The sequence below is a fragment of the Dactylosporangium sp. NPDC049742 genome (assembly GCF_040674675.1).
GTDB lineage: Bacteria > Actinomycetota > Actinomycetes > Mycobacteriales > Micromonosporaceae > Dactylosporangium > Dactylosporangium maewongense.
In genome coordinates, this window is the sequence record NZ_JBFANF010000041.1 from 1 (window position 1) to 57,671 (window position 57,671).

The window sequence follows — 57,671 nt, forward strand, 5'->3', positions numbered from 1 at the left end:
CGGTGATGTTCGCCGTCCCGCTCGACGTCAGCGTGATGCTGAAGCTGATGATCGCCGTGGTGGTCCGGCCGGTCCGCGCGCCGCGGACCAGCGGGCCGCGAGGATCGGCATCGACCGGGAGCGGCCCGGCCCGCGGTCCATCGAGCGGGACGATCACGCCACGCCGGACGAGCGGGCCACGGACCCGCGGCCCCGGACGGGCCTGCCGAGGGCGGCCCAGGCCAGGTCCGGCGCGCTACCGCTGAAGCGCACCGGCGCCGCCCGCACACCGGCGAGACGAACCACCCCGGTGCGCAAACCCCGCAAGCAGAGCCGGGTCCGGGTCCCGCGCCTGCCGCACACCAGCCGCGCGCCGAAGCTCGCCGAGCCGCGCCGCCGGCTGCGGCTGGCCACGGTCCTGGCGCTGCTGATGTTCGCCGCGATCGCCATCCGGCTCGTCCAGCTGCAGCTCACCGACGCCAGCGCCTACGCCGCCCAGGGGCTCAAGGCCCGGCTGGTGCACGACATCCTGCCCGCGTCCCGCGGCGCGATCCTCGACCGCAACGGCAAGATCATCGTGCACTCGGTCGAGACGCGCTACGTCGCCGCCGACCCGCAGGTGATCAAGGACCCGGAGAAGGCGGCCGACGACCTGTTCGCGATCCTCGCGGACTACGGGGTGCTGCGCTCCGACCTGGTGCGCAAGCTGACCCCGCACAAGGGCGCCGACGGCAAGACCGACATCCGCTTCGAGTACGTCGCGCACCAGATCTCGATCGAGGACAGCGAGCGGATCGCCAAGCTCAGCATCGCCGGCGCGCTGGAGATCGGCCGTGACGAGCGCCGGCACGTGCCCGGCTACGACTTCGCGTCCAACGTGGTCGGCTACACCAGCAAGTCCGACCTGTCCGGCCAGCTCGGCATCGAGAAGGCGTACGACGCGCAGCTGCGCGGCATCGACGGCATGCACACGTACGAGCGCGGCCAGGGCGACCTCAACAAGCCGCTGCCGCAGGGCGTGCAGGAGCTGAAGCCGGCCCGCCCCGGCAGCTCGGTCGAGCTGACCATCGACAACGACCTGCAGTTCCTGGTGCAGAAGTCGCTCGGCGACCGGATGGCGGCGCTCGGCGCGTCCTTCGGCACCGCGATCGTGCTCGACAGCCGGACCATGGAGGTCATGGCGATGGCGAGCTACCCGTCGTTCGCCGCCAACGACCCCGGCAAGTCGGACCCCGAGGACCTCAAGGACCAGTGCACCGCGACGGTCTTCGACCCGGGCTCGATCCACAAGGCGATCATCATGGGTGCCGCGCTGCAGGAGGGGCTGATCACACCGTCGTCGACGATCACCGTCAACTCGAAGGTGAAGAAGGGCGACACGACCTACACCGACCACCCGCCGCAGAAGGACGGCACGGCGATGACCATCCCGGGCATCCTCGCGCTGTCGTCCAACGTCGGCACGATCGCCGTCGCGGACATGCTCGGCAAGGACAAGCTGTACGAGTACCAGCGCAAGTTCGGCCTCGGCCAGCGTACCGGCGTCGGCCTGCCGAACGAGTCGCCGGGGCAGCTCCTGCCGCCCGCCGAGTGGACCGGCTCCAGCCCCGGCTCGATCCCGATCGGCAACGGCGTGGCGACGACCGCGATCCAGATGGCCGCCGTCTACGGCGCGATCGCCAACGACGGCCTGTGGGTGCAGCCGACCCTGGTCCGGAAGATCATCGCGCCGGACGGCAAGGAGACCAGGCCGCCCGCGCCGGCGACCCGGCGGGTCATGGATCCGGTGTACGCGCAGCAACTGCGCACCATGCTGGAGGGCGTCACGACACTCGACGACGCGACCGGCCACCAGGCGGCGATCCCCGGCTACCGGATCGCGGGCAAGACCGGCACGTCGAAGCTGCCCAAGGACGGCGGCTACGCGCCCGGTGACGTGGTGTCGTTCATCGGCATGGCGCCGGCGGAGGCGCCACGCTACGTGGTCGCCGTCACCGCGCACGTGCCCGGCGGCGCGGGTGGTTCCGTTGCCGCGCCGCTGTTCAAGGACATGATGGCGGTCACCCTCAGTAGCTTCGGAGTCGCGCCGACGGGCACCGAGCCGCCGAAGCTGACGATCTACCCGTGACACCGACTCTGCCGCTTTCCGGCGGGACAGGTAGGGTCTGACCCCGTGCCCGGCTATCCCCGACCGAGGAGTGTCCGCCCCGTGCTCGCCGTCGAGCTCGCGGCCCTCGCCGGTGCGCCCATGGTGGCGCAGGACGGCGAGGTCGCCGTCACCGGCGTGACCCACAGTAGCTCCACGGTGCGCCCAGGTGACCTGTACGCGGCCCTGCCCGGGTCGCGGGTGCACGGCGCCCAGTTCGCCGGCCAGGCGAAGGAGGCCGGCGCGGTCGCCGTGCTCACCGACCCGGCCGGCCTCGCACAGATCGGCGACCTGCCCGCGATCGTCGTCGACGACCCGCGCGCGGCGCTCGGCGGCATCGCCTCGCACGTGTACGGCGAGCCGACCCGGCAGCTGACCACGATCGGCATCACCGGCACCGCCGGCAAGACGTCCACGGCGTACCTCGTCGAGGCCGGGCTGCGGGCCGCCGGTCAGGTCACCGGCCTCATCGGCACGGTCGAGACCCGCCTCGGCGACCTCACCATCGACAGCGCCCGCACCACGCCCGAGGCGACGGACCTGCACGCGCTGTTCGCCGCCGGCCTCGAACGCGGCGTCGAGGCCGTCGTCATGGAGGTCTCCAGCCACGCCCTGGAGCTCGGCCGGGTCAACGGAGTCCGGTTCGCCGCCGCCGGGTACACGAACTTCGGCATGGACCACCTCGACTTCCACCCCGACGTCGAGGCGTACTACGCGGCGAAGGCCAAGCTGTTCGACGGCCGCGCCGCCACCGAGATCCTCAACCTCGACGACGAGCGGGTCATGCGGCTGCGCAAGCCGGCGTCGTGGACCTACTCGGCGGCCGGCGACCCGGCCGCCGACGTCCGCGCCACCGGCATCACGCCCGACGGCTACGGCCAGCGGTTCACCGTCACCCGCCGGGACGTGTCCGTCGCGTCCGGCGTGGGCCTGCCCGGCCGGCACAACGTCGCCAACGCGCTGCTCGCGATCGCCGCGCTCGTCGCCGTCGGCGTCGACCTCGCCGTCGCGGCGAGGGCCGTCGCGGAGGCGCCCGGCTCACCCGGCCGGATGGAGCGGGTCGACGCCCCCGGCGACGTCCTCGGCGTCGTCGACTACGCGCACAAGCCCGACGCGATGGTCGAGGTCCTCGCCGCGCTGCGGACCCTCGCCGCGTCCCGGGGCGGGCGCGTCATCTGCGTCGTCGGCGCCGGCGGCGACCGCGACCGCGGCAAGCGGCCGCTGATGGGCCGGGCCGCGGCGGAGGGCGCCGACCTGGTGGTCGTCACCGACGACAACCCCCGCACCGAGGACCCCGCGGCCATCCGCGCGGAGGTGCTCGCCGGCACCAGGGGCGCCGCCGCCACCGTCGTCGAGGTGGACGGCCGGCGCGCCGCGATCGACCACGCGGTCGCCCAGGCCCGGCCCGGCGACGTCGTGGCGGTCCTCGGCAAGGGCCACGAGCGCGGCCAGGAGGTCGGCGGCGAGGTCCTGCCGTTCGACGACCGGGTCGAGCTCGCCGCGGCGCTGCGGGCGGTGGCGCCGTGATCCCGTTCACCGTCGCCGAGATCACCGCCGTCGCCGGCGGCACCCTGCACGCCGCCGACCCCTCGGCGGCCGGTGCCGCGGTCGTCGACGGCCCGGTGGAGTACGACTCCCGCAAGGTCGGACCGGGCGGGCTCTTCGTCGCGTTCGCCGGCGCGAAGGTCGACGCGCACGACTTCGCCGCCAAGGCCGTCGCCGACGGCGCGGTCGCGGTCCTCGGCAGCCGCCCCGTCGACGGCGTGCCCACGATCGTGGTCGAGGACCCGCGCGCCGCCCTGGGGCTGCTCGCGCGGGCCCTCCTGGAGCGGCGCGACGACCTCACCGTCGTCGCGGTCACCGGCTCGTCGGGCAAGACGAGCACCAAGGACCTCATCACGGCGCTGCTGCGCACCGCCGGGCCGACCGTGGCGACCATCGCGTCGGAGAACAACGAGCTCGGCACCCCGTACACGGTGCTCAAGGTCGCCGCAGACACCCGCTTCCTGGTGCTGGAGATGGGCTCGCGCGGCGCCGGGCACCTGGCCTACCTGTGCGACATCGCGCCGCCGGACGTGTCGGTCGTGGTCAACGTGGGCACGTCGCACATCGCCGAGTTCGGCTCCCTGGAGGGCACCACCCTCGCCAAGGGAGAGCTGGTCGAGGCGCTGCGCCCGGGCGGCCTGGCGATCCTCAACGCGGACGATCCGCGCGTCGCCGGGATGGCGGCCCGCAGCGCCGCGCCGGTGCAGTTCGCGGGCGAGTCGGAGACCGCCGACTTCCGGGCCACCGACGTCGAGGACCTCGGCCGCGGCAGGTTCGGCTTCACGATGCACCTGCCGGGCACCGACCCGGTCGAGGTGCGGCTCGACGTCGCCGGACGGCACCAGGTCGGCAACGCGTTACTCGCCGCTGCCGTGGCGTCGCACGCCGGTGTGGATCCGGCCACGATCGCCGCCACACTCGGCGATCTAGAGGGCTTGTCGAGCCGAAGGATGGATGTCTTCGACCGTGCCGACGATGTCACGGTCATCGACGACTCGTACAACGCCAATCCGGCGTCCATGGCGGCGGCGCTCCGGGCGCTCGTCGCGGTGGCCGGCGGGCGGCGGATGATCGCCGTGCTCGGCTCCATGGCAGAGCTCGGTGAGTATGAGCGAACCGGACATGAGGAGGTCGGTCGTCTCGCCGCTGAGCTCGGCGTCGACCGCCTCGTGGCCGTGGGCGAGCAGGCCGCGCCGATCCTGCACGGTGCGTCCGTCGTGGCGAGTTGGGGAGGAGACCCGGTGCTCGTGACCGATCAGGAGGCCGCCGTCGCGCTGCTGCGCGCCGAGCTGCGGCCCCGCGACGTGGTTCTGGTCAAGGGATCCAGGTACCGGACGTGGGACATCGCCGACGCCCTGCGGGCGGGCGTCAGGTGAGGGCCGTCTTCGTCGCCGCGTTCGTGGCGTTCCTCATCTCGCTGTTCGGCACCCCGATCGCGATCAAGTACTTCACCAAGCTCAAGGCCGACCAGCCGATCCGCACCGACGGACCGCAGGGCCACCTGGGCAAGAAGGGCACGCCCACGATGGGCGGCGTGGTGTTCATCTTCGCCACGCTCATCGCCTACACCGGCGGGCACATCGCGCTGACCACGCTGCCGGACCAGCAGCTGCGCCCGAGCGGCCCGACCGCGACCGCGGTGGTGCTGCTGGGCCTGTTCGTCTTCACCGGCCTGCTCGGCTTCCTCGACGACTACCTCAAGGTCGCCAAGCGCAACAGCGACGGGCTCAACAAGCGCGGCAAGCTCATCGGCCAGGCGCTGATCGGCGCGATCTTCGGCGCGATCGCCCTGTACGTGCCGGCGAAGCAGACCGGTGACGCCGTCGTCACCACGGTCGCCAGCCCGAAGCTGTCGTGGGTGCACGACATCGACTGGCTCGACATCACCAAGATCGGTGCCGTCGTCTTCTTCGTGTTCGTGGTCATGTCGATGTCCAACGCGGTGAACCTCACCGACGGCCTCGACGGCCTCGCGACCGGCACGTCGATCCTGGTGATCGGCAGCTACATGGCGATCGCGTTCTGGCAGTACCGGCACTGGTGCGCCGACCCGGAGTACACCGCCAGCTACTGCTACGACGTCCGCGACCCCCTCGAGATGGCGCTCATCGCCGGCGCGGCCGTCGGCGCGCTGGTCGGCTTCCTGTGGTGGAACACGTCACCGGCGCGGATCTTCATGGGCGACACCGGCTCCATGGCGCTCGGCTCGCTCATCGCCGGCCTCGCCGTGGCGACCAAGACCGTCCTGCTGCTGCCGCTGATGGGCCTGCTGTTCTTCATCATCGTCGTGACGTGGATCATGCAGATCGGCTCCTACCGCACGACCGGCAAGCGCATCTTCCGGATGGTGCCCCTGCAGCACCACTTCGAGCTCGCCGGCTGGAGCGAGGTCAACATCGTGGTCCGCTTCTGGATCATCGCCGGCCTGGGCATGGCCGCGTCGCTCGGCCTGTTCGCCGCCGACTTCCTGCGGGTGATGAGCGGCTCCGGCTGATCTCACCCGCCCGGCGCGCCGGGCATCGAACCGGTCCGACACGCCGGGACCCCTTGGTCGCCAGACCTCGCGGGTCCCGGCGGCATGATGGTCCCCATGCGGGGCGATGGGGAGCAGGACACGTCGGCGGCGGCCGCGCCGGTGCCACCGGCGCCGGCCAACCAGGCGCCGGCGGCGTCAGCGGCGCCCGCGCCGGCCGGCAGCGGGATCCTCGGCTGGTTCGACGCGCTGCGCGGCCTGCTCGACCGGCCCCTCGCCTCCTACTACCTGCTGCTGTCCAGCGTCGGGCTGCTGGTCTTCATCGGCCTGGCCATGGTGTTCTCCGTCACCGGCGTCGAGGGCGTCGCGGAGACCGGCGACCCGTTCGGCCCGGTGTTCAAGCAGACGATCTTCGCCGTGGTCGGGCTCGTCGTGTTCTGGGTCTGTCAGCGGCTGCCGGTGCGCACGTTCCGGGCCATCGCCGTGCCGCTGCTCATCTCCGCGTTCGTGCTCATGGGCTTCGTCGACCTGATGGGCTGGCTGGCGGCCAGCCGGACGCCGCCCGGCGCCGAGGTGGATCCGATCCACCTCGGCCCGGTCTGGGCCGAGGACCTGTGGCTGCACCTCGGCGGCGTGCAGGTGCAGCCGGCGGAGCTGGCGAAGGTCGCCCTCGTCGTCTGGGGCGCGGACCTGCTGGTGCGCAAAGGGCGCACGATCCTGTCGTGGCGGGAGCTGTTCATGCCGCTGCTGCCGGTGACGGTGGCGCTGCTGCTCCTCGTCGGCTACAACGACCTCGGCTCCATGATCTGCCTCGTGGTCCTCTTCACCGGGCTGCTGTGGGCCGCCGGCGCCCGGCTGCCGGTCTTCGCCTGGCTCGGCGGCCTCGCCGCCGCCGGCGTGCTCGCGCTGATCCTGCTGCCGGCCGAGAAGGACTACCGGCTGGCCCGCATCAAGGTGTTCTTCGACCCGTCCATCGACCCCGAGGCGAAGAACGGGCGCTACCAGTACCTGCGCGGCCTCTGGGCGATCGGCAACGGCGGCTGGTTCGGCGTCGGGCTCGGCGAGAGCCAGCTGAAGTGGGGCCGGCTGCCCAACGCGCACAACGACTTCATCTTCGCCATCGTCGCCGAGGAGCTCGGCGTCGTCGGCTGCCTGGTCGTCCTCGTCCTGTTCGGCATGCTCACCTACACGGGGCTGCGCATCGCCCGCCGGGTCGAGGACCCGTTCCGCCGGCTCGTCGCCGCCTCGATCACCATCTGGTTCGTCGGGCAGGCGATCATCAACATCGGCGGCGTGGTCGGGCTCATGCCGATCACGGGCCTGCCGCTGCCGTTCATCTCCGACGGCGGCACCGCCCTGGTCGTGGCCCTCGGCGCGGCCGGGATGCTCAGCTCCGCGGCCCGCGCGGAGCCCGACTGCGCCAGAGCCATGCACGCCCGTCCGCCGCGAAAGTGGGTGCGACTACTCTGGGCGCCGTTGCCGCCGCTGCCGCGCGCCCGCGCCGACAGTGACGGTGACGTCCCCTCGACACGCGCGACGGGTCGTCCACTGACGCCGCAGGGCGGCAGCCCAGGGCGGACCCGCGGAAGGAGCTCCTGATGGCAGCGCTGCGCTCCGTGGTGCTGGCCGGCGGAGGCACCGGCGGGCACATCTACCCGCTGCTCGCCTTCGCCGACTGCCTCCGCCGGCACGACCCCGGCCTGCGGATCACCTGTATCGGTTCGGAGCGTGGGATGGAGGGTGAGATCATCCCTCAGCGCGGCTACGACCTGCGCCACGTCCCGGCCTTCCAGCTGCCCCGCTCCGTGAACATGAACCTGGTCCGGACGCCGGACCGGATGTACAAGTCCGCGAAGGCGACCCGCGAGATCCTCGACGAGGTCGAGGCGGACGCGGTGGTCGGGTTCGGCGGCTACGTCTCCGTCCCCGCCTATCTCGCCGCCTGGCGGCGCAAGACCCCCACGATCATCCACGAGGTCAACGTGCCCGTGGGCGTGGCCAACAAGATGGGCATGCGCTTCACGAAGCACATCGTCCTGGGCTTCCCCCACCAGGCGCAGCAGATCCCGTCGGTGGCGCACGCCGAGGTCGTCGGGGTGCCGCTGCGGCAGAGCATCGCCACCCTCGACCGGGCCGCGCTGCGGGAGCGGGCCCGCGCCCACTTCGGGCTCGACCCGCACCTGCCGACGCTGTTCGTCTTCGGCGCGTCGGCCGGCGCCCGCTCGATCAACCTGGCGGTGTCCGGCGCGGCGAAGCAGATCACCGGCTCCGGGGTGCAGGTGCTGCACATCATCGGCGCCCGCAACGACGACGTCGAGGTCCCCACCGGCCTGCCCGCGCCGTACGTGAAGGTCAAGTTCCTGTCGGAGATGGAGCTCGGCTACGCGGCCGGCGACCTGGCGCTGTGCCGGGGCGGCGCGATGACCTGTGCGGAGACCGCCGCGGTCGGCATGCCGGCCATCTACGTGCCGCTGCCGTGGGGCAACGGCGAGCAGCGCCGCAACGCGCTGCCGGTCGTCGAGGCCGGCGGTGGCCTCATCGTCGAGGACGGCGACCTCTCCCCGCAGTGGGTCACCGACACCGTGGTGCCCCTGGTGCGCGACGGCGCCCGGCTCGCGGCGATGAGCCGCGCCGCCGCCGGTTACGGTCGCCGCGACGGCGACGAGGCCCTTCGCCGGTACCTGCTGAAGGTGGTTGGAGCATGACCTCGGAGACACAGCCGCCGCTCACCGCCGAGGACCTCGGCAGGGTGCACCTCGTCGGGGTGGGTGGGGTCGGCATGAGCGGGCTCGCCCGGCTCCTGCTCACCCGGGGCATCCCCACGTCCGGCAGCGAGCTGCGCGAGTGGCCGCAGCTGGCGGCGCTCAAGGCGCTCGGCGGCACGATCTTCCGCGAGCACCAGCCGGCCAACCTCGACGGGGTCGACACGGTCGTCTACTCGACCGCGATCCCGCAGGACCACGTCGAGCTCGTCACCGCCCGGGAGCGGGGGCTGCGGGTCATGCACCGCTCCGAGGCCCTCGCCGCCACGATGGTCGGGCGCAGGAGCGTCGCGGTCGCCGGTACACACGGCAAGACGACCACGACGTCGATGATCACCCTCATGCTGCAGCACGCCGGGCTCGACCCGTCGTTCGTGATCGGCGGGGAGATCTCCGAGGTCGGCTCCAACGCCCACCACGGCAGCGGCGAGCTGTTCGTCGCCGAGGCCGACGAGAGCGACCGGTCGTTCCTGCTCTACAACCCGCACGTCGCGGTCGTCACCAACATCGACGCCGACCACCTCAACACGTACGGCGACCTGCAGGGCCTCGAGGACGCGTTCGTCGAGTTCTGCGCCCGCGTCGAGCCCGGCGGCTTCGTGGTCACCTGCGCCGACGACCCCGGCGCCCAGCGGATGATCGTGCGGGTCCGCGAGGCCGGCGGCGACGTCGTCACCTACGGCACCGCCCCCGACGCCGACCTGCGCCTGACGGAGGTGCGCTCCTCCGCGCAGGGCGTGCGCTACGTGGCGCACCACGAGGGCGTGCCGCTCGGTGAGGTGCACCTGCCGGTCCCCGGCGCGCACCTCGGCCTCAACTCGGCCGGGGCGCTGCTCACCGCCCTGCGGCTCGGCATCCCGGCGGAGTCGGCGATCGAGGCGCTGGCGACGTTCCCCGGGGTGCGGCGGCGCTTCGAGTTCAAGGGCGCCGAGGCCGGCGTGCGGATCTACGACGAGTACGCGTACCACCACGTCCCGATCGAGGCGGCGATGCGCACCCTGCGCGAGGTCGCCGGCGACGGGCGGCTGATCGTGGTGTTCCAGCCCTACCGGATGTACCGCACCCGCGACTACCTGACCGAGATCGCCGCCGCGCTGTCCCTGGCCGACGAGGCGATCATCATGGAGGTGTTCGGCCCGGGCGAGGTCCGGGAGCCGGGGGAGGGCGGGGTCGCGCTGACCGCCGCCGTCGACCTGCCCGAGGACCGCAAGGTGTTCGTGCCGTCGTGGGACGACGTGGCGGACGAGGTCGTCGCCCGCGTCCGGGAGGGCGACGTGGTCGTCACGATGGGCGCGCCGCCGATCTCCCTCATGGGCGACGAGCTGCTCGCCGCGCTCAAGAACGCCGGCGACGGCTACGTCGGCCGGCACAACCGTCCCGACGGCGAATGACCAGGGACTGACCGCCCTTGACGTCCACGCGCGGCTGGCGGCTGGTCCTGGCACCCCGCTCGGCGCCCGCCGGCTCGTCGCAGCGCCGCTTCGCGCAGCGGGCCCGGCGGCACCGCCTCCGCGCCGTGCTGTCCTGGCTGGTCGGGCTCGGCGTCGTCGCGCTGCTCGGCGGGGCCGTCGCCGTCGTCTACGCCACGCCGGTGTTCGGGGTCCACGGGATCCGGGTCACCGGCGTGTCGGCGCTGGCGGCCCAGGACGTCCGGGACGCGGCCGGGGTCTCCACCGGCACGCCCCTGGCCCGGCTCGACCTCGCCGCGGTGGAGCGGCGGGTGCGGACGCTGAAGCCGGTCCGGACGGTCACCGCGTCCAAGGACTACCCCCGGACCCTGGTCCTCGCGGTGCGCGAGCGGACGGGGATCGCCGCGGTGCCGGCGGCGCTGGGGTTCGTGCTGCTGGACGCCGACGGCGTGGCGTTCCTCCCGGTCGGCTCCGTGCCGGCGGGCCTGCCGGTGGTGCGCCTCGCCGCGCCCGCCCCCGGCGACCCCGCCACCCGGGCCGCGCTGACGGTCCTGGCGGCGCTGCCGCCGTGGCTGCGGTCGCAGATGGTGGCCCTGGCCGCCGACGCGCCGACGCGGGTGCGGCTGGAGCTCACCGAGGGCCGCACGGTGGTGTGGGGCGACGCGACCCAGAACGAGGCGAAGGTCAGGGTGTTGCAGGTCACGAAGATCATGCCGGACAAGACGCTCGACGTGAGCGCGCCCGGGGTGGTGCTGGAGCGGTGAGCCGTGCCGACGTCCCGTTCGCCGGCGACGAGCGGTCGATGGTGCTCGGGTGGCTCGACTGGCACCGGGAGACCGTGCACGTGAAGTGCGCCGGGCTCGCCGAGCAGGACGCCTGGCGGACCCCGCTGCCGGCGTCGCCGCTGACCAGCGCCGCCGGGCTCGTGTCGCATCTCACGGCGGTCGAGTCGTACTGGTTCGAGCGGGTCGTCGCCGGGCTGGACGTGCCGGTGCCGTGGAGCGCCGGCGACCCCGACGCGGACTGGCGCCGGGCGCCCGGTGCCACCCTGGCCGGCAACCTCGACCGGTACCGGCGCCAATGCGACGTCTCGCGGGCGCTGATGCGCGATGTCGACCTTGACGGGACGGCGGCGGCGCCGCGGCACGGCGCGCCCGTCGCGGTCCGCTGGGTGCTTCTGCACATGATCGAGGAGACCGCCCGTCACAACGGACACCTCGATGCCGTTAGGGAATTGGTCGACGGCGTCGTCGGGGAATAGCCGACACGCCGGGCGGCGGTCCTTGGATCGCGACAGTCGGGCCCTTACCTTGCGATAAGGCATTAGTTGACATAACTATAAGCCTCTAGTAAAGGGTGAGGGTTTGCGGGACCCACATCCAGTGCGTCTGCATGGCGGACGCCGCCCGTCGCGGGGCCGGGCTACACCAGTCTGACGGCTCCGGGAAGGGATCGGCGCTCGCCAACCTCGAAAGGAAAGGCAGTCCGATGACACATCCGCACAACTATCTCGCGGTCATCAAGGTCGTCGGCATCGGCGGCGGCGGGGTCAACGCCGTCAATCGCATGATCGAGGTTGGCCTCAAGGGCGTCGAGTTCATCGCGATCAACACCGACGCCCAGGCCCTGCTGATGAGCGACGCCGACGTCAAGCTCGACGTCGGCCGGGAACTGACCCGCGGGCTCGGCGCCGGCGCCAACCCCGACGTGGGCAAGAACGCCGCCGAGGACCACCGGGACGAGATCGAAGAGGTGCTCAAGGGCGCCGACATGGTCTTCGTCACCTGTGGCGAGGGCGGCGGCACGGGCACCGGCGGCGCGCCGGTGGTGGCGAACATCGCGCGGAAGCTCGGCGCGCTGACGATCGGCGTGGTCACCCGGCCGTTCTCGTTCGAGGGCAAGCGCCGGCAGGTCCAGGCCGAGGCCGGGATCGAGGAGCTGCGCAACCAGTGCGACACGCTCATCGTGATCCCCAACGACCGGCTCCTGGCGCTCGGCGACCGGGGCATCTCGATGATGGACGCCTTCCGGCAGGCCGACCAGGTACTGCTCTCCGGTGTCCAGGGCATCACCGACCTGATCACCACGCCCGGCCTGATCAACCTCGACTTCGCCGACGTGAAGAGCGTCATGAGCGGCGCGGGCAGTGCCCTCATGGGCATCGGCAGCGCGCGCGGCGACAACCGCGCCGTCGAGGCGGCCGAGTCGGCGATCTCCAGCCCGCTGCTGGAGCAGAGCATGGACGGCGCACGCGGGGTGCTGCTGTCCATCGCCGGCGGCTCCGACCTCGGCCTGTTCGAGATCAACGACGCGGCGCAGCTGGTCACCGACGCGGCCCACCCCGACGCCAACATCATCTTCGGCGCGGTCATCGACGACGCGCTCGGCGACGAGGTGCGCGTCACGGTGATCGCGGCCGGGTTCGACGGCGGCGCGCCGGCCTACCGGCCGGTCGAGGCCCGCGCCCCGCGGCCGCAGCACCACCACCAGCCGAAGGAGCCGGCCCCGGTCGAGCGCCAGGCCCCGCCGCCGCCCCGGCGGGTGCTGTTCGACGACGTCGACGTGCCGGACTTCCTGAAGAACGGCGCCTGAAAGAATCGGGTGGGTCCTCCGGGGCCCACCCGATTCGTTTCGCATGCTCGGAGGGCCACGTGGGCGACGCACGGACCGCGGAGATCGAACACAACCTGGCCGTGGTCCGCGCCCGGGTCGCGTCGGCCTGCCGGGCCGCTGGACGGGCCGCCGACGAGGTGACCCTGGTCGCGGTCACCAAGACGTACCCCGCCGAGGACGTGACCCGGCTGGCCTCGCTGGGCGTGCTGGACGTGGGGGAGAACCGGGACCAGGAGGCCGCCCCCAAGGCCGTCGCGTGCCCGCCGGAGCTGCGCTGGCACTTCATCGGGCAGCTCCAGCGCAACAAGGCGCGCTCGGTCGCCTCGTACGCGTCGGTCGTGCACTCCGTGGACAGCCTGCGGCTGGTGGACGCGCTGACGGACGCCGCGGTGCGCGCGGGGCGCGACACGCCGCTGGGCGCGCTCGTGCAGGTGAGCCTCGACGACGACGAGCACCGCGGCGGCGCGGTCACCGGAATTATCGAACAGGTGGCCGAATCAATCGCGGCGAGCCCCGCTTTGACACTCAAAGGTGTGATGGCCGTCGCGCCGCTCGGATGGGATCCGGACGCGGCATTCGAGCGACTCGCCGCCGTATCCGCCCGCCTGCGGATCTCCTTTCCGGACGCGGACTGGATTTCCGCCGGCATGAGCGACGACCTCGAATCCGCGATTTCGCACGGCTCGACACATGTCCGTGTCGGTAGCGCATTGCTCGGAAATCGACCCCCACTGGGGTAGCCTGGCCGCGGGAACGGAAAAACTACACGGGTGTGGTTCTGCGCCGGCGGGGCGGTGTCACACCATCGTGATCGGTGGCACCGACAACGGGGGGAAGTGCCGCATGGCGGTGGACGGAGGAGCGCGCATGGGTGCTCTGCGCAGGGCGGGTGTATGGCTCGGGCTCGTCGAGGACGAAGACGAGCGGGGCTACGACGACCGTCACTACCGGGGCTACGGTGACGACTTCGCCGACGACGAGGACGACGTCGACGAGGTGCCGGCGCCGCGTGCCCGCATGACCTCCGACCGGCTCTCCGTGTCCGATCGGCTCTCGGTGTCGGACCGGCTCTCCACCCCCTCCTCGGAGCGGCTCACCGCGTCCGAGCGCCTCGCCGCCGCCGAGCGGATGACGACCTCGGAGCGCCTGACGGCGTCCGAGCGGCTCTCCGCGGCCGAGCGCGACGCCGCCGCCGCGAGCCGCAGCACCGTGCGCTCGATCACGCGGCCCACCACCGTCAGCTACCCGACACGAGACAACCTGGCGGTCGCGCCGCAGCCGGTGACGAGGGAGCGGACAGTGGTCGAGGAAGAGGCCGACGACCGCCGCTACGCGATCACGACGCTGCACCCCACGACGTACAACGAGGCCCGGACCATCGGCGAGCACTTCCGTGACGGCCACCCGGTGATCATGAACCTCACCGAAATGGACGAGGCCGACGCGAAGCGACTGGTCGACTTCGCGGCAGGACTGGTGTTTGGCCTGCGTGGTAACTTCGAGCGGGTGACCAACCGGGTCTTCCTGCTCTCTCCGGCAAATGTCCAGGTCACCGCAGAGGACAAAGCTAAGATCGCCGAGGGCGGGTTCTTCAACCAGAGCTGATGCGAGGACTCAACGGCCGTGGTGTCCATCACCCTGCAGATCGTGTATCTGCTGCTCTACCTGTTCCTGGTGGTGCTCCTCGCTCGCTTTGTCATGGGCTATGTGATGCAGTTCGGCCGCCGCTGGCAACCGGGCCGGGGCGCGGCGGCAGCGCTCGAAGTGGTGTGGAGCGTCACCGATCCGCCGCTCAAAGCGTTGAGGCGGGTGATCCGTCCGCTGCGTATTGGTACCGTGGCCGTGGACCTGTCTTCGCTTGTGCTGCTGGTTATCCTGTTCGTGCTGATGAACGTCGTGGTAAGGCAACTGATCGAGGTGTTCTCGTGACTCGCCCCGATCGGCGGCCACGCGGCCGCAACTGACCCGAGGAGTTTCGATGCCGCTGACCCCGGCCGACGTCCACAACGTCGCCTTCAAGAAGCCCCCCATCGGTAAACGGGGCTACGACGAGGAGGAGGTCGACGCCTTCCTCGACGAGGTCGAGCGCGAGCTCGCCCGTCTGATCGAGGAGAACAACGAGCTGCGCGCGCAGCTCGAACGCGGTGGTGGCGGTCGCGCCCCCGCCGGTCCCAGCGGCGGCGGTGACCCGCGCCTGGCCTCGGAGCTGGCCGACCTCAAGACGCAGTTCGAGCGCGTCCAGCGGGAGAAGCAGTCCGCCGAGCAGGCCGCTCGCGGCATGCAGCAGGAGCTGGACCAGATCCGCTCGCAGGGCGGCCCGGTCGGCGGCGACGGCGAGCAGCAGGCGCTCCGTGTCCTGATGATGGCCCAGCGCACCGCCGACGACCACGTGTCCGACGCCCGCCGCGAGGCCGACAAGCTGCTCTCCGACGCCCGCACGAAGGCCGAGGAGGTCACCCGCGACGCGCGGGCGAAGGCCGACGCGCTGGAGCGCGACGCCCGGCAGCGGCACCAGGAGGCGATGGGCGGTCTCGACGCCAAGCGCACCGCGCTGCAGAAGCACATCGAGGAGCTCAAGCAGTTCGAGCGGGAGTACCGGACCCGTCTGAAGGCCTACCTGGAGAGCCAGCTGCGCGACCTCACCGGCCGCGAGCAGAGCCTCGAGGCCGAGATGGCCGCCCGCAACGAGGCCGCGCCCCGCGCCGCTACCGGTGGCACCGGTCTCGCCGCGGCGGGCCTCTCGGGTGGCTACGAGGGCGCGGGCCGTTAGCTCACCCTCCCGGCGGCCTCGTTAGGGTGACCAGCACAGAGCACTGACACGCCGGTCAATGCGACACGCGGCGCCCCAGTCGAAATTCGGCTGGGGCGCCGGTCGCTATCCGGGGTCTCGTTCGTTGTACGGGCTGAGAGACACTCGCCCGGGACCGTTGCGCAGCATCTGCCGGGCTCAGCTTGCGGAGGGGTAGGCCGTGATCGTCGGAAGTCTGCTGCTGATCGTCGTGGCCGTGGGCCTGCTCGTAGTGGGCCTGCTGCAAGGCGCCGACGCCCTGCTGGTGGCGTCGATCGGGGCGAGCCTCCTCGCGGCGGTCGCCCTCATCGTCGGTGGCCGCCAGGCCGCCGCCGCCCGCTCGTCCCGCACCGTGCGCACCGGCCGGCAGGTGCCCAACGACGAGCGTTACGACCCGTTCGAGTCCCGCCTGGACGCTGACAGCGCCCGCGAGGCCCGCCAGCCCGTCGGCGCCGGCGCCCGGTCGACCGGCGGCACCACGTACGGGCGCGGCGCCGGTTCCGGCTCTGGTCCCGGCTCTGGTCCCGGTGCTGGTTCCGGTGCCCCCGCCCGGCTCGCGGACAGCGGGCGGACCGACGCCAACCTGTCGCCCGTCGACGAGACCGCGATCACGCCGCCCGTCCGCGACGAGCCGGTCGTGCCGCAGCAGCCGTACGACGACTACCCGGCCTCCGCGGACGGCGATTGGTCCGTCGACGGCGAGGAGTTCGACGACGAGGACCCGGAGGACGAGCCCCCGATCCAGCCGTCGTCGCCCGCCGACATGGCCCGCGTCGCCACGATGCAGGACGAGGTCCTGGTCATCGACGGCCGCCCCCGCTACCACGTGCGCGGCTGCGTGCACCTGCTCGGCCGCGAGAGCGAGCCCCTGCCGATCAGCGAGGCCGTCGAGCTCGGCTTCACCCCCTGCAGCGTCTGCGAACCCAACGACGCCGTCCTCGCCGGCCGCGCCTGACCGTCGCTCCCTTCGGCGCACGCCACGACCCGGGCCGACGGACATCCGTCCGGCCCGGGCTCAGGCGTTCACTCCACCGGGCCTGCCGCAGATGTCGTGCCCGGCTGGGCTGGGCGCTCCCAGCCGTCGGGCCTGGCGCGCGCCTGACCTGTCCTTTCGGCGCACGTCGCGGTCCGGCTGGCGGAGATTCGTCCGTTCCGGGGTCAGGCATTCACCCCACCTGGTCCGTCATGGATGGCGGACCCGGCTGGGAGCTCCGGGGCCTCGAATCGCAGCCGCGCCTGACCTGCCCGGGCCCGTTCCTTCAGCACACGCCACGGTCCGGGCCGTCGGCCGCCCGTCCCGCGCGCGGGCCAGGCTTACGTCCACTGCATCGAGCCCGCCACAGACCTCGGACCCACCTGGAAGCCTCCGGCCATTGGACCCAGTTGAGCTTCCGGCCGTCGGACTTCCGGCTGGGCACGCTCACCGGCCGGCCGGCCGGCCGTCCGTCGTCGACCGGCCCGGCATGTGCTCGGATACCCGGAGGGGCGGATCACGCCTGCCGTCGATTGGTCCGGATGCGCCCGGCTGGGCGGCTTCCGTGCGGCGGGAGCCCGGCGACCACGGGGCGACGGCGGGGCGGCCGTGAGCAGGCTCCGCGCGGGCGACGGCGGGGCGGGCGCTGGACGACTCCGGGCGAGGCGTCCGCGGGCCAGCCTGGTCGTCCTGACAGGGCAACCTGGTCGGCCCCGCCGGCGCTTCCACGCAGGCACCCGCGGGACAGGCGTCCGTAGGCCGACCTGCTCGTCCCGGCTGATTGGCCTGGACAACCCTGGTCAGAGCGACCCCGGCCTGAGTACCCCCCGGCCTGGACACTCCCGGCCTGGACGACCGGGCGCTGACGCGTGGGCGGCCTCGGGCGAGGCGTCCGTGGGTCTGCCTGCTCGCCCCGCTGGGCCAGCCTGGTCGGCTCCAACCCGGCGCTTACGCGCGGGTGGGCGGGCCGTGCGGGCGAGGCGTCCGTGGCTGGCCTGGTCGTCGTGGCGGGGGCGACGGACCCGGCAGGGGCGTCGTTCGCGGGGCACGTCGGGAACCTCGGCGGTGACGGCGGCCTTGTCCTACACCGTAACGTATCGGGAGAAATTGATCTCGGCGTTACTACTGTCGGTCGCGGCGGGACTGCTGTGGGTGGCGAGCGGGGAAGGGTGACCGGTCCGGGTGATGATCCACCGGTCCGGTCGATCGCTCACGAACGGGTGAACCTTCACAATAAGGCATGCCCTCCATTGCGATCCGTGTGAAGCCGGGTGCCTCGCGCACCGCGGTCGGCGGGAGTTACGCCGGACCGTACGGCCCAGCGCTGATCGTCGCGGTCGGTGCCCGGCCCGTTGACGGGCAGGCCACCGAGGCCGCGCTGAAGGCCCTCGCCGCCGCGCTGGGGTTGCGGCCGTCGGCGCTGCGGCTCAAGGCGGGCGCCGCCAGCCGGGACAAGCTCGTCGAGCTGCCCGAGACGTTGCCGGAGGGGCACGCCGCACGGCTGGCCGCGCTGATGGACCCCTCGCATTGAGCCACGAGTTCAACCTGGCGCTGCTCATCGGCGCGGCGGTGCTGCTGGTGTGCGTGGGTGCGGTGCGTCTGTCGGTGCGGCTCGGCCTGCCCAGCCTTCTGGTGTACCTGCTGCTGGGCGTCGTGATCGGCGAGGCGGGGCTCGGCATCAACTTCGAGAACGCGGAGCTCACCCGTACCCTCGGCATCTGCGCGCTCGTGGTGATCATCGCCGAGGGTGGTCTGACGGCCCGCTGGTCGACGCTGCGTCCGGTGCTGGGGCCGGCCGTGGTGCTGTCGACGGTGGGTGTCGCGGTGAGTGTGGCGGTGGTCGGCATGATCACGCACTTCGCGCTCGGCATCGGTTGGCAGCAGTCGCTTCTGTACGGGGCGGTGCTGTCCTCCACGGACGCCGCGGCCGTCTTCTCCACGTTGCGCAGGATGCCGGTCCGGCCGCGGCTCGCCGCGATCCTGGAGGCCGAGTCCGGCATCAACGACGCGCCGGTGGTGATCCTGGTCGTGCTGCTGTCGCTGCCGGAGGGGGTCACCGGCCCGTGGTGGGAGCAGCTGGGCCTGGTCGGCTACGAGCTGCTCGCCGGCGCGGTCATCGGGCTCGTCGTCGGGTTGGGCGGGGCCTGGGCGCTGCGGCGTGCCGCGCTGCCGTCCGCCGGCCTGTACCCGCTGGCCGCGGTCGGGTTGACCGTGCTGGCGTACGCGGTCGGCTCCGTCGCGCACGCGTCGGGCTTCCTGGCGGTGTACGTGACCGGCGTCGTGCTCGGCAACGCCCGGCTGCCGCACCGCAGGGCGATGCTCGGCTTCGCGGACGGGTTGGCGTGGCTCGCCCAGATCGGGCTGTTCGTGCTGCTCGGCCTGCTCGCGTCGCCCAGCGAGCTCGGCGCCGCGGTGCTGCCGGCGCTGGTCGTCGGCCTGGTGTTGATCCTGCTCGCGCGGCCGCTGTCGGTGCTGGTCAGCGTCACCCCGTTCCGGTTCGGCTGGCGCGACCAGGCGTTCCTGTCGTGGGCGGGGCTGCGCGGCGCGGTCCCGGTCGTGCTCGCCACGATCCCGCTGTCGGCCGGCCTGCCGGGCGCGCAGACGCTGTTCAACGTCGTGTTCGTGCTGGTCGTGGTCTACACGGCGGTGCAGGGGGTGACGCTGCCACCGGTCGCGAAGCGGCTGGGCGTGGCGGCACCCGGCGAGACGACCGACCTGCAGGTGGAGTCGGCGCCGCTGGAGCGGATGGGCGCCGACCTGCTGCAACTGGAGGTGCCGGTCGGCTCGAAGCTCAACGGCGTGCACGTGGACGAGCTACGATTGCCTGTCGGTGCGGTCGTGACGCTGGTGCTTCGCGACGGCGGCGCGTTCGTGCCGGAGCCGCAGACCCGCCTCAAGACCCGCGACAGTCTGCTGATCGTCGCCACCGAGCAGGTGCGTGACGCGGCGGAGCGCAGGCTGCGAGCGGTGAGCAGGCGGGGAAGACTTGCGCGCTGGTTTGCCGAACATGGCGAGGATCGGCGCCAATAACTGATCCAATTGGTCGGAATGCGTGTGGCATGTTTGTCGGACGCGTGTACATTCCGTATTCTTGCCAGCCACTGGAGTGCGCGACGCGCGTCGCGCGCCCGTTTTGCATCTGGGGGAAGCCATGGCCGAGCGAGCGGGTGGCGTGCCGAAAGGTACGTCCGCGAGCACCGCCGGGCAGCGTGACGCCGCTGATGTGACGCGTGTGACCACTGTGACAACAGCACAGAAACGCGGCACTCGGCAAGCGGCGGCTCGGGGGAGCATCACCACGTCGGCGCAGAGCAAGCGCGGCAACACTGGGGGGCTTGCGGACGACGCGGGCGGCTCAGGCACCACATCCAACACGTCGCCGATCGCCGCTCGTGCGGCCAAGGGAGCCACGATGGCCAAGACCGCCGAACCGAAGACCGCCGCAGCCAAGGCGGCACGTGGCACGCGCACCGCCGCCGAGACGGAGAAGATCCGGGTCGCGCTGATCGAGCGGCGCGACGAGCTCAAGGCGGAGCACGACCAGACCCTGGCCGAGATCGCAGAGCTGCAGCAGCACCGGCTCACCGACTCGGCGGGCGACGACCAGGCCGACACCGGCACCAAGACGTTCGAGCGCGAGCAGGAGATCACCCTCGCCAACAACATCCTCGAGCGGGTCAACCAGGTCGAGCGGGCCCTGGAGCGGCTCGACGAGGGCGGCTACGGCTGGTGTGAGAAGTGCGGCAACGCGATCCCGGTCGAGCGGCTGGCGGCGTTCCCGTCGGCTACGCTCTGCGTCACCTGCAAGCAGTTGGAGGAGCGACGCTGACCACCCAGGACGACACCACCACGACCACCCCCCGCGGCAGCCGGCGAAAGGCCTGGAGCCTGTTCGGCGCTGTCGCGGTCGTGGTGATCGGCATCGACCTCGCGGTGAAGGAGTGGACCACCTCCGTCATCGCGCACGGCGAGCCGGTGAAGCTGCTCGGCGGCCTGATCTACGTGATCTACGCCCGCAACAGCGGCGCGGCATTCAGCATGTTCAGCGACCTGACGTGGGTCTTCCCGATCATCGCCTCGGGGGTGATCGCCTGGCTGCTCGTCATGCTCCGCTCGACCGTGTCGGTGCCGTGGGCGGTCGCCCTGGGCCTGGTGCTCGGCGGCGCCGCCGGCAATCTCGGTGACCGGATCTTCCGGGCGCCGAAGCCGTTCCACGGGCACGTCGTGGACATGTTCAGCTTCCTCGACGACCACGCGGGGCACTTCCCGGTGTTCAACATCGCCGACTCGGCGCTGACGGTCGGCGTGGCGCTGGCGATCCTGCTGGAGTTCATGGGCCGGCGCCGCGACGGCACCAGCGCGAAGGACGAGGCCGCGAAGGACGAGGCGAAGGGCGAACAGGCCGGCTCGGAACCGCTCGCAGAGACGAGCGGGGCACCCGTCCCGGACCGGGACAAGGCCACCGACGATGCGTGAGACCCGGTCGATGTCGGTTCCCGACGGTCTCGACGGCAGCCGGCTGGATCAGGCGCTGACGAGGTTGTTCGGGTTCAGCCGTACCGTGGCGGCGGCGCTGGTCGAGGCGGGTGACGTCGCCGTCGACGGGCAGATCCGCGCGAAGTCCGACAAGGTCTCCGGCGGCGCCTGGCTCGAGGTGACCCTGCCCGCGCCCCCGTCGGAGGTCGCGGTCGAGGCCATCCCCGTCGACGGCCTGCGCATCGTGTACAGCGACGACGACATCGTCGTGGTCGACAAGCCGGTCGGTGTCGCCGCGCACCCGAGCCCCGGCTGGACGGGTCCGACGGTCATCGGCGGGCTCGCCGCGATGGGGCTGACGATCGCGACCAGCGGCGCCGCCGAGCGCCAGGGGGTCGTGCACCGCCTCGACGTCGGCACCACCGGGCTCATGGTCGTCGCGAAGAGCGAAATGGCGTACAGCATCCTGAAGCGGGCGTTCAAGGACCGCGAGGTCGAGAAGCGTTACCACACGGTCGTCCAGGGCCACCCGGACCCGCTGCGCGGCACCATCGACGCCCCGATCGACCGGCACCCCGGCCACGACTACAAGTTCGCGGTCGTCTCCGGCGGCCGGCCGAGCATCACGCACTACGACACGATCGAGGCGTTCCCGTCGGCGAGTCTGCTCGACGTCAAGCTGGAGACGGGGCGCACCCACCAGATCCGGGTGCACTTCTCCGCGCTGCGGCACCCGTGCGTCGGTGACACCACGTACGGCGCGGATCCGACGCTGTCGGCGCGGCTGGGGCTGGGGCGGCAGTGGCTGCACGCCCGGGAGCTGGGCTTCATCCACCCGCGGCAGGGCGAGTACGTGTCGTTCGTCAGCGACTACCCGCAGGACCTCAGCAACGCCCTGGAGGTCCTCGCGGCCTGACCGCCGCGGTGCGGCCGTGGATGAACCGTGGCGGTCAGGCGTCTTCACGAAGCGGAAGCGCGACCCGGTGCTACACGAGGGTGACGTCGTCGGCGTAGATCGTGCCGGTGCCGTACCAGCCGTGCAGCCACACCTTGATCGAGGTGGAGCTGCCCGTGTTGACCGTGACGGTGAGCTTCGTCCAGGTCGATCCGCCCGGCGTCCAGGTGCTCACGTCGCCGGTGCCGGTGGTGGCGCCGAGGAACGCGTAGTTGCCCTGCACCCAGGCGCTCAGCGTGTACGTGCGGTTCGCGGACACACCGACGGTCTGCGAACACTGCGCGGTGTCCGAGCTGGACGCGGCCGCCTTGAGCGCCTTCGTGCCGCCGTGCACGGGGGTGGTGACGACGCTGCCGAGCGCGCACGTCCACGGGCTCAGGGCGCCGGTCTCGAAGCCGCCGTTCACGATGCCGCTGCCGGGCGGGGTGCTCGGGCTCGTGCTCGTGCTGGGGCTGGTGCTCGGGCTCTTCGACACCGACGGGCTGGGCGAGCCGGGGCCGCTGTCGCCGCTGGTGAACGGGTTGAAGATGTGGGAGAACTCCCATGTCTGCTGCTGGATGCCGGAGCAGTTGTCGGCCGCCGCGCCGCCGGGGCAGCTGCCGTTGTCGCGTTGCAGCGCCCAGAACGACAGCGCCGCGATGCCCTGCTGGTTGGCCCAGTTGAGCACGGTACGGGCGTCGGCGAGGGTGAACGTCTCGGCGGGGCCGAAGTCGTCGACGCCGATCATCTCGGTGACGCCGATCATGGCCCACCGCTGCGCCGCCGTCTTGGCCGGCCACAGCTGCCCGAGCTGCGTGTGCAGCCCGTTGGACGCGGTGATCGTGTCCTGGGCCATCTGGTGCGGCTGGTTGTCGTAGTAGTCGAACGTCATCTGGTTGACGTAGTCGATCCGTGCGTTGTTGGTGACCGCGTTGCGCAGCACGGCGAGGCCGCTGGGGGCGAGCCCGGTCGTCGTGGTCGGCAGCGTGTACTGGAACTGCACGGTCCGGCCGTTGGCGGCGGCCCAGTCCTCGGTCAGCTTGATCGCCTTGTTGCGCCGGTCGATGCCCGCGGTGTTGGTCAGCGAGTTGTCCTCGATGTCCAGGTCGATGCGGGTCACGTCGTACGTGGTGATCACCTTCTGGAACTGGGCGGCGATCTGGTTGACGTCGGTGCAGCTGTCGGCGATCTCGGTGCCGCCGTTGTCGGCCGCGTAGCCGCCGAAGCTGGGGATGACGTCGCCGCCGCGGGCGCGGATCGCGGCGATGTCGGCGCCGAACGTCGAGTTCGCGATCGGCATGGACGTGTCGCCGTTGAAGTAGACGGTGCACGAGCCGCGGGTCGCGGTCTGGACGAAGGCCAGGGTCAGGTGCTTGACCCCGGACTGCTGGGACAGCCCGTTGAGGCTGTCGCCGTTGTACGCCTCGAAGTACGGGGCGAACACGTGGGTGGGGAGCGTGGCGGCCGCCTGGGCGGGGGCGGCGACCATGAACGCGACGGCGGCACCGAGGGCGGCGACGGCGGTCGCGATGGCGGGAGCTCTCACGAAGGCACCTTTCTATTAGGAAACCTTCCTGATAGATAGTCTTCACTGGTCACCCCTGTCAAGAGGCGTGCAACTTGCCTGTGCGACGCTCGACGCGCGATGAACTTCTTCCAGCGGCTCGACCAGCGGCTGCTCCCCGCCGCCGGCAACGTCCTCGCCCGGCTGTTCCGGGGCGCCGTCCGGCTGCGCGTCTTCACCGCCGTGGTCGCGCTGGTCGCGGTCACGGCGACCCTGCTGGTCGTCCACGGCGCGCAGCGGCACCAGCGCAGCGACCCCTCCCTGGGTGACGTCCTGCGCGTCGGCGTCGACGAGGGCGGCTCGATCCCGGTGTACGTGCGGAGCTCCGCCGACGAACTTTCCGCGCTCACGGGTGAACAGTCCGTGTACGCGCTGGTGTCGTTCACCGCATACCTCGGCCCCGACCGGCTGACCCCGGTGCTGTCGGGTGTCGCCCTGTCGAGTGTCTTCGCGCGGGTGCCGCTGCCGGGCGAGCAGACGGAGCTGGTCCGCCTCGGCGCCTACGAGGTGCCCGCCGACGTGGTGAAGGCGATGGACGCGACCGCCACCCGCAAGACCGAGGAGGCCGCGCACTACCGGCAGCTGCTCGACAAGGCCGCCAACCAGCCCAGCGACGTCCGGGCCGTGTACCTCGACGGGGCGATCATCGCCGACAAGGAGGCGACCGCGTACCGCGAGCACTGTTCGTGCGTCTACGCCGCGGTGATCTACGCCGCGCCGGCCGGGTTGCGGGCCGTCGCGGCCCGCCCGGAGACCCGCGCCGTCGATCCGATCACCGACCTGCGCCGCCTCGACCGGACGGTGTTCCTCCCGCCGCTGCCCGAGCAGGCACAGGTCGCGGGGCCCGTCGCGTCGGCCGGTCCGTCCTGAGGCGATATCCCTTCGGCCTGTCGTGCAGTTGATGCAGGGGATGCTCCCGCAGGTGTGGTCCGAATAGTGTTCGGTCCGTAGCCTGGGGTACGGGTGGACGCTGCGGTGCGGAGGGAGGGCCAGCGTGGCAGAGCGGGCCGATGCCGGGTGGGACAGGTCGTCGGAGCCGCCCGCCCGTTGGCGCTCGCTGCTGGACCGGGCCCTGCTCGGCCGGTCAAGCCCGGGTGATCTGGATTACGACGGAAGGTTCGAGCGCCCCAGCGCCCCATATCCGCCCGCGCGGCCCTACGATGACGAGCCAATGCATCCCAACGGCACACGCCCCCTCGCCGACGCTCCGTCGCAGCGTCGGGTCGTCGACCCCTATGAGAGTCGTCGAGGTCCTCAGGTGGAGTATCAAGCCCGCCCGGCGGACCCGACCGAGCAGATGGTGCAGGTCCTGCGCCAGGAGATCCCGACCCCCAAGGTCCTCGCCTTCGCCAACCCGAAGGGCGGGGTTCACAAGACCACCGCGACCGTGCTGACCGCCGCCACCATCGGCAGCGTGCGCGGCAAGGGCGTCATCGCCTGGGACGACAACGAGCTGCGCGGCACCCTCGGCCTGCGGGCCGGCAGCGCCCGGCACGCCCGCACGATCCGGCACCTCATCGCCGACCTCGTCCGGGTGGAGAACGCCTCCGGCTACGACCTGTACGACCAGCTCGACGACTACCTGCGGCACGCCTCGGACGGCTCGTACGACGTCCTCGCCGGCGAGGAGAACCCGCGCTTCGCGCAGCGGCTCGACCCGCACACGGTGCGCCGCGTCCTGGAGCTGCTGCGGCGCACCCACGACGTGATCTGCGTCGACACCGGCAACAACGTGGAGAGCCCCAACTGGCAGACCGTCCTGCAGACCGCGGACCAGCTGGTCGTGACCAGCGTCCCGCGGGAGGACGCGGCGTTCACCGCCGACTGGATGCTCGACCTGCTCGACGAGGCCGGCATGGACGAGCTGGTCGCCAACGCGGTGACCCTGCTGTCCTGCCCGACGCCCAACCCGACGCCGCTCATCGACGACCTGGCCGGGCACTTCCGCTCCCGGACCAGAGCCGTCGTCGTCGTGCCGTACGACCCGGCGCTCGAGAGCGGCTCCAACATCGAGTACACGATGCTGGCGCCGGCGACGAAGCGCGCGTGGCTGCGGGCGGCGGCCGTGATGATGGACCCCTACGCGCGCTGAAGCTCTTCGATCGCCGCGCCGAACACGGCGGCGTGCTCGTCCACCTGGTGTTCCGTGGTGGCCGGTGACATGAGCGCCATGTTGTGGAACGGCGTGAGCAGGATGCCCCGGTTCGCCAGGTACACGTGCAGGTAGTCCTCGAGGTCCGCGTCCGCGGCTTTCGCGCTGTCGGTGCCGTTGCGCGGGGCCGGGTTCGCGAAGCGGTACTCGACGCGCGCGCCGAGCCGGCTCACCGACCACGGCAGGCCGTGCGCGTCGATGACCTGCCTCGTGCCGGCCTCGAAGCGCTCCGCGAGGCGCTCCATCCCGGTGAACGCCTCGTCGGTCAGCACGTGCTCCAGGGTCGCCCTGGTCGCGGCGATGGACAGCGCGTTGCCGGCGAGGGTGCCGCCGACGCCGCCCATGTCGACGAGGTCGAGGTCCGTCCGCCGGCTGATGTGCCGCGCGATCTCGGCGGAGAGCCCGTAGGCGGCCGCCGGGATGCCGCCGCCGATCGCCTTGCCGATCGTGACCACGTCCGGCTCCAGCCCCCAGCGTCCGGTGGCGCCGCCCGGGCCGGCGGAGAACGTGTGGGTCTCGTCGTTGACCAGGTACGTGCCGTACTTCCGCGTCAGCTCCCGCACACCTTCCAGGTAGCCCGGCTCCGGCAGCACGATGCCGATGTTGGTCAGGGCCGGCTCCATGACGACCGCGGCGACGTCGCCGTGCGCGAGCTCGCGCTCGAGACCTTCGAGGTCGTTGTACTCCGCGACCCGGCTGGTGCTGGTGACGTCGCAGGGGGCGCCGACGTTGCCCTCGCGGCTGCGCGGGCCCTGGTCGCTCGTCACGATCAGCGACTCGTCGACCGAACCGTGGTAGCAGTAGCTGTTGAAGAGGATCTTCGGCCGTTGTGAGACGGCGCGCAGCAGGCGGATGGCCCAGCGGTTGGCGTCGGTGGCGGTGAGCGCGAAGCTCCACTCGGTGACGCCGAACCGCCTGGTGAGCTCCTTGCCCACCCAGGCCGCGTCCGGGGTGGGGAGCATGGCGCAGGCGCCGTTCGCGAACTGCTCCTGCGCCGCCTTCCGGGTCGCCTCCGGGGCGTGCCCCGCCATGGCGGCCGTGTCGCCGAGGCAGAAGTCGGTGTACTCGTGACCGTCGACGTCGGTGAGCGTCGCGCCCCGGGCCGTGGCCAGGTAGAGCGGGAAACCGGCGGCGTTCTTGTTCATCCAGGTCATCGGGACGCGGCCGAACAGGTTCCCGGCGTTCGCGTACTCCTCGGCGGAGCGTGGGTTACGGTCGGCGAAGGCGGCTCGCTCGCGGCGCAACAGTGCGCCCAGACGGTCACGGTCGATCATGCTGCGAGTCTCGCAAAGTGTCGTACCCCGGGGATAGGTTCTGCGACGTGGGGGAGTCGTTCGTACATCTGCACGTGCACACCGAGTATTCGATGCTGGACGGGGCCGCCCGGCTCGGGTCCCTGTTCTCCGAGGCGGCCCGGCTCGGCCAGCCCGCGCTCGCCATGACCGACCACGGCAACATGTTCGGTGCCTACGACTTCCACCGGCAGGCCGTCGCCGCCGGGATCAAGCCGATCCTCGGCATCGAGGCGTATCTGACCCCGGGCACCCACCGGGGCGACCGCACCCGGGTCCGCTGGGCGGCCGGCGGCGAGGACGACGTCTCCGGCGGCGGCGCGTACACGCACCTGACCATGCTCGCCGCCGACGAGACCGGGCTGCGCAACCTGTTCAGGCTGTCGTCGCGGTCCAGCATCGAAGGCTATTTCTACAAGCCGCGCGCCGACCGTGAGCTGCTGGCCGAGTATTCGCGCGGGGTGATCGCCACCACCGGCTGCCCCTCCGGCGAGGTGCAGACGCTGCTGCGCATCGGCGACTTCGAGCGGGCCTGCGCCGCGGCCGCCGAGCTGCGCGACATCTTCGGCCCCGGCAACCTGTATCTCGAGCTGATGGACCACGGCCTCGGCATCGAGACCCGCGTCCGGCAGGACCTGCTGCGGCTCGGCAAGCGGCTCGGCCTGACCCCGGTCGCCACCAACGACCTGCACTACACGCACCCCGGCGACGCCGACGCCCACGAGGTGCTGCTGTGCGTGCAGTCCGCGACGACCCTCGCCGACCCGAAGCGGTTCAAGTTCGACGCCCGCGACTTCTACCTCAAGTCCGCCGCGGAGATGCGCGCCCTGTGGGACGCCGAGGTGCCCGGCGCCTGCGACGCCACCCTCGCCGTCGCGGAGCGCATCGGTTCCTACGCGCCGGTGTTCGCGCACCGCGACCTCATGCCGCGGTTCCCCGTGCCGGAGGGCGAGACCGAGGACTCGTGGCTGCGGGCCGAGGTGCAGCGCGGCCTGGCCCGGCACTTCCCGGCGGGGATCCCGGCCGACCACGCCCGCCAGGCCGACTATGAGCTGTCCGTGATCAGCAGCATGGGCTATCCGGGCTACTTCCTCGTCGTCGCCGACCTCGTCGCCCACGCCCGCGGCGAGGGCATCCGGGTGGGCCCCGGCCGCGGGTCCGCCGCCGGCGCCCTCATCGCGTACGCGCTCGGCATCACCCAGCTCGACCCTCTCGAACACGGGCTGCTCTTCGAGCGGTTCCTCAACCCCGAGCGGGTCAGCATGCCCGACATCGACATGGACTTCGACGAGCGCCGCCGCGGCGAGGTCATCCGCTACGCCACCGAGCGCTATGGCGACGACCGCGTCTCCCAGATCATCACGTTCGGCACGATCAAGGCGAAGGCCGCGATCAAGGACTCGGCCCGGGTCCTCGGCCTGCCGTTCTCCGTCGGCGAGCGGATCACGAAGGTCGTCCCGCCGCCGGTGCTCGGCCGCGACATGCCGCTCAGCGGCGCCTTCGACCAGGCCCACCCGCGCTACCAGGAGGCCGCCGAGCTGCGCCGGCTCTACGAGGGCGAGCAGGAGGTCCGCACCGTCGTCGACACCGCCCGCGGCCTCGAAGGGCTCAAACGGCAGTGGGGCGTGCACGCCGCCGGCGTCATCCTGTCCCGCGAGCCGCTCCTCGACGTGCTGCCCGTCCACCGCCGCGAGCAGGACGGCGCGATCATCACCCAGTGGGACATGGGCGCGTGCGAGGACATCGGCCTGCTCAAGATGGACCTCCTCGGCCTGCGCAACCTCACCATCCTCGACGACGCCCTCGACGCGATCCGGCAGAACCGGGGCGTCGACCTGGCCGTGGAGACCGTGCCGCTCGACGACAAGGCGACCTACGAGCTGCTGTCCCGCGGCGACACGATCGGCGTCTTCCAGTTCGACGGCGGCCCCGTCCGGGCCCTGCTGCGCTCGATGGCGCCCGACGCGTTCGCCGACATCTCCGCCGTCGGCGCGCTCTACCGGCCCGGCCCGATGGGCGCCAACGCGCACAACGAATACGCCGACCGCAAGAACGGGCGCCGCCCCGTCACCCCGATCCACCCCGAGCTGGCCGAGCCCCTCGCGGACATCCTCGGCGACACCTACGGCCTGATCGTCTACCAGGAGCAGGTCATGGCGATCGCGCAGCGCGTCGCCGGCTACTCCCTCGGCGCCGCCGACCTGCTGCGCCGCGCCATGGGCAAGAAGAAGAAGGAGATCCTCGACCGCGAGTTCGCGCCCTTCTCCGCCGGCATGCGCGAGCGCGGCTATTCCGACGACGCGGTCCGCACCCTGTGGGACCTGCTCGTGCCCTTCTCCGACTACGCGTTCAACAAGGCGCACAGCGCGGCCTACGGGCTCGTCGCGTACTGGACCGCGTACCTGAAGGCCAACTATCCCGCCGAGTACATGAGCGGGCTGCTCACCTCGATCGGCGGCGACAAGGACCGCTCCGCCTTCTACCTCGCCGAGTGCCGCCGCATGGGCATCCGCGTCCTGCCACCCGACGTCAACGCCTCGCAGGGCCGGTTCTCCGCCGTCGGCGCCGACATCCGCTTCGGCCTCAGCGCCGTGCGCAACGTCGGGCCGGCGGTCGTCGCGGCGATCGTGCGCGCCCGGCCGTACACCGACTTCTACGACTTCCTCGCCAAGGTCGACCAGGTCGTGTGCAACAAGAAGACGATCGAGTCGCTCATCAAGGCGGGCGCCTTCGACTCCCTCGGCCACACCCGGCGCGGCCTGATCGCCGTCCACGCCGACGCCGTCGAGTCCGTCATGATCACCAAGCGCAACGAGGCCATCGGCCAGTTCGACCTGTTCGGCTCCGCGGCCCTCGTCGCGTCGCCGCCCATCCCGGCCATCGAGTGGGACAAGGCGGAGCGGCTCGCCTTCGAGCGGGAGATGCTCGGCCTCTACGTCTCCGACCACCCGCTGCGCGGGCTGGAGGAGGTGCTGCGCCGCTCCGCCGACCGTTCCGTGGCCGCCCTCGCCGACGAGGAGACCGTGCCCGACGGCACGTCCGTGATCCTCGCGGGCATCCTCTCCGGCGTGCAGCGCCGCGTCACCCGCCAGGGCCGCCCGTGGGCGTCGGCGACGCTGGAGGACCTGGACGGAGCCGTCGAGGTGATGTTCTTCCCCAACACGTATGAGCTGGTCGAGCAGTACATCGCCGAGGACGCGGTGGTGTCGGTGAAGGGCCGCGTCGACCGCCGCGAGGAGGCGCCCCGCCTGATGGCCAGCGACCTGGCCGTCCCCGACCTGACCGCCCCGGCCGCTCCCGCCGGCGGGCCGCTGGTGCTCTCCCTGCCGCCCGACCGGTGCACCACGCCGCTCGTCGAGCGGCTGCGGGAGGTCGTCGGCCGGCATCCCGGCTCCACCGAGGTGCAGGTCGACCTGGTCAACGGCCCCAGGCGCACCCTCATCTCGATCGGGCCGCAGGGGGTCACGGTCACCGCCGAGCTGCTCCGGGAGCTCACGTCGCTGCTGGGGCCGGCCGCGGTGCCCGGCGGCGGGGTGTCTGCCGGCGGTGGTTCGGCCGGTGGTGTGCCTCCCGGCGGTGGTCCGGCGGGAGGTGTGCCCGCGGGCGGCGGCACGGGTCGGGGCGCCGGCGCCGGGCCTGGCAGGATGGGATGGTGAGCATCGCCCCGATCGAGCCGATCGACCAGCCGGAGCTTCCCAAGCCGTCCCCGCCGCGGCGCCGGTCACTCGGGCTGGAGGCCCTGTTCGGCCTGATCGTCGCCGCTGTGGTGGTCGCGCTCGGCGCTCCCGTCGGCCTGCTGTGGTCGTGGATCGCGCCGAAGGTGGAGCTGGTCCAGACGCCGTATGGCCCCTATCCGATCGAAGGCGAGCCCGAGGGTTACTTCGCCGACGACGGCTGGTTCATGATCCTCGGGGCGGCGGCCGGGATCCTGATCGCGGTCGCCGCCTGGTTCATCCTGCGCCGCTACCGGGGCCCGTTCATCCTCGCCGGCCTCGTCGTCGGCTCGGCCGCGGCGGCCGCTCTCGCCGCGTGGCTCGGCAACAAGATCGGCTACGCGCACTACGTCGACCTCGCCGAGCACGCCCCTGTCGACACCCACATCTTCCGCCCCGCCAAGGTCCGCGCCGGCGAGGCCAGCCTGTGGCACGGCTTCGTCCCGTGGGTCCGTGGCTCCCTGCTCATCCAGGCACTCGTGGCCGCCGTGGTGTACACGTGCCTCGCTGGCTTCCACACGTCGCCCACCCTGACCCACGACCCGGATCCCGACGTGCCCACCGGCGACCCGTACTACATCGGCCACCCGGACGGCGCGGGCCCCTACGCCGCCCACCCGGATGGCGTTGGCCCCTACGCCGGCCACCCGGACAACGGCGGCCCCTACGCCGGTCCCGCCCATCCCGTGTTCGGGTCACTCGACCCTGCCCGGCCCGGCCCCGTCTACCCCGGTCCGGCCGCCCAGCCCGGCTTCGACCAGCCCGCCCAGCCTTGGCCCGCCCCCGCGCACCCCGGCTATTCGGATCCCGGCCACGGCCAGCCCCCGACCGGCGCCTCCTTCAGCCAACCCACCGCCGAGGGCCAGTCTCCAGCCGGCCCTCCACCGTGGCCCGCCCCGCCCACCGGCACCCAGTCCGGCACCGGGACCGCCGGCGGTCATCAGCCACACGACGATCCAGCACCGGGTCGCCTCGACCTCCGCAAGCCCGCCTCCGGCCCGCCCGGTGCGGTCGCCCCGTCCCCCGCAGGCCAGCACGACGCCGCCCCGCCTGGCGCCTCGACCCCACCCTCACCCGACCCAACCTGACCCGACCCAGCCCGACCCGGTCCGCGCCCAACCCCGAGAGCCCAACCTCGACGCTGAACCACCTCCCCGTCCTCGGGTCGCGCCCGTTCGTGGTCGCACCTGTCCTCGGTCGCGCTCGTTCTTGGTCGCCCGTCCTCGCACTCGGCCCCGTGTCGGGCGAGGCATTGTCCCCGTCCGCGGTTGTGGGAGCGGCCTCTCCCGCCGGGTCTGGCCCATGCCGGCGTTCCTCTTCGGGTGAGGCCCGAGCCTGTCCTCGTCCTTGCGCTCAGTCCGTCTTCGGGAGTGGCACCGCCTCAGGGCCGGCTCATCCTCGTCCCGTGTTGCGGGCGTGGTTTCTGCCTGGTCCAGTCCCTGGCCTTGTGCTTGGCACCGCTTCGGGGGCGGACTCGTCCCCGTTCCGTCCGTGGTCTCGGGGCGGCACTGGCTACGGTCCGACTCATCCCGTCCTTGCGCTCGGCCCTGTGCCGTCCTCGTCCTGTGTCCGGGCGGGGCTGGCGGCGTGGCGCTGCGGGGGTTAGTTCGGGCTGGAGGGGACGGCCAGGTCGGACAGGGCGACCGGGACGGCGCGGACCTGGCCGAGGAGGGCGGCCTCGCGGCGGAGGAGGGCGCGTTCGGCTTTCAGGCGGCTGGTCGTGTCGGGCTCGGCGAGCAGTGACTGCCGGTCCTCCAGGGTCAGCGACGCCGTGGCGGCGACCAGGTGGGACAGGACCGTGGGGTCGTCGGGCAGCTGCTCGCCGTCGCCGTCCTCGTCGCTGCGGACCGCCTTCAGGTACTGCTGGAACGCGGCGAGGACGCCGGCGGCCAGTTCTTCCTCGCGGTCGGGTTCGCCCTTCGGCTCGGGGAGCCATTCGATCTCGCCGGTGAGGTACGGGGCGTCGTTGCGGGCGAGGCCGAGCAGGCGGAAGCGGCGGCGGCCGACGGTCATGAGGTCGAAGCGGCCGTCGGCGAGCTCGGTCAGCTGGCGGATCTCGGCGGCGCAGCCGATCTCGTACAGGGACAGGGCCTCGCCGGCGGTGATCGACGCGTCGGTGGTCTCTCCGACCTCCCCCTCGACGCGGCCGACTTCCCAGCCGCGGCGGATCGCGATCACGCCGAACTCGCGCGGGAGGTCGGCGGGCAGCTCCGCGAGGTGCTGGACGAGCGTGCGGTAGCGGGGCTCGAACACGTGCAGGGGCAGGACCAGCCCCGGGAACAGCACGGTGCCGAGAGGGAACAGCGGCAGGAGGGTCCGCTCGGGTTCGTTCGCTTCCTCCACGGGCGAAGCCTAGCCGAGCGGACCCCTTTTTCCGCACCGTGACGGCGACTGCGAAACAGATGGACGTCGAACGGGGTAGACCGGAACGGTCCGTTCCGCTCAGGCGGTACAGTGGCGGCATGACGAACCTGTCCGGCCGACGTGTGCAGGCGGCCCGCAACGACGGCGTGATCCTCGCCGCTGCGCGCGACGTGTTCCTGGAGGACCCGAAGGCGCCGATCGCCGCCGTCGCCGAGCGGGCCGGGGTCGGGATCAGCGCCTTGTACCGGCGGTACAAGGGCAAGGACGACCTGCTCCGCACGCTGTGCCACGACGGTCTGCGCACCTTCGTCGCGGAGGCGGAGGCGGCCGCGGAGGAGCCGGACGGGTGGGCGGCGCTGGTGCGGTTCCTGCGCGGGGTCGTCGACGCGGACGTGCACTCGCTCACCGTGCATCTCGCCGGCACGTTCACCTCGACCCCCGAGATGCGCGCGGACGCGGTGCGGGCGGGCGCGCTCGCGGGTGACCTGGTGCGGCGGGCACACGAGGACGGCGGGCTGCGCCCGGACGTCGTGGTGGCGGACGTCACGCTGATCCTGGAGGCGTGCGCGGCGATCCGCGTGCCGGACCGCGACCGCACCGCCGAGCTGCGCCGCCGCCAGCTGGCCCTGCTGCTGGACGGGATGCGGCGGGACGGCGCTGACCTGCGGTCCGTGCTGCCCGGCCCGCCGCCGGACGCGGCCGAGCTGAACTGGCGCTGGGCGCAATCCCGACAGCCCGCACAGCGGGACGCGACCGAATAATTGTCGGTGGTTCCGCCTAGACTCCCAAGGGTGCTGAACCGGATCGACCTGCGCGGCTCCACCACGGATCCGCGCCGTCTGCTGCCCCGTGCCGCCCTGGATGTCTCCGTCGCCACCGAGCAGGTGCGCCCGATCGTCGAGGCGGTCCACGAGCATGGGGCGAGCGCGGTCCGTGACGCCACCCGCCGGTTCGACGGGGTGGAGCTGACCGACCTGCGGGTGCCGGCCGAGGCGATCGCCGCGGCCGAGGCCGGGCTCGACCCGGCCGTGCGCGCCGCGCTGCTCGAGTCGATCAAGCGGGCCCGCAAGGTCCACGGCGACCAGCGGCGCACCGAGGTGACGACGCTGCTGAGCACCAGCGGCACCGTCACGCAGCGGTGGGTGCCGGTCCGCCGGGTGGGGCTCTATGTGCCCGGCGGCCTCGCCGTGTACCCGTCGAGCGTGATCATGAATGTGGTGCCGGCGCAGGTCGCGGGCGTGCCGTCGATTGCGGTCACCAGCCCGCCGCAGAAGGACACCGGCCTGCCCAACGTCAACATCCTGGCGGCGTGCGCGCTGCTCGGCGTCGACGAGGTCTACGCGGTCGGCGGCGCGCAGGCGGTCGCCATGTTCGGCTATGGCGACCAGGAGGGCTGCGAGCCGGTCGACATGATCACCGGCCCGGGCAACATCTGGGTCACCGCCGCCAAGCGCATGCTCCGCGGCATCGTCGGCATCGACGCCGAGGCGGGGCCGACCGAGATCGCGATCCTGGCCGACGACACCGCCGACCCGCGGCACGTCGCGGCTGACCTGATCAGCCAGGCCGAGCACGACCCGCTGGCCGCGAGCGTGCTCGTCACGCCGTCGATGGAGCTCGTCGAGGCGGTCGAGGCGGAGGTCGCCCGGCAGGTCGCGGCGACCAAGCACCTGCAGCGGGTCACCGAGGCGCTCACCGGCACCCAGTCGGCCACGGTCATCGTCGACGACCTGGAGCAGGGGCTGAGGGTCGTCGACGCCTACGGTGCCGAGCACCTGGAGATCCAGACCCGTGACGCGCGGGCCGTCGCCGAGCGTGTCTGGAACGCGGGCGCCATCTTCGTCGGCGCCTGGTCGCCGGTGTCGCTCGGCGACTACTGCGCGGGGTCCAACCACGTGCTGCCCACCGGTGGCTGCGCCCGGCACTCGTCGGGGCTGTCGACGCAGACGTTCCTGCGCGGCGTGCAGCTCATCGAATACGGGCGCGACGCCCTCGCCGAGGTGGCCGACCACGTCGTCGCCCTGTCCGAGGCCGAGGATCTGCCGGCGCACGGCGCCGCCGTGAAGGTGAGGTTCGCACAGTGACCGGCCTGCAGGACCTGCCGCTCCGCGACGAGCTGCGCGGGCTGACGCCCTATGGCGCGCCCCAGCTCGACGTGGCCGTGCGGCTCAACACCAACGAGAACTCGTATCCGCTGCCCGACGAGGCCGTCGCGGAGATGGAGAAGGCGCTCTCCGCCGTCCTGCGCGACCTCAACCGCTACCCGGACCGCGACGCCGTCGCCCTGCGCACCGACCTCGCCGCATACCTGCGGCACGGGCTGACCTGGCGCAACGTGTGGGCGGCCAACGGGTCCAACGAGATCCAGCAGCAGCTGCTGCAGACGTTCGGCGGGCCGGGCCGCACCGCGCTCGGCTTCACCCCGTCCTATTCGATGCACCCGCTGCTCGCCGCGGGCACCGGCACCGCCTGGATCGACGGGCGGCGCGACGCCGACTTCACGCTGACCGCCGAGCACGCCGTCGCGAAGGTCCGCGAGCACCGGCCCGACGTGGTCATCCTCTGCTCGCCCAACAACCCGACCGGCACCGCGCTGCCGCTCGACGTCGTGCGGGCCGTCGCCGGGGCCGCCGACGGGATGGTGATCGTCGACGAGGCGTATGCGGAGTTCGCGCGCCCCGGCACGCCGTTCGCGCTGTCGCTGATCGAGCAGTTCCCGCGGCTGGTCGTCACCCGCACGATGAGCAAGGCGTTCGCGCTCGCCGGCGGGCGGGTCGGCTATCTCGCGGCAGGCGCGGCCGTCGTCGACGCCGTGCAGCTGGTGCGGTTGCCGTATCACCTGTCGGCGCTGACCCAGGCCGCCGCGCGGGCGGCGCTCGCGCACACCGGCGCGCTCCTGTCGACCGTCGACGCGGTCAAGGCCCAGCGCGACCGGATCGTCGAGACGCTGCGCGGCTGGGGCCTGACGGTCGCCGACAGCGACGCCAACTTCGTGCTCTTCGGCGCGCCCCGCGGCGACAGCAAGGACGTCTGGCAGGCGCTGCTCGACCGCGGCGTGCTGATCCGCGACGTCGGCGTCCCCGGCTGGCTGCGCGTCACCGCCGGCACGCCCGAGGAGACCGACGCTTTCCTGAACGCACTGGAGGAGTTGCTGTGAGTCGCACCGCCAAGATCGAGCGGGTCACCAAGGAGACCAAGGTCTCCGTGGAGCTCGACCTCGACGGCACCGGGGTCGGCGAGATCTCGACCGGCGTGGGCTTCTACGACCACATGCTCAACCAGATCGCCAAGCACGGCGGGTTCGACCTGCGGGTGCACACTGTCGGCGACCTCGAGATCGACGCGCACCACACGGTCGAGGACACCGCGCTCGCGCTCGGCGCCGCGTTCGCCGAGGCGCTGGGCGACAAGGCGGGCGTCACCCGCTATGGCAACGCGCAGGTCCCGCTCGACGAGGTCCTGGCCTCCGCCGTCGTCGACCTGTCGGGGCGGCCCTACATGGTCCACGACGAGCCGGCGAACATCGCCCCGCACATCGGCGGCAACTACCCGACCAGCCTGACCCGGCACATCTGGGAGTCGTTCGCCCACTCGGCCCGGGTCACGCTGCACGTCAGCATCCTGCGGGCGGGCCGGCACGGCGCCCAGCCCGACGCGCACCACATCGTCGAGGCCCAGTTCAAGGCGGTCGCCCGGGCGCTGCGTCAGGCGTGCGCGCTCGACCCCCGCAACGCGGGCGTGGTGCCCAGCACCAAGGGCGCCCTGTGAGCGGTGTCCTGCCCGGCCGCGCGGCGCGCGGCGCTCTGGCCGGCGTCGCCGGGAGTGGCGCTGGGCGTGGCGCCTCGGGCCGTGCCGTCGGGGATGACGCCGTCGGCGGTCGCGCCTTGGGCCGCGCCGCTGGGCGCGCCGCTCGCCGCGCCGCTGGGCGTGGTGCTTCGTTTGGGGGCGGCTGGGTGCCGGTGGGGGCCGGCCGGCTCGGCGGCTCCGGATCGGTGGCCGGCCCGTGGTGAGCATCCTGCTGCTCGGGCTCGCCGGGCTGCTGCTGGGCGGCGCGCTGTCGCTGCGGCAGCAGAGCACGTCGAAGGTGCCGTTCGTGATCACGCTGCTGCTCGCCGCCGTTGCCGCGGCCGGCGGGCTGCTCTGGCTGTAAGGGGGACGGCATGAAGAAGGTGGTCATCCTCGACTACGGCTCCGGCAACCTGCGCTCCGCCGAGCGGGCCGTCGCCAGGGTCGGCGCCGAGGTCGAGGTCACGTCCGACCTGGGCAAGGCGGCCCGGGCCGACGGGCTCGTCGTGCCGGGCGTCGGGGCGTATGCGGCCTGCATGGCCGGCATCGACGAGCTCGGCGCCGGCCCGACGATCGCCGAGCGGGTCCGCGTCGGCGCGCCGGTGCTCGGCATCTGCGTCGGCATGCAGGTGCTGTTCGAGGAGGGCGAGGAGCACGGCGTCGTCACCAAAGGCCTCGGCCTCGCGCCCGGCACGGTGACCGGGCTGCGCGCCCCGGTCGTGCCCCACATGGGGTGGAACACGGTGACCTGGCCCGCCGGCACGGTCCTCGGCGCCGGTCTGCCCGCCGACACCCGGTTCTACTTCGTGCACTCCTACGCGCCCACACCCGTGGAGGCCCAGCGGGCCGCGGGCATCGAGGTCGCGACCACGGTGCACGGCGAGCCGTTCGTCGCCGCGTTCGAGTCGGAGGTACTGCGAGCCACCCAGTTCCACCCGGAGAAGTCCGGCGACGCGGGGGCGACGCTGCTGTCCAACTGGCTCGGCAGCCTTGTCTAAGGAACGCGCCCGGCGGCGTGCGGTGCTGGAGGCCGAGCGGGCCGAGCGCCTGCTCAAGGCCGAGCGCCGCCGCCGCCGGCGGATCGCCGCCCGGCGGCTGGTGCCGAAGGTCAAGATCGGCCGGACCGGTAAGCTTTTCGCACGTCGTTCCCGTGGCCAGCGCTCCGTCATCATCTTGCTCGTCCTGGTGGCACTCACGTTCATCTGGCTGCTCGTCGACACCGTCGCGGCCCGGATCGGCCTCAGTGCCCTCGTCATCGTCGCCACCCCGGCGCTCACCGTGCTCGTTCTGGACCGAAGGATCTAACCCATGGCCCTGCAGCTCCTGCCCGCAGTCGACGTCGCCGACGGCCAGGCGGTCCGTCTCGTCCAGGGCGCCGCCGGCAGCGAAACCACCTACGGCGACCCGCTCGAGGCCGCCCTCGCCTGGCAGCGGCAGGGTGCCGAGTGGATCCACCTGGTCGACCTCGACGCTGCGTTCGGCCGGGGCTCCAACGCCGAGCTCCTCGCCGACGTCGTCCGCCGCCTCGACGTGCAGGTCGAGCTCTCCGGCGGCATCCGCGACGAGGCCTCGCTGCGGGCGGCCCTGTCGACCGGCGCGACCCGGGTCAACCTCGGCACCGCCGCCCTGGAGAACCCCGACTGGTGCGACCACGTCTGCGCCACGTATGGCGAGCAGGTCGCGGTCGGGCTCGACGTCCGCGGCCACCAGCTCGCCGCGCGCGGCTGGACCAAGGAGGGCGGCGACCTGTTCGAGGTGCTCGACCGCCTGGAGCGCGCCGGCTGCGCCCGTTACGTCGTCACCGACGTCATGCGCGACGGCACCCTCACCGGGCCCAACCTGACCCTCCTGCTGGAGGTCACCGGGCGCACCAAGAAGCCGGTCATCGCCAGCGGCGGCGTCTCCAAGCTCGACGACCTGCGCCAGCTCGCCGCCCTCGAACCCGCCGGCGTCGAGGGCGTCATCGTCGGCAAGGCCCTGTACGCGGGCGCCTTCGACGTCACCGACGCCCTCCAGGTCCTGGCCGAGCAGCCGGCATGACCGTCGCGGTGCGGGTCATCCCGTGTCTTGACGTCGACGCGGGCCGGGTGGTCAAGGGCGTCAACTTCGTCAACCTCCGCGACGCCGGCGACCCGGTGGAGCTCGGCGCCGCGTACGACGCCGCGGGCGCCGACGAGCTGGTGTTCCTCGACGTGACGGCCTCGTCCGACGGGCGCTCCACGATGCTCGACGTGGTCCGCCGGACCGCGGAGACGGTGTTCATCCCGCTCACCGTCGGCGGTGGCGTCCGCGCCGTCTCCGACGTCGACACCCTCCTGCGCGCCGGGGCGGACAAGGTCGGGGTCAACACGGCCGCGATCGCCCGGCCGGAGCTGATCGCCGAGATCGCCGAACGGTTCGGCAACCAGGTGCTGACGCTGTCGCTGGACGTGCGCCGGGCCGCCGGCCAGCCGAGCGGCTTCGAGGTGACCACCCACGGCGGCCGCCGCGGCGCGGGCCTCGACGCCGTCGAGTGGGCCGCCCGGGTCGCCGAGCTCGGCGCGGGTGAGATCCTGCTCAACTCCATGGACGCCGACGGCACCAAGGACGGCTTCGACCTGGAGCTCATCAAGGCCGTCCGCGAGGTCGTGACGATCCCGGTCATCGCCAGCGGCGGCGCGGGTGCCCTGGAGCACTTCGCCCCGGCGGTGGCGGCCGGCGCCGACGCGGTCCTCGCCGCCAGCGTCTTCCACTTCGGCGACCTCTCCATCGGCGACGTCAAGACCACCCTCCGGGACGCCGGCCACCCCGTCCGCTGACGACCGTCCGGGTTGCCCGCCCGCCCGATCAGCGGCCCGGCGGGCGGGTGGTCACGGCTTGCCGTGATCCGGTCCGTTTGTGCTGATGGCTGCACGAAGCCTTCCGGAAGCGGCCCCGGCGGACAGCGTGGGGGACCGGCCGTTGCGGGGCGGTTGCCGGCCGGGCCGGTTGGGCGCGGCGGTTGCTGTAAGGCCGTTGAATGCAGTGGGTCTGCTCTACGCGGTGGGCGGGTGGCTGTCGACCGTGGTCCATGGTGGCGTGGGGTCGTTACCTCGCTATGGGGCGGTCTGCTCGTGAGGGGGCCCGAGGGACGTCGTGCGATCTCCGGTTCTGGGGGGTCAGCCTGTAGATCGCACAGCGTCTTGGTGGTGGGGGTCAGTCGCCGCGTTTGCCGGTGGTGACGGCGATGCCGACGAGCCAGCCGACGAAGAGGCCGTAGCCGGCGGCGGCCGCGGCGGCGTTGAAGGCGCCGAGCAGGGTCGGGTCGGCGAGCAGGAAGTCGGTGGCGAAGCCGGCGAGGGCGGCGCCGAAGATCAGCGATGCCCAGCCGAGGATGAAGGCGCCGCCGCCGGTGACGATGGAGCGCCCGGCGATGGCCAGGATGAGGGAGGTGAAGAGGATGAGGAGGAGGGCCTTCAGGTCGTTCGCGAGCAGCTCGCGGGCGGCCTTGCCGGAGTCGTCGTGGGGGACGAGCCACCAGCGGGGCCAGGTGAGCAGATGCAGGAACCAGCCCCACACGGTGTTGGTGTCCGCGTGCCGGTCGGCCCATTCCGAGAAGATCTGGTTACCGAAGAGCAGGACGAGGAGCAGCGTCGCCAGGACGCCTGCGCCGGTGGCTGTGCGGGTGCGTCCGAAGATGGCCATGGCATCAATGTAAGGGGTGCCGGGGAAACCCGCAGAAATGAATGAGTGAGTGAGCGTTTAACCCGGAATTGCCCCGATGACCTGCGGTTATACGACGTGAATGCCGTGGTCGGCGGGCCAGTGGTCGCGGTGTGACCAGGCATCGCGCAGCGCGGCGACGGTCGCGGAGATCGCGGGACGGCCGCCGGCGGCGACCCGCCAGGCGACGCTGACGCGGCGGGCTGCCTCGGGGGTGATGGGGCGCGCGACGACGCCCGGCGGGAGGGTGCTGCGGGCCAGCCGGGGGATGAACGCGACGCCGAGCCGCTCGGCGACGAACGTCAGCTGCGTCTCGAACTCGTTGACGAGGATCGTGGGACGGGCGCCGGGCAGCATCCGTTGCAGCCACTCGTGGCAGACGGTGCCGGGCTTGGAGGCGATCCACCGCTCGCCGCGCAGCGCGTCGAGGCCGACCGGGCCGGACGAGCCGGCGAGGGGGTGGTCGACGGGCAGGATGAGGTCGCCGACGTCGAGGCCGAGCTCCACGCTCGCGACCCCGGTCGGGTACGTCGCCGGCATGTCGAGCCATTCGTCGATGAGCGCGACGTCGACGGTGCCGCGCAGGATCCCGTCGAAGCTCGACTCGCGGTCGCCCTCCTGCAGGGTCGGCTCCAGCAGCGGATGGTCGACGGCGAGGCTGCGCAGGGCGTGCGGCAGCAGCCCGCGGCACGCGGTCGGGAACGAGGCGATGCTCAGGTGCCCGGACACCGTCTCCCGGTGGGCGGCGAGCGCGGCCTCGGCCTCTTCGACGACGGCGAGGATCCGGCCGGCGTGCTCGACCAGGACCCGACCGGCCTCGGTGAGCCGCAGCCGCCGGCCGTCCTTCTCCACCAGTGTGCTTCCGGTCTCCCGTTCGAGCTTGGCGAGGTGCTGGGAGATCGCCGACGGGGTGCAGTGCAGAGCGCCTGCGGCGGCCGTGACCGTGCCGAACACGGCGACGGCCCGCAGCGCCTGAAGCCTCGGCAGATCAAGCATGAAGCGATGCTACAACAATCGTGAAGAACCTTTCGATGGTGCTTCACGATTGTACGGGATGACGATCGAACCCATGAAGCATCGTGACGTCGCGCTGGCGATCCTGGTCTCGGCGATCTGGGGCGTGAACTTCGTGGTCATCCACGTCGGGCTGGACAGCATGTCGCCGCTGCTGTTCTGCGCGCTGCGGTTCGGGGCGGCGGCGCTGCCGGCGGTGCTGCTGGTCGGGCGGCCGAAGGTGCCGTGGCGGTGGGTGGTCGCGACCGGGGTGGCGCTCGGCGTCGTGAAGTTCTCGCTGCTCTTCGCCGGGATGGCGGCGGGGCTGCCGTCGGGGCTGTCCGCGCTCGTCCTGCAGAGCCAGGTGGTCTTCACCCTGGTCTTCGCGATGGTACTGCTGGGCGACCGGCCGGGCCGGCGTCGCTTCGCCGGGGTGGCGCTGTCGGGGGCGGGGATCGTGCTGATCGCCTCGCAGCTCGGCCTGGACCGGCCGGTCGGCGCGTTCCTGCTGGTCGTGGCCGCGGGCGCGGCGTGGGGCCTGGCGAACATCGCGATGCGCAAGGCGCAGGCCGCCGACATGCTGAACTTCATGGTGTGGGTCAGCGCGGTCGCGACCCCGCCGCTGGTCGTGCTGACCCTCGCCGTCGACGGGCCGTCCGCGGTCTGGCACAGCCTGCGCGGCCTGGACCTGACCGCGCTCGGCGCGATCGCGTACATCGCCTACCTCAGCACGCTGTTCGGCTTCGGCGTGTGGGGCAGGCTGATCGCCCGCTACGACGCGGCGACGGTGGCCCCGTTCGCGGCCCTGGCCCCGGTGTTCGCGCTGCTGTCGTCGGCGCTCCTGCTGGGCGAGCGCCTGCACTGGTACGACGCCGCCGGCGGCGCCGCCATCCTCGGCGGGGTGCTGCTCGGCGCGGTGCGCGTCAGGCGGGAGCCGCCGCCGGAGCCGGCAGCGGGCGCGGGTCGCGCATCGCGAACAGCGGCAGGAACAGCTGCGTGAGCGGGCCGATGCCGAACGCGTACAGGACGGTGGCGACGCCGACCGAGCCGCCGAGCAGGAAGCCCGCGGCGAGCACGGTCACCTCGATCGACGTGCGCGCGACCCGGATCGACAGCCAGGAGTACCGCGCGGCGAGGCCGGTCATGAGCCCGTCGCGCGGGCCGGGCCCCATGCGGGCACCGAGGTAGAGCGCCGTCGCCACCCCGTTGAGCACCACGCCGGCGACCATCAGCGCGCCCCGCAGCCACCACGCGCCGGCGTCCGGCACGACCCGCAGGGTCAGGTCGGCGGTGACGCCGATGACCACCACGTTGCTGACGGTGCCCAGGCCCGGCCGCAGGCGCAGCGGGATCCACAGCAGCAGCACGAGCGCGCCGACCGCGCAGACCACGGTGCCCAGGCTCAGCCCGGTGCGCTTCGAGATGCCCTGCTGGAACACGTCCCACGGGTCGAGCCCCAGATGGGCCCGCACCAGGAAGGCGATGCTCACCCCGTACACCAGCAGACCAAGCTGCAGCTGCACGAAGCGGCGCGTGAAGCGGTGGCGCAGCGGGATGGGATTGGTCTTGCCTGGGGCGTCCATGCGTGCCACCCTAGGGCCAATCCGACACGTGCAAAGAGCCAATTGAGGGGGACTGGCCTTGTCAGCGATCGTCCGGGGCGCGCAACTGGCCCGCATGCTCAACGCCTGGCAGGTCGCCGTCGGTGTGCGCGGGCCCGCCGGCCGCCGCCCCGAGTACGTCGTGCTCGCCAGCGCGGTCCGTGGCCTGCTCATCGACGGGCGGCTGGCGCTCGGTGTCCGGCTGCCCGCGGAGCGTGAGCTCGCTGCGGCGCTCGGCATCAGCCGGACCACCGTCACCGCCGCCTACCGTGAGCTGCGCGACAGCGGCCACCTCAGCAGCCGCCGCGGCGCCGGCAGCTGGACGGCGCTGCCCGCCGGCCACCGCGTCGGCACGTCCGGGCTGTGGACGCCGAGCGACGACGCCGACCTCATCGACCTCGGCTGCGCGGCGATGCCCGCCCCGGCGGAGCTCAACGAGGCGGCCACCGAGGCGATCGCCGAGCTCGGGCCCTACACGCTCGGCGCCGGCTACCAGCCGATGGGGCTGCCGGTGCTGCGCGAGGCGATCGCCCAGTGCTACACGGAGCGCGGCCTGCCGACCGACCCCGACCAGGTCATGGTCACCGGCGGCGTCCAGCAGGCGCTCGACCTGCTGCTGCGGCTGCTGGTCGCGCCCGGGCAGCGGGCCCTGGTCGAGACGCCGACGTACCCGAACGCGTTGAGCGCGTTCACCGCCAGCCGCGCCCGGATCAGCGCCTACGCGATCGGGCCAGACGGCTGGGACGAGGACCTGCTGCTGTCGACGGTCAGGGCGGCGCAGGCGCGGGTCGCGTACCTGATCCCCGACTTCCACAACCCGACCGGCCACCTCATGCAGACGTCGCTGCGGGAGCGGCTGCCGTCCGCCGCGCACGCCGCCGGCACCGATCTCATCATCGACGAGTCGTTCGTGGATCTCGCGCTGGACCCTGCTTTCGCGGACGGCGCGCTGCCGCCATCGGTGGCCGCGTTCGACCGCAGCGCGCGGGTGCTGACGATCGGCGGGATGAGCAAGCCGTACTGGGGCGGCCTGCGCATCGGGTGGGTCCGCGGGGCGGCGCCGCTGATCGCGCGGCTGGCCGCGGCCCGGGTCGGGGTCGACATGGCGTCGCCGGTGCTCGACCAGCTCGTCGCCGTCCAGCTGCTGCGCCGCCGGTCGGAGATCGTGTCGGCCCGCCGCCGGCAGCTGCTCGCCCGCCGGGACACCCTGGCCGCGGCGCTGCGCGCCGAGCTGCCGGAGTGGCGGTTCGTCCTGCCGGGCGGCGGGATGGTGCTGTGGGTCGAGCTCGACGCGCCGGTCTCCAGCGCCCTGGCGCGGGCGGCCGAGGAGCTCGGGGTGCGGGTCGCGCCGGGGCCGCGCTTCGGTGCGGACGGCACCATGGAGCGGTTCATGCGGCTGCCGTACACGCTGCCGGAGGCTGATCTTGTCGAAGCGGTCCGCAGGCTGGCGGCGGCGCGCGCCGACCTGGACCGCCCCCGCCGGCACACCTGGTCCACCCCGGTCGTGGTCGCCTGACCCGCTTTCCGTGATCCGGAAGAGTTTTGGTTGCTCTGGCGACAAGAAGTCTTCCGAATCATGTGGATCGCGCGTTGGGCGGCTGTCTGGTCGGGCTGGGGCTGCTTGCTGGCCCGTTTTCCGTGATCCGGAAGAGTTTGTGCTGCCCTGACGACATGAAGTCTTCCGGATCACGTGGGGCGCGCGGACGGGGGTCTGTCGCGGCTGGGCTGCTCGGTGCCGGGCCCGCTTTCCGTGATCCGGAAGAGTTTTCGCTGCTCTGGCGACAATAAGTCTTCCGGATCATGTGGGGATCGCGAGTTGGGCGTCTGCCTGGCTGGGCTGGGCGGTGCCGGGGCTGTTTCCGTGATCCGGAAGAGTTTTGGTTGCTCTGGCGACGAAAAGTCTTCCGGATCATGAGGAGGGCGGGTGGGGTGTCGCGGCCGGGACGGTCGCGGCGTGGCATGGCGGGCGGGGCGTGGAGGCGACCCGGCCGGCGCCGCGGTCTGCGCAACTACACGCGGACGGGCAGGGAGGCCCCCAGGGCCCGACCGGAGGCTGACGGGAGTGTCCTGTGTCAAGCCATCTCGGTTTGATCGTGTTGTAGGAGGGTTTGGAGGGCGTTGTGGCGGGCTGGGTCGTAGGCGGTGCCGGTGGTCCAGAGCTTCCAGATGACGCCGAGCCAGGCTCGGGCGAGGATTCTGACGGCGTGTGGGTGGCGGTGGCCGCGGGCTCTGGCCTGCTGGTAGAGGTGCTGCGCCCAAGGGTTGGCGCGGCGGGAGTCGGCGGCGAAGTCGCAGACCCCCGCCGCGGAGTTCCTTGTCCACCGCCCACCGGAACGCGACCACACGGACCTGACCGGACTGGCGGGTCGACGGGGTGACACCGGCCAGGCCGGCGAGGGCGGCAGCGGTCGGGAACCGGCCGCGGGCATCGCCGATCTCAGCCAGGAGCCGCGCGGCGCGGACAGTCCCGGACCGGGGCAACGACGTGAACACATGCCGGTCAGGGTGCGCTGCCAGAGCATCAGCAAGCTGCTCCTCCAGCTCGGAGATCTGCTCGACGATCGCGGTGAGCGCGGCAAGGTAGGCGCGGGTCACCCCGGCAAGGGCCCGGCCGTGCCCGCCGACCGGCCCACGGGTCGCGGCCCGCAGCCGCTGGTGCATCCGCTGCGGGTCGCTGCGGTGTGAGTTGTGCACATGCAACCACCCGGCCAGATCCTCAACGGTGAGCCGGTCCACCGCGTCCTGAATGGAGAACTGCGCGATGAACGCCCGGCTGACCGGACCATCGATCGCGTGGAACAGCCCGACCATGCCGGGCAGCACGGTCTGCAGATGCGCCCGCAGCTGGTTGGCGACCGCGACCCGATGCCCGACCAGATCCTTACGGGCCCGACTCAACGCCCGCAACACCAGCGTGGCCGGACTGTCCGGCTGCAGCGCGGTGAGCCGCCGCCGGTCGGTGCGGACCGTGTCAGCCAGCACATAGGCATCGAACCGGTCGTCCTTGTTCCCGGCCGACCCGTACCGCCGCCGCAAACTCTTGATCTGCGCCGGCGCGATCACGAACACCGAAACACCCGCAGCCAGCAGGACATCCACCACCGGACCGTCCGGCCGCTCGATCCCCACCCCGGCCACCTCGAACCGGGCCAGCAACCCCACCAACCGGGCCAACCCCGCCCGCGTATGCGCCACCGTCACCCGCTCAACCGGCTCACCATCAGCATCGATCACACACACCGCATGATCGTCCCGCGCCCAGTCGACACCAACCGCCACCAGCCGCCGGGCCGCCACCATCCGCCACACTCATAAGGCTCCTCCGCTGCTCAACTCAGCTGGGGAAGCACCTGGTGGTTCGGGACATCACTGCCGGACGCTCATTGACGGGCGCTCAACGGCGCAGTAGCCCTGCTGCCAGTCGGGACGCCCCGGACCGCCAGACCCCGCAACCACTCCCGCGGACCCTCAACAAGGGGGCTGCAACGGATGGCGGTGACCTGACGGCCCAGGTGCTACCCGACCCACCAAGACCGGGCAACACCATCGTTCACCCAATGAGCAATGGACCTTCGCACGGCGGACCGGAGCCATGAACTTGTTCTTGCTCTTCGGGGGTGCAAAGCGTCATGGCCTCCGGGATGGCGGTTCCCGGAGGCCATGACACTGTGGGGTGTGATCAGAGTTCGGCGAGCGACCCCGCGTACATGCGGTCGATGTCCGAGGCGAAGGACTTCTCGACCACGCGGCGCTTGACCTTGAGCGACGGTGTGAGCTCACCATCCTCGATGGACAGGTCGCGGCTGAGGATGGAGAACTTCTTCACCGTCTCCCAGCGGTTGAGCTTGGTGTTGAGCTCCTTGACGTAGCCCTCGATCAGGGCGTTCGCCTCGGGTGACGCGGCGATCTCGTCGTAGGACTTCCCGGCGAGGGGGGTGCCGTCGGCCCAGCCCTTGATGGCGTCCGGGTCGAGGGTGACGAGCATCGTGACGTAGTTGCGGGCCTGGCCGACCACGACGCACTGCGAGGTGTACGGGCAGACCGACTTGAACAGGCCCTCGATGTGGCTCGGCGCGACGTACTTGCCGCCGGAGGTCTTGATGAGGTCCTTCTTGCGGTCGGTGATGCGCAGGTAGCCGTCGGCGTCGAACTCGCCGATGTCGCCGGTGCGGAACCAGCCGTCCTCGGTGAACGACGCGGCGGTCTCGTCGGGCAGGTTGTGGTAGCCGCGCATGATCGGGGTGCCCTTGAGCAGGATCTCGCCGTCGGTGTCGAGCTTCGCCTCCAGGTCGCCCAGAGCCGTGCCGACGGTGCCGATGCGGGGGGTCGCCTCGCGGTTGACGAACGAGCCGGCGCTGGTCTCGGTCAGGCCGTAGCCCTCCAGGATCGGCAGGCCGGCGGCGAAGAAGAACTCGCCGATCTCCTTCGACAGCGGGGCGGAGCCGGACACCATGGCGCGCATCTTGCCGCCGAGGCGGGCGCGGAGCTTGCTGAACACCAGCTTGTCGGCGATGCCGTGCTGGACCTTGAGCATGCCGCCCGGGGTGCGGCCGGCGAGGCGCTCGGCGGAGGCATGCTTGCCGACCTTCACCGCCCAGGTGAAGATCTTCCACTTGGCGCCGCCGTCGGCCTGGGCGCCGGTGACGACCCGGTTGTAGACCTTCTCGAAGACGCGGGGGGCGGCGCACATGAGCGTCGGCTGGATCTTGCCGAGGTTGTCGATGAGCTTGTCGACGCGGCCGTCGACGTACGTGGGGAGCCCCACGTACACGATCCCGCAGAGCAGCGTCTTGCCGAACGAGTGCGACAGCGGCAGCCACAGGTACTGCAGGTCGTCGGCGGTCAGCAGGCCCATGTCGACCTGCGTGTAGCCCTGCCAGACCCAGCCGGCGTGCATCAGCTCGACGCCCTTGGGGCGGCCGGTCGTGCCCGACGTGTAGATGAGGGTGGCGAGCTGGTCGCCGGTGATGCCGGCGACGATGCGGGTGATCAGCTCGGGGTCCTGGTCGAGCGCCTCGCGCCCGGCGGCCTCCAGCTGCGCCAGGGACAGGGTCTTGCGCTGCTCGCCGCCGCTGGGGACGCCGTCGAGGAGCACGACCGCGACCAGGTCGGGCAGGTCGGCGCCGTCGAGCTTGGCGGCCTGCGCCGGGTTCTCGGCGAAGAGGACCTTCGAGCCGGAGTCGGCGACGATGTAGACGGCGTCCTCGGGCTCGGTGGTCGGGTAGACCGTCGTGGTCGCCGCGCCGGCGAGCATGATGCCGAGGTCGGCGAGGATCCAGTCGAGGCGGGTGTTGGCCAGGATGCCGACGCGGTCCTCGGGGCGCACGCCGAGCGTGGTGAGGCCGGCGCCGATCGCGCGGGCGTGCTCGTCGACCTCGCGCCAGGTGAGCCAGACGGGGTCGCCGGCGTCGTCGGCCGCGGGCTTGCCGAACGCGCGCTTGTCGGGGGTCTCGGCCACACGGTGCAGGAACATGTCCGGGATCGAGCGGTAGGGCAGTTCGAGCCGCTGGGTCTGGGTCATGCGGGGCGCCTCCGGGCTGGCGTGGACGTAACGGTGACTGGCATCACGTCCCGTCGGTTACTGGAGGGTAAAGGGTCCGTCGTGTTACCGGCTAGACCCGAAACCGAAACGTAGTGGAACGGCGAATCCTGTTGCCTGGGGCCAGATTCGAGACTCAGAGTCCCAGTCGCGCCGTTCTGAGCCGCTCGGCCGTCGCATCGGGGCCGGTGACGGTCACGTCGGCGTGACCCTGGCGGCCGGTGAAGAACAGGAGCAGCTCCGAGGGCTTCCCCCGCACCATCAGCGTTTCTCCGCCTGTACCGACGGTGAAGGGCTCGGCGTCCGCCGGCTGCACGGTGATCGCGGCGGGGAACCGCCGCGCGGACAGCTTCGCGGCGCCCTTGAGCCGCTTCGCCACGGCCTGCTCGTAGGCCGCGTCCAGCGTACGCGGCATCCATCCCGGCACGGCCCGCCGCACGTCCTCGTGGTGGATGAGGAACTCGGTGATGTTGACGGCCTCCTCGGCGAAGGCGGGCCTGACCCAGAGCGCGGGCCTGCGGACCTTGCCGACCAGCCGCTCGTAGTCGCCCGCGGCGAGCCGGTCCTGGACCTTCTTCGTGTGCCCGGCGACCGGCTTCAGCAGGATGCCGGCCGCGGCGTCGGGGCGGTGCTCCCGCAGCACCAGATGCGCGGCGAGGTCACGGGTCACCCAGCCGTCACAGAGAGTCGGCGCGTCGGGACCCGCGGCCAGGAGCGTCTCGGCGAGCGCCAGGCGCTCGGCCCGCGCGAATGAAGTCATACACGTAACGCTAGTCGCGTCCCGCCGGAGCCGGTTTCTGTCGTACCCCGTCGGTAAGGTTGCAGACGGTCGGGGCGACTTACCGGCCCCACGCTACGGAGGGCGGATGTGACCAGCGGCAAGGTGCTCCTCAAGGGGCTGTGGGTGCTCGGCCGGGCCGTTCGTGACGAGCCCCACGTGTTCGCGATCTCGGTGGTCGGCAGTGTGGTGTTCAGCCTGCTGACGATCGCGACCGCGTTCGTCTCCGGGCGGGTCGTCGGCGAGATCGCGCTGCCCGCGATCGACCAGCGGCACGTCACGCTCGGCACGCTGCTGCTCGGCGGCGTCGCGATCCTCGCGGTCAGCCTCGGCAAGATCCTCGGGATCTTCGGCCGGCGGCTCGGGGCGGGGGCGATGCAGTTCCGCCTGCAGGCGCGCTACCGGCAGGCCGTCACCCGGCGCTACCTGCGGCTGCCCCTGGAGTGGCACCAGCGGCACGCGACCGGGACGCTGCTGTCCAATGCCAACGCCGACGTCGAGTCGGCGTGGTATCCGATCGCGCCGTTCCCGATGGCCGTCGGCACCGTCGTCATGCTCGTCGCCGCGATCGTCTCGCTGTTCGCCACCGACTGGGCCATGGCGCTCGTCGGGGTCGCGATCTTCCCGACGCTGCTCGGGGTCAACGTCGCCTATTCGCGCCGCATGGCGCCCCGCGTCGCGAAGTCGCAGCAGCTGCGGGCCGACGTGAGCGCGGTCGCGCACGAGAGCTTCGACGGCGCGCTCGTGGTCAAGACGATGGGCCGGGAGGCGTCGGAGACGGAGCGGTTCTCGGCGAAGACCGTCGAGCTGCGCGACGCCACGATCCAGGTCGGGCGGGTCCGGGCGATGTTCGACCCGGTGCTCGACGCGCTGCCGAGCATCGGCACCCTCGCCGTGCTCGTCGTCGGGGGCCTGCGGTTCCGCCAGGGCGCCGTCGAGGTGGCCGAGGTGGTCAGCGTCGCGTTCCTGTTCACCGTGCTCGCGTTCCCCGTCCGGGCGATCGGCTGGGTGCTCGCCGAGCTGCCCCGCAGCGTCGTCGGCTGGGAGCGGATCCGGCACGTGCTGGACGCCGAGGGCGACATGGCCTATGGCACGGCCACGCTGCCGGACGCGCACAAGCCGGCGGCGCTGCGGTTCGAGGACGTGCACTTCGCGTATGCCGACGCCGACGGCAACCGGGGCGGCGACGTGCTGAGCGGGGTCACGTTCGACGTGCCGGCGGGGCGCACGGTCGCGCTCGTCGGCTCGACCGGCTCCGGCAAGTCGACGATCGCCGCGCTCGCCGCCCGGCTGGTCGACCCGCACACCGGCACCGTCCGCGTCGACGGCGTCGACGCCCGCGACCTCAGCCAGGACGCGCTCGTCGGCACGGTCGCCCTGGTCGCCCAGGTGCCGTTCGTCTTCGACGACACCGTCCGGGGCAATGTGACGCTCGACCGGCGCACCGCCGCCGGCCACGCCGTCGACGACGAGGCGGCCTGGGCCGCGCTGCACCTCGCCCAGGCCGACGGGTTCATCCACCAGCTCGCCGACGGGCTCGACACGAAGGTCGGCGAGCGCGGCACGTCCCTGTCCGGCGGGCAGCGGCAGCGGCTCACGATCGCCCGCGCCCTGGCCGGCGCGCCGCGCCTGCTCGTCCTCGACGACGCGACCAGCGCCGTCGACCCGCGCGTCGAGGCCGCGATCCTCGCCGCGCTGCGCCGTGACGACGACCGTCAGGCGTCGATCCTCGTCGTCGCGTACCGGCGGGCGACGATCGCCCTGGCCGACGAGGTGGTCTGGCTGGAGCGGGGCAGGGTCGCCGCCCGCGGCACCCACGCCGACCTCCTCGCCACCGTCCCCGGCTACGCCGACCTGGTCACCGCATACGAGAAGGCCGAGGCCGAGAAGGAACGCGAGCACCTCTTCGACGACGAGGAGTCCGTGACCGCATGACGGTTCCCACTCCCGTCCCGCCCCGTCTGAGCGCTTCCGGCTCTGCCGTCGCCGCGGGCACCGGCCTGCCCGTGGCGTTGCGCCCGGCCGCCGGGCCCCGAGGGGGGAGCTTGCCGGCGGGGTCGGCGCGCGGCTGGGCCACCGGGTCGGCTCGGACGGACGGCCGGGCGGCTTCGGCAGGGCCGGCGTCGGAGCGCGACTCGGGCCATGGCGTTGCCGCCGCCCGCTGCCGCGTTCCTTTGGACGGAGACAGCTCCCGGTTCCTGCCGGTGCCAGCGGTCTGGTCGGGTCGGTGGGCTGGTCGTGACGGCGGGTGGCAGTCGTGCCGTGGTCGCCGTCTGAGCGTGACCGCCTTCGTGGTCGCCGCGGGAGCCGGCCCAGCCGGGGTGATGCCGACGCCCGGCGGTCGGCTGCCGGCTGGATCAGTGCCGGTGCCGGCGCCGGTGCCGCGTCGCGGTGGCCGTCTCGGCGTGGCCGCGTTCGTGGTCGGCGCAGGCGCCGACCTGGCTGTGGCGATGCCGACGTCCGGCCCGCCCAGGGCTGCGGTGTTGCCGCCGGCTGGCCGGTTGCTGCGGGGGAGCCTGCCGGGGGAGTCAGCGCGCGCCCGGGCCGCCGGGTCGCCGGTGTCGGAGCGCGGCTCGGGTCATGGTGTTGCCGCCGTTCGCCGTGTCGCTCCTCTAGATAGGGATGGCTCGCGGTTTCTGTCGGTGCCAGCGGTCTGGTCGGGTTGGTGGGCTGGTCGTGACGGCGGGTGGCAGTCGTGCCCCGGTCGAGTGTCGGCTGGACCGGTGCCGGGTCGCGGTCGCCGTCTTGGCGTGGCCGCGTTCGTGGCCGGTACAGGCGCCGACCTGGCCGTGGTGATGCCGACATCCGGCCTGTCCTGGGCCGCTGAGTTGTCGGCGGCCGGCCGGTTGCTGCGGGGGAGCTCGCCGACGGGGGCGCGGTGCTGCGTCGCCTGGTCGGTTCGGACGGGCGGGCGTGGGGCTTCAGCAGGATCGGTGCTGGGGCGGGCCCCTGGGGACGGCGTTGCCGCCGGCGGCTGTGTCGTTCCTCTGGACCGGAGCCAGGCGCGGTCCACGCCGGTGCTGGCGGCGACCGGGCCGGTTCGGTGGGTTGGCGCTGATGGCCGGTGTGGTTCAGGCCGCGGTTGGGTGCCGGGTCTCGGTTGCCGTCTCGGCGTGACCGCTCCGTGTTGCGGTGATGGCGTGCCGGCTTCGGGTCGCGGCGTCGCTGTGGCGTCAGGACCGTCTGTGGAAGGCGACGGCGGGTCGGGTCGCGAGGGCGGTTGGGGTGGGTCGGCGCGGCAGGTTGTGGGCGGCTGGGTGCGGGAGCGTGGGGACGCGACGGGCTCGAGGTCCGCTGCGGAGAGCGGTCGTGCGGTCGGGGCGGGCCCGGATCACCGGCGCGTCGACGGTGCCGCGGTCGGTGGTCGTTGGGGAAGTGCGGCCGTTTCGGGGTCTGTCCGTGGGCGTGCCGGCGGGTCGGTGCGGGGGCGTGGGGGAGGGGCTGGGATGCGTAGGGGCGGGTTCGGGTCGGGTCGGTGTTCAAGGACGGCGGAGGTGTCGGCATGACGGCGGCGACTGCTGAGGCGGCGGAGCAGGCGAAGGCCGGCGAGGCGCCGAAGGTGGGGGTGCTGCGGCGCGGGCTGAGCCTGTCGCCGGAGCTGTTCACCGGGCTGGCGGGCACGCTCGGGCTGGCGGTGCTGGCGACGGCCGGCCGGGTGGCGGTGCCGGTCGCCATCCAGCAGGGCATCGACAAGGGGCTGCGGGCGCCGGGTGGGCCCGACGTCGGGGTGCTCACCACGATCGTGGCGATCACGGCCGGGGTGCTGTTCCTGACGATGCTCAGCGCGGCGATGATGAACGTGCGGCTGTTCACGGTCACCGAGACGGCGCTGGCGGGGGTGCGCACGCGGACGTTCCGGCACATCCACGACCTGTCGATGCTGCACCAGCAGTCGGAGCGGCGCGGGGCGCTGGTCTCGCGGGTGACCGGGGACGTGGACCAGATCAGCCAGTTCCTGCAGTTCGGTGGGCTGATCTTCCTGATCAGCCTGGGGCAGCTCATCGTGACGACCGGCGTCATGATCTTCTACTCGTGGCAGCTGACGCTGGTGGTGATCCTCGCGTTCGCGCCGCTGGTGTTCGTGGTGCGGCACTTCCAGCGGCGGCTCAGCGTGCTGTACCTGGACGTGCGGGAGAGCATCGGGGCGATGCTCGGGGCGATCGCGGAGAGTGTCGTCGGGGCGTCGGTCGTGCGGGCGTACGGCGTGCAGCACCGCACCGCGGAGCGGCTCGACACGGCGATCGACCGGAGCCGGCGGGCGCAGTTCCGGGCGCAGACCAACAACGTGGTCAGCATGAGCTTCGGCGAGCTGGCGGCGGGGCTGGCGCTCGGCAGCGTCATCGTGGTCGGCACGCTGCTGGGCGTGGACGGGCAGCTCACCATCGGGCAGCTGACCGCGTTCCTGTTCCTGGCGACGCTGTTCGTGCAGCCGGTGCAGGTCGCGACCGAGGTGCTCAACGAGGCGCAGAACGCGATCGCGGGCTGGCGCCGGGTCCTGGACATCATCGAGACGTCGCCGGACGTCGCGGACCCCGGTGACAAGGGCCGGGACCTGCCCGAAGGCGCCGTCGACGTGCGGTTCGACCACGTGCACTTCGCGTACCCGGACGGGCCGGAGGTGCTGACCGACGTCGATCTGACGGTCGCCGCTCGTACCCGGGTCGCGGTCGTCGGGGAGACGGGCAGCGGCAAGACGACGTTCGCGAAGCTGCTGACGCGGCTCATGGACCCGACCACCGGCGAGGTGCTGCTGTCCGGGGTGCCGCTGACCGAGGTGCGGTTCGGCTCGCTGCGCAGACGGGTCGTCATGGTGCCGCAGGACGGGTTCCTGCTCGACGCGACGGTGGCCGACAACGTGCGGTTCGCCCGGCCCGACCTGAGCGACGTGGACCTGGAGCTGGCGTTCACCGAGCTCGGGCTGCTCGACTGGGTCGACGGGCTCAGCGACGGCCTGCAGACCGAGGTCGGCGAGCGCGGGGAGGCGCTGTCGGTCGGCGAGCGGCAGCTGGTGGCGCTGGCCCGCGCGTACGTCGCCGACCCCGACCTCCTGGTGCTCGACGAGGCCACGAGCGCCGTCGACCCGGCGACCGAGGTCCGGCTGCAGCGGACCCTCGACGCGGTCACCAGGGGACGGACGACGATCGCGATCGCGCACCGGTTGTCGACCGCGCAGAGCGCCGACGAGGTCATCGTCGTGGACAAGGGGCATGTCGTGCAGCGGGGCCCGCACGCGGAGCTCGTCGCCGATCCGGACTCGATCTACGGCCGCCTGTACGCGTCGTGGCTCGAACAGACCCGCTGACGGCGGCCACCGCGTGTCCCCGGTCGGGGGCCGCGCGTCGGGGGTGATGAACTGCGGCGGAGGACCTAGAGTTGCGGTGTGCCAGCCGGGGGGCGTCGATACGTGCCGATGCAGGTCCGGGTCGCGGTGACGGGGTTCAACGCGATCGGCGGCGTCATGTTGACCCTCGCGCTGGCGGCGCTCGGCGTGCTGCTGTCGGGGATGCAGGTCGACCCGGCCAACCAGGGCGGCACCGGCTACCTGGACTTCGTGCTGTTCTTCAACGCCGTGCTGTTCCTGTTTCCCCTCGCGGTGGTGCTGGTGTTCCTCGGTACGCGGATCAAGCGGGGCGAGCACTGGGCGTGGCTGGCGAGCCTGGTGTTCTGGGCGTTCGTCGGGGCGATGGCGCCGCTGCTGACGTGGCTGCTGCCGGCCCCGCTGCCGTTCGCGGTCGTGCCGGTCTGCTGCGCCGGCGTGCTGGTGGCGCTGCTGCTTACCCCGCAGGCGCGGTACCACTGCGCCGACGTCGACGACTAGCCGATCCGGCCTCGCGCCGCCAGGCTTTGCTGCTCCGGTGGGGTGGCGGTTTCAGCGCTTCGAGGCCGGTGCGGTGGTCGGTAGGGGTTCGGTGAGGTAGCGCTGGATGGTCGGCGCGACGCTGTACACGATCTCGTCCTGCGACATGGTCGTCATCGGCTCGATCTTCAGGATGTAGCGGACCATGACGAGGCCCGCCATCTGCGACGCGACCAGGACGGCGCGCTTCGGGGCCTCCGTCGGGTCGAGCTTGAGCTGCGCGATCACGCGGCGCAGGATCTGGCTCACCAGGAACTCGCGCAGCATCCGCGCCGACCACTCGTGCTGCATCGCGCTGCGGAACAGGGCCGCGGCGGACGAGCCGGCGGGGGAGTCCCACACGCCGAGGAACGTGCGGACGAGCCGCTCGCCGACGCCGTCGAGGTCGCCCTCGAAGACCTTGGGCACGATCTCGCCGGGGTCGATCGGCGCGTCCATCGTGGCGAGGAAGAGCTTGTCCTTCGCCCCGAAGTAGTGGTGCACCAGCGCCGGGTCGACCCCGGCGCTGGTGGCGATCTGGCGGATGGACGCCCCGTCGTAGCCACGCTCGGCGAACGCCTCGCGCGCGGCGGTCAGGATCGCCTGGCGGGTGTCCTGGTTGCCGGGGCGTCGTCCGGTGCGTGCCATGAGCCTTCTTTCCCGTTGTGCGTCTGCTTCAAGCTTTACGGGGTGCGCCGGCGCAGCGTCGCCGCCCCGAGCAAGAGTGCCACGATGACGCATCCGACGATGATGCCGAGGTCCCTCCACACGAGGCCGGTCGGTTCGGTGTGCGTGCCGAGCTCGGTGAGCGCCTGCACGGCGTACGACATGGGAAAGACATCACTGATGGCCTGCAGCCAACCGGCCATCTGGTCGCGGGGCTGCAGCAGCCCGCAGAGCAGCACCTGCGGCAGGACCACCGCCGGCATGAACTGCACCGCCTGGAACTCACTGTTGGCGAACGCGCTGACCAGCAGGCCGAGCGCCATGCCGAGCACGGAGTTGCCGACCGCGATCACGGCGACGAGCCACGCCGGCCCGAGCGTGTCGAGGCCGAGGAGGAGGTACGCCAGCGCCGACGCGATCGTCGCCTGCACCGTGGCCGCGACGGCGAACGCGATGCCGTAGCCGAGCAGGATGTCGACCTTGCCGATCGGTGTGGTCAGCAGCCGCTCGAGGGTGCCGGTGGTGCGTTCGCGGAGCATCGCCACGCTGGTCAGCAGGAACATGATCACCAGCGGGAACACGCCCAGCATGACGAGCCCGACGCGGTCGAACAGCTGGGGGTTGGTGTCGTACAGGTAGCGCAGGAGCGTGAGCAGCACCGTCGGCACGACGAGGATCAACGCGATCGTGCGCCGGTCGTGGCGGAGCTGCCGCAGGATGCGCCCGGCGGTCGCGAACGTCAGACGTGCGGACATGTCAGGCCACCTTCTCCTTCTCCGTCTCCTGCGCCTGTACGAGTCGCAGGAACGCCTCTTCCAGGTCGTCCGTGCCGGCCCGCTCGCGTACGGCGGCGGGCGACTCGTCGGCGATGAGCAGGCCCTCGCGGATCAGCAGGAGGCGGTCGCAGCGGCCCGCCTCGTCCATCACGTGGCTCGACACCAGCAGCGTCGAGCCGGCCTTCGCCAGGGCGTGGAACCGTTGCCACAGCTCGTTGCGCAGCACGGGGTCCTGGCCGACGGTGGGCTCGTCCAGCACGAGCAGCTGCGGCTTGCTCACGATCGCGCAGGCGAGCGACGCCCGGGCCCGCTGGCCGCCCGACAGGGTCCCGACGAGCTGGTTCTTGGCCTGGCCCAGCCCCACGTCGGACACGGCCTCGTCCGCCGCGGCGGCACCGAGCCCGTACAGGGAGGCGAAGTACCGCGCGTTCTCCCGGACGGTCAGGTCCGCGTAGACGCTCGGCGCCTGCGTCAGGTAGCCCACCTTGTCACGTAGCGGCTTCGACCCCGCCGGGTGCCCCAGCACCGTCACCGTCCCGCTGACGATCTTCTGCACGCCGACGACCGCCCGCATGAGCGTGGTCTTGCCGCTGCCGCTCGGTCCGAGCAGCCCCGTGACGCTCCCGCTGGGCACCGTGCAGGTGAAGTCGTGCAGCACCCGCCGCTTGCCCCGCGCGACGACGAGGTGCTCGACCTCGATCGCGTTGGCCATCTTGGATTCCTCCGGTCACTCCCTGAACTCAACGACTGATGAACTCAACGGTAGATGAAATCTTGAATGTGCGTCAAACATGAAACGGGGCGGACCGATGTGTGCGGTCCGCCCCGTTTC

49 protein-coding genes and 1 pseudogene are annotated in these 57,671 nt (G+C 72.2%); 38 read left to right on the plus strand and 12 right to left on the minus strand.

The window, feature by feature from the left end; translation table 11 throughout:
• The first annotated feature begins 289 nt into the window (after window positions 1-289).
• The 20 genes from AB0J72_RS37785 (at window position 290) to AB0J72_RS37880 (ending at window position 22,080) form a co-directional block, all read left to right on the plus strand.
• Window positions 290-2,107 (plus strand): penicillin-binding protein 2, encoded by a 1,818-nt coding sequence (locus AB0J72_RS37785; RefSeq protein ID WP_363407765.1) that lies wholly within the window; start codon window positions 290-292, stop codon window positions 2,105-2,107.
• A gap of 120 nt (window positions 2,108-2,227) precedes the next feature.
• Entirely contained in the window at window positions 2,228-3,652 is a 1,425-nt protein-coding gene (locus tag AB0J72_RS37790) for a UDP-N-acetylmuramoyl-L-alanyl-D-glutamate--2,6-diaminopimelate ligase (RefSeq protein ID WP_363407987.1), read from the plus strand.
• On the plus strand, window positions 3,649-5,046 hold the full coding sequence (gene murF / locus AB0J72_RS37795; protein ID WP_363407768.1) for a UDP-N-acetylmuramoyl-tripeptide--D-alanyl-D-alanine ligase: 1,398 nt from the start codon (window positions 3,649-3,651) through the stop codon (window positions 5,044-5,046). Before AB0J72_RS37790 ends, murF begins: the two co-directional genes overlap by 4 nt.
• Window positions 5,043-6,164: a phospho-N-acetylmuramoyl-pentapeptide-transferase gene (gene mraY / locus AB0J72_RS37800; RefSeq protein ID WP_363407771.1), complete on the plus strand. Its 1,122-nt coding sequence runs from the start codon at window positions 5,043-5,045 to the stop codon at window positions 6,162-6,164. Before murF ends, mraY begins: the two co-directional genes overlap by 4 nt.
• 96 nt (window positions 6,165-6,260) lie before the next feature.
• Window positions 6,261-7,742, plus strand: coding sequence for a putative peptidoglycan glycosyltransferase FtsW (locus AB0J72_RS37805; protein WP_363407774.1), 1,482 nt, complete (start codon window positions 6,261-6,263; stop codon window positions 7,740-7,742).
• Window positions 7,742-8,848 (plus strand): UDP-N-acetylglucosamine--N-acetylmuramyl-(pentapeptide) pyrophosphoryl-undecaprenol N-acetylglucosamine transferase, encoded by a 1,107-nt coding sequence (locus AB0J72_RS37810; RefSeq protein ID WP_344503923.1) that lies wholly within the window; start codon window positions 7,742-7,744, stop codon window positions 8,846-8,848. The genes AB0J72_RS37805 and AB0J72_RS37810 overlap by 1 nt, the downstream gene beginning before the upstream one ends.
• Window positions 8,845-10,296, plus strand: coding sequence for a UDP-N-acetylmuramate--L-alanine ligase (gene murC / locus AB0J72_RS37815; RefSeq protein ID WP_363407778.1), 1,452 nt, complete (start codon window positions 8,845-8,847; stop codon window positions 10,294-10,296). Before AB0J72_RS37810 ends, murC begins: the two co-directional genes overlap by 4 nt.
• Before the next feature lie 17 nt (window positions 10,297-10,313).
• Window positions 10,314-11,078, plus strand: a complete 765-nt coding sequence (locus tag AB0J72_RS37820) for an FtsQ-type POTRA domain-containing protein (RefSeq protein WP_363407781.1) — start codon at window positions 10,314-10,316, stop codon at window positions 11,076-11,078.
• Window positions 11,075-11,575 (plus strand): DinB family protein, encoded by a 501-nt coding sequence (locus AB0J72_RS37825; protein WP_363407784.1) that lies wholly within the window; start codon window positions 11,075-11,077, stop codon window positions 11,573-11,575. Before AB0J72_RS37820 ends, AB0J72_RS37825 begins: the two co-directional genes overlap by 4 nt.
• Window positions 11,576-11,802: 227 nt before the next feature.
• A complete protein-coding gene (ftsZ, locus tag AB0J72_RS37830; protein ID WP_344503927.1) occupies window positions 11,803-12,906 on the plus strand; it encodes a cell division protein FtsZ in 1,104 nt (367 codons plus the stop codon).
• 59 nt (window positions 12,907-12,965) lie between these two features.
• Complete coding sequence (locus tag AB0J72_RS37835; RefSeq protein WP_363407787.1) at window positions 12,966-13,667, plus strand: YggS family pyridoxal phosphate-dependent enzyme; 702 nt, start codon at window positions 12,966-12,968, stop codon at window positions 13,665-13,667.
• 127 nt (window positions 13,668-13,794) lie between these two features.
• Complete coding sequence (gene sepF, locus AB0J72_RS37840; protein WP_363407990.1) at window positions 13,795-14,532, plus strand: cell division protein SepF; 738 nt, start codon at window positions 13,795-13,797, stop codon at window positions 14,530-14,532.
• 18 nt (window positions 14,533-14,550) lie between these two features.
• The gene (locus AB0J72_RS37845; protein ID WP_344503930.1) at window positions 14,551-14,856 is read left to right on the plus strand and encodes a YggT family protein; all 306 of its coding nucleotides are present in this window, start codon (window positions 14,551-14,553) and stop codon (window positions 14,854-14,856) included.
• Between the two features lie 49 nt (window positions 14,857-14,905).
• The gene (locus tag AB0J72_RS37850) at window positions 14,906-15,697 is read left to right on the plus strand and encodes a DivIVA domain-containing protein (protein WP_363407790.1); all 792 of its coding nucleotides are present in this window, start codon (window positions 14,906-14,908) and stop codon (window positions 15,695-15,697) included.
• Between the two features lie 199 nt (window positions 15,698-15,896).
• The gene (locus AB0J72_RS37855; protein ID WP_363408017.1) at window positions 15,897-16,670 is read left to right on the plus strand and encodes a hypothetical protein; all 774 of its coding nucleotides are present in this window, start codon (window positions 15,897-15,899) and stop codon (window positions 16,668-16,670) included.
• Window positions 16,671-17,928: 1,258 nt separating this feature from the next.
• Complete coding sequence (locus AB0J72_RS37860) at window positions 17,929-18,219, plus strand: DUF167 domain-containing protein (RefSeq protein ID WP_363407793.1); 291 nt, start codon at window positions 17,929-17,931, stop codon at window positions 18,217-18,219.
• Window positions 18,216-19,718: a potassium/proton antiporter gene (locus AB0J72_RS37865; RefSeq protein WP_363407796.1), complete on the plus strand. Its 1,503-nt coding sequence runs from the start codon at window positions 18,216-18,218 to the stop codon at window positions 19,716-19,718. Before AB0J72_RS37860 ends, AB0J72_RS37865 begins: the two co-directional genes overlap by 4 nt.
• Before the next feature lie 382 nt (window positions 19,719-20,100).
• The gene (locus tag AB0J72_RS37870; protein WP_363407798.1) at window positions 20,101-20,517 is read left to right on the plus strand and encodes a TraR/DksA family transcriptional regulator; all 417 of its coding nucleotides are present in this window, start codon (window positions 20,101-20,103) and stop codon (window positions 20,515-20,517) included.
• The gene (gene lspA / locus AB0J72_RS37875; protein WP_363407993.1) at window positions 20,514-21,164 is read left to right on the plus strand and encodes a signal peptidase II; all 651 of its coding nucleotides are present in this window, start codon (window positions 20,514-20,516) and stop codon (window positions 21,162-21,164) included. Before AB0J72_RS37870 ends, lspA begins: the two co-directional genes overlap by 4 nt.
• On the plus strand, window positions 21,157-22,080 hold the full coding sequence (locus AB0J72_RS37880; protein ID WP_363407801.1) for an RluA family pseudouridine synthase: 924 nt from the start codon (window positions 21,157-21,159) through the stop codon (window positions 22,078-22,080). Before lspA ends, AB0J72_RS37880 begins: the two co-directional genes overlap by 8 nt.
• Before the next feature lie 70 nt (window positions 22,081-22,150).
• Here the strand turns inward: AB0J72_RS37880 and AB0J72_RS37885 are convergent, their stop codons facing one another.
• Complete coding sequence (locus tag AB0J72_RS37885; RefSeq protein ID WP_363407804.1) at window positions 22,151-23,644, minus strand: glycosyl hydrolase family 18 protein; 1,494 nt, start codon at window positions 23,642-23,644, stop codon at window positions 22,151-22,153.
• A 99-nt stretch (window positions 23,645-23,743) separates the two neighbouring features.
• Between AB0J72_RS37885 and AB0J72_RS37890 the strand changes: the two genes are divergently transcribed.
• Together AB0J72_RS37890 and AB0J72_RS37895 are read left to right on the plus strand one after the other, a co-directional pair.
• A complete protein-coding gene (locus AB0J72_RS37890; RefSeq protein WP_363407807.1) occupies window positions 23,744-24,532 on the plus strand; it encodes a hypothetical protein in 789 nt (262 codons plus the stop codon).
• Window positions 24,533-24,632: 100 nt separating this feature from the next.
• On the plus strand, window positions 24,633-25,754 hold the full coding sequence (locus AB0J72_RS37895; protein WP_363407996.1) for an AAA family ATPase: 1,122 nt from the start codon (window positions 24,633-24,635) through the stop codon (window positions 25,752-25,754).
• Here AB0J72_RS37895 and AB0J72_RS37900 read toward each other — a convergent pair.
• On the minus strand, window positions 25,742-27,088 hold the full coding sequence (locus AB0J72_RS37900) for a transaminase (RefSeq protein WP_363407810.1): 1,347 nt from the start codon (window positions 27,086-27,088) through the stop codon (window positions 25,742-25,744). The genes AB0J72_RS37895 and AB0J72_RS37900 overlap by 13 nt on opposite strands.
• A 47-nt stretch (window positions 27,089-27,135) precedes the next feature.
• On the opposite strand from AB0J72_RS37900, the pseudogene dnaE reads away from it, so the two are divergent.
• Window positions 27,136-30,627: pseudogene (gene dnaE / locus AB0J72_RS37905) on the plus strand (DNA polymerase III subunit alpha); the annotation flags it as partial.
• Window positions 30,628-30,758: 131 nt separating this feature from the next.
• Window positions 30,759-31,907 (plus strand): DUF2567 domain-containing protein, encoded by a 1,149-nt coding sequence (locus AB0J72_RS37910; protein WP_363407813.1) that lies wholly within the window; start codon window positions 30,759-30,761, stop codon window positions 31,905-31,907.
• A 514-nt stretch (window positions 31,908-32,421) separates the two neighbouring features.
• Here AB0J72_RS37910 and AB0J72_RS37915 read toward each other — a convergent pair.
• Window positions 32,422-33,162, minus strand: a complete 741-nt coding sequence (locus AB0J72_RS37915) for an LON peptidase substrate-binding domain-containing protein (RefSeq protein ID WP_354898052.1) — start codon at window positions 33,160-33,162, stop codon at window positions 32,422-32,424.
• 119 nt (window positions 33,163-33,281) lie between these two features.
• On the opposite strand from AB0J72_RS37915, the gene AB0J72_RS37920 reads away from it, so the two are divergent.
• From AB0J72_RS37920 to hisF, 9 genes are all read left to right on the plus strand, one after another.
• Window positions 33,282-33,944 carry a helix-turn-helix domain-containing protein gene (locus AB0J72_RS37920; RefSeq protein ID WP_363407817.1) on the plus strand — a complete coding sequence of 221 codons (663 nt, stop codon included), beginning with the start codon at window positions 33,282-33,284 and terminating at the stop codon, window positions 33,942-33,944.
• Window positions 33,945-33,974: 30 nt separating this feature from the next.
• Window positions 33,975-35,267 (plus strand): histidinol dehydrogenase, encoded by a 1,293-nt coding sequence (hisD, locus tag AB0J72_RS37925; protein ID WP_363407820.1) that lies wholly within the window; start codon window positions 33,975-33,977, stop codon window positions 35,265-35,267.
• Window positions 35,264-36,340 (plus strand): histidinol-phosphate transaminase, encoded by a 1,077-nt coding sequence (locus AB0J72_RS37930; protein WP_363407823.1) that lies wholly within the window; start codon window positions 35,264-35,266, stop codon window positions 36,338-36,340. The genes hisD and AB0J72_RS37930 overlap by 4 nt, the downstream gene beginning before the upstream one ends.
• Entirely contained in the window at window positions 36,337-36,951 is a 615-nt protein-coding gene (hisB, locus tag AB0J72_RS37935; RefSeq protein ID WP_344503944.1) for an imidazoleglycerol-phosphate dehydratase HisB, read from the plus strand. The genes AB0J72_RS37930 and hisB overlap by 4 nt, the downstream gene beginning before the upstream one ends.
• A gap of 235 nt (window positions 36,952-37,186) precedes the next feature.
• On the plus strand, window positions 37,187-37,333 hold the full coding sequence (locus AB0J72_RS37940) for a hypothetical protein (protein ID WP_344503945.1): 147 nt from the start codon (window positions 37,187-37,189) through the stop codon (window positions 37,331-37,333).
• Between the two features lie 10 nt (window positions 37,334-37,343).
• Complete coding sequence (gene hisH, locus AB0J72_RS37945; protein WP_344503946.1) at window positions 37,344-37,967, plus strand: imidazole glycerol phosphate synthase subunit HisH; 624 nt, start codon at window positions 37,344-37,346, stop codon at window positions 37,965-37,967.
• Window positions 37,960-38,274, plus strand: coding sequence for a hypothetical protein (locus AB0J72_RS37950; protein ID WP_344503947.1), 315 nt, complete (start codon window positions 37,960-37,962; stop codon window positions 38,272-38,274). The genes hisH and AB0J72_RS37950 overlap by 8 nt, the downstream gene beginning before the upstream one ends.
• Window positions 38,275-38,277: 3 nt before the next feature.
• A complete protein-coding gene (gene priA, locus AB0J72_RS37955) occupies window positions 38,278-39,009 on the plus strand; it encodes a bifunctional 1-(5-phosphoribosyl)-5-((5-phosphoribosylamino)methylideneamino)imidazole-4-carboxamide isomerase/phosphoribosylanthranilate isomerase PriA (protein WP_363407829.1) in 732 nt (243 codons plus the stop codon).
• Window positions 39,006-39,767 (plus strand): imidazole glycerol phosphate synthase subunit HisF, encoded by a 762-nt coding sequence (hisF, locus tag AB0J72_RS37960; RefSeq protein ID WP_363407832.1) that lies wholly within the window; start codon window positions 39,006-39,008, stop codon window positions 39,765-39,767. The genes priA and hisF overlap by 4 nt, the downstream gene beginning before the upstream one ends.
• 376 nt (window positions 39,768-40,143) lie before the next feature.
• On the opposite strand, the gene AB0J72_RS37965 is transcribed toward hisF, so the two are convergent.
• Together AB0J72_RS37965 and AB0J72_RS37970 are read right to left on the minus strand one after the other, a co-directional pair.
• Window positions 40,144-40,632, minus strand: a complete 489-nt coding sequence (locus AB0J72_RS37965; RefSeq protein WP_360558575.1) for a hypothetical protein — start codon at window positions 40,630-40,632, stop codon at window positions 40,144-40,146.
• 87 nt (window positions 40,633-40,719) lie between these two features.
• Window positions 40,720-41,646 (minus strand): LysR family transcriptional regulator, encoded by a 927-nt coding sequence (locus AB0J72_RS37970; protein WP_363407836.1) that lies wholly within the window; start codon window positions 41,644-41,646, stop codon window positions 40,720-40,722.
• Window positions 41,647-41,719: 73 nt separating this feature from the next.
• Between AB0J72_RS37970 and AB0J72_RS37975 the strand changes: the two genes are divergently transcribed.
• Window positions 41,720-42,643, plus strand: coding sequence for an EamA family transporter (locus tag AB0J72_RS37975; RefSeq protein ID WP_363407839.1), 924 nt, complete (start codon window positions 41,720-41,722; stop codon window positions 42,641-42,643).
• Here the strand turns inward: AB0J72_RS37975 and AB0J72_RS37980 are convergent.
• The gene (locus AB0J72_RS37980; RefSeq protein ID WP_344503953.1) at window positions 42,567-43,226 is read right to left on the minus strand and encodes a hypothetical protein; all 660 of its coding nucleotides are present in this window, start codon (window positions 43,224-43,226) and stop codon (window positions 42,567-42,569) included. The two genes, AB0J72_RS37975 and AB0J72_RS37980, sit on opposite strands and share 77 nt — an antisense overlap.
• A 58-nt stretch (window positions 43,227-43,284) precedes the next feature.
• Here AB0J72_RS37980 and AB0J72_RS37985 point away from each other — a divergent pair, with 58 nt between their 5' ends.
• Entirely contained in the window at window positions 43,285-44,760 is a 1,476-nt protein-coding gene (locus AB0J72_RS37985; protein ID WP_363407842.1) for a PLP-dependent aminotransferase family protein, read from the plus strand.
• A gap of 170 nt (window positions 44,761-44,930) precedes the next feature.
• On the opposite strand, the gene AB0J72_RS37990 is transcribed toward AB0J72_RS37985, so the two are convergent.
• From AB0J72_RS37990 to AB0J72_RS38000, 3 genes are all read right to left on the minus strand, one after another.
• Window positions 44,931-46,544 carry an IS110 family transposase gene (locus AB0J72_RS37990; protein WP_363407999.1) on the minus strand — a complete coding sequence of 538 codons (1,614 nt, stop codon included), beginning with the start codon at window positions 46,542-46,544 and terminating at the stop codon, window positions 44,931-44,933.
• Window positions 46,545-46,923: 379 nt separating this feature from the next.
• Window positions 46,924-48,765 carry a long-chain fatty acid--CoA ligase gene (locus tag AB0J72_RS37995; RefSeq protein ID WP_363407845.1) on the minus strand — a complete coding sequence of 614 codons (1,842 nt, stop codon included), beginning with the start codon at window positions 48,763-48,765 and terminating at the stop codon, window positions 46,924-46,926.
• A 154-nt stretch (window positions 48,766-48,919) separates the two neighbouring features.
• Window positions 48,920-49,543: a TIGR03085 family metal-binding protein gene (locus tag AB0J72_RS38000; RefSeq protein ID WP_363407848.1), complete on the minus strand. Its 624-nt coding sequence runs from the start codon at window positions 49,541-49,543 to the stop codon at window positions 48,920-48,922.
• Between the two features lie 123 nt (window positions 49,544-49,666).
• Here AB0J72_RS38000 and AB0J72_RS38005 point away from each other — a divergent pair, with 123 nt between their 5' ends.
• The 3 genes from AB0J72_RS38005 (at window position 49,667) to AB0J72_RS38015 (ending at window position 55,379) form a co-directional block, all read left to right on the plus strand.
• Window positions 49,667-51,496, plus strand: coding sequence for an ABC transporter ATP-binding protein (locus AB0J72_RS38005; RefSeq protein WP_363408002.1), 1,830 nt, complete (start codon window positions 49,667-49,669; stop codon window positions 51,494-51,496).
• A 1,567-nt stretch (window positions 51,497-53,063) separates the two neighbouring features.
• A complete protein-coding gene (locus AB0J72_RS38010; RefSeq protein WP_363407851.1) occupies window positions 53,064-54,863 on the plus strand; it encodes an ABC transporter ATP-binding protein in 1,800 nt (599 codons plus the stop codon).
• 78 nt (window positions 54,864-54,941) lie between these two features.
• Window positions 54,942-55,379: a hypothetical protein gene (locus tag AB0J72_RS38015; RefSeq protein WP_344503958.1), complete on the plus strand. Its 438-nt coding sequence runs from the start codon at window positions 54,942-54,944 to the stop codon at window positions 55,377-55,379.
• Between the two features lie 51 nt (window positions 55,380-55,430).
• Here the strand turns inward: AB0J72_RS38015 and AB0J72_RS38020 are convergent, their stop codons facing one another.
• The 3 genes from AB0J72_RS38020 to AB0J72_RS38030 are packed head-to-tail and all read right to left on the minus strand — an operon-like array spanning window position 55,431 to window position 57,551.
• Window positions 55,431-56,045, minus strand: a complete 615-nt coding sequence (locus AB0J72_RS38020; protein ID WP_363407854.1) for a TetR family transcriptional regulator — start codon at window positions 56,043-56,045, stop codon at window positions 55,431-55,433.
• A 35-nt stretch (window positions 56,046-56,080) separates the two neighbouring features.
• Window positions 56,081-56,818, minus strand: coding sequence for an ABC transporter permease (locus AB0J72_RS38025; RefSeq protein WP_363407857.1), 738 nt, complete (start codon window positions 56,816-56,818; stop codon window positions 56,081-56,083).
• A gap of 1 nt (window position 56,819) precedes the next feature.
• Window positions 56,820-57,551 (minus strand): ABC transporter ATP-binding protein, encoded by a 732-nt coding sequence (locus tag AB0J72_RS38030; protein ID WP_363407860.1) that lies wholly within the window; start codon window positions 57,549-57,551, stop codon window positions 56,820-56,822.
• Window positions 57,552-57,671: the final 120 nt, after the last annotated feature.

Coding starts and splice junctions, on each gene's coding strand:
- AB0J72_RS37790 (WP_363407987.1), top strand. CDS start 2,228: ATGGTGGCGCAGGACGGCGAGGTCGCCGTCACCGGCGTGACCCACAGT.
- AB0J72_RS37805 (WP_363407774.1), top strand. CDS start 6,261: ATGCGGGGCGATGGGGAGCAGGACACGTCGGCGGCGGCCGCGCCGGTG.
- AB0J72_RS37810 (WP_344503923.1), top strand. CDS start 7,742: ATGGCAGCGCTGCGCTCCGTGGTGCTGGCCGGCGGAGGCACCGGCGGG.
- murC (WP_363407778.1), top strand. CDS start 8,845: ATGACCTCGGAGACACAGCCGCCGCTCACCGCCGAGGACCTCGGCAGG.
- ftsZ (WP_344503927.1), top strand. CDS start 11,803: ATGACACATCCGCACAACTATCTCGCGGTCATCAAGGTCGTCGGCATC.
- sepF (WP_363407990.1), top strand. CDS start 13,795: ATGGGTGCTCTGCGCAGGGCGGGTGTATGGCTCGGGCTCGTCGAGGAC.
- AB0J72_RS37850 (WP_363407790.1), top strand. CDS start 14,906: ATGCCGCTGACCCCGGCCGACGTCCACAACGTCGCCTTCAAGAAGCCC.
- AB0J72_RS37860 (WP_363407793.1), top strand. CDS start 17,929: ATGCCCTCCATTGCGATCCGTGTGAAGCCGGGTGCCTCGCGCACCGCG.
- AB0J72_RS37870 (WP_363407798.1), top strand. CDS start 20,101: ATGGCCAAGACCGCCGAACCGAAGACCGCCGCAGCCAAGGCGGCACGT.
- AB0J72_RS37880 (WP_363407801.1), top strand. CDS start 21,157: ATGCGTGAGACCCGGTCGATGTCGGTTCCCGACGGTCTCGACGGCAGC.
- AB0J72_RS37890 (WP_363407807.1), top strand. CDS start 23,744: ATGAACTTCTTCCAGCGGCTCGACCAGCGGCTGCTCCCCGCCGCCGGC.
- AB0J72_RS37900 (WP_363407810.1), bottom strand. CDS start 27,088: ATGATCGACCGTGACCGTCTGGGCGCACTGTTGCGCCGCGAGCGAGCC.
- AB0J72_RS37920 (WP_363407817.1), top strand. CDS start 33,282: ATGACGAACCTGTCCGGCCGACGTGTGCAGGCGGCCCGCAACGACGGC.
- hisH (WP_344503946.1), top strand. CDS start 37,344: ATGAAGAAGGTGGTCATCCTCGACTACGGCTCCGGCAACCTGCGCTCC.
- priA (WP_363407829.1), top strand. CDS start 38,278: ATGGCCCTGCAGCTCCTGCCCGCAGTCGACGTCGCCGACGGCCAGGCG.
- hisF (WP_363407832.1), top strand. CDS start 39,006: ATGACCGTCGCGGTGCGGGTCATCCCGTGTCTTGACGTCGACGCGGGC.
- AB0J72_RS37965 (WP_360558575.1), bottom strand. CDS start 40,632: ATGGCCATCTTCGGACGCACCCGCACAGCCACCGGCGCAGGCGTCCTG.
- AB0J72_RS37970 (WP_363407836.1), bottom strand. CDS start 41,646: ATGCTTGATCTGCCGAGGCTTCAGGCGCTGCGGGCCGTCGCCGTGTTC.
- AB0J72_RS37975 (WP_363407839.1), top strand. CDS start 41,720: ATGAAGCATCGTGACGTCGCGCTGGCGATCCTGGTCTCGGCGATCTGG.
- AB0J72_RS37980 (WP_344503953.1), bottom strand. CDS start 43,226: ATGGACGCCCCAGGCAAGACCAATCCCATCCCGCTGCGCCACCGCTTC.
- AB0J72_RS37990 (WP_363407999.1), bottom strand. CDS start 46,544: ATGGTGGCGGCCCGGCGGCTGGTGGCGGTTGGTGTCGACTGGGCGCGG.
- AB0J72_RS37995 (WP_363407845.1), bottom strand. CDS start 48,765: ATGACCCAGACCCAGCGGCTCGAACTGCCCTACCGCTCGATCCCGGAC.
- AB0J72_RS38000 (WP_363407848.1), bottom strand. CDS start 49,543: ATGACTTCATTCGCGCGGGCCGAGCGCCTGGCGCTCGCCGAGACGCTC.
- AB0J72_RS38010 (WP_363407851.1), top strand. CDS start 53,064: ATGACGGCGGCGACTGCTGAGGCGGCGGAGCAGGCGAAGGCCGGCGAG.
- AB0J72_RS38020 (WP_363407854.1), bottom strand. CDS start 56,045: ATGGCACGCACCGGACGACGCCCCGGCAACCAGGACACCCGCCAGGCG.
- AB0J72_RS38025 (WP_363407857.1), bottom strand. CDS start 56,818: ATGTCCGCACGTCTGACGTTCGCGACCGCCGGGCGCATCCTGCGGCAG.
- AB0J72_RS38030 (WP_363407860.1), bottom strand. CDS start 57,551: ATGGCCAACGCGATCGAGGTCGAGCACCTCGTCGTCGCGCGGGGCAAG.